49 protein-coding genes (1 of these 49 only partly in view) are annotated in these 49,881 nt (G+C 72.7%); 19 read left to right on the top strand and 30 right to left on the bottom strand.

The genetic code is table 11. The features are described from left to right. Nucleotides 1–90: 90 nt before the first annotated feature. Entirely contained in the window at nucleotides 91–1,122 is a 1,032-nt protein-coding gene (locus ACFVHO_RS28380; RefSeq protein WP_385720439.1) for a YncE family protein, read from the bottom strand. 133 nt (nucleotides 1,123–1,255) lie between these two features. Further along, the gene (locus ACFVHO_RS28375; RefSeq protein ID WP_385720436.1) at nucleotides 1,256–2,305 is read right to left on the bottom strand and encodes an aldo/keto reductase; all 1,050 of its coding nucleotides are present in this window, start codon (nucleotides 2,303–2,305) and stop codon (nucleotides 1,256–1,258) included. A 196-nt stretch (nucleotides 2,306–2,501) separates the two neighbouring features. Here ACFVHO_RS28375 and ACFVHO_RS28370 point away from each other — a divergent pair, with 196 nt between their 5' ends. Beyond that, on the top strand, nucleotides 2,502–3,182 hold the full coding sequence (locus ACFVHO_RS28370; protein WP_385720432.1) for a M15 family metallopeptidase: 681 nt from the start codon (nucleotides 2,502–2,504) through the stop codon (nucleotides 3,180–3,182). A 31-nt stretch (nucleotides 3,183–3,213) separates the two neighbouring features. On the opposite strand, the gene ACFVHO_RS28365 is transcribed toward ACFVHO_RS28370, so the two are convergent. From ACFVHO_RS28365 to ACFVHO_RS28335, 7 genes are all read right to left on the bottom strand, one after another. After that, nucleotides 3,214–4,455 (bottom strand): glycosyltransferase, encoded by a 1,242-nt coding sequence (locus ACFVHO_RS28365; RefSeq protein ID WP_385720429.1) that lies wholly within the window; start codon nucleotides 4,453–4,455, stop codon nucleotides 3,214–3,216. Nucleotides 4,456–4,497: 42 nt separating this feature from the next. Continuing rightward, complete coding sequence (locus ACFVHO_RS28360; protein WP_385720457.1) at nucleotides 4,498–5,856, bottom strand: ATP-binding protein; 1,359 nt, start codon at nucleotides 5,854–5,856, stop codon at nucleotides 4,498–4,500. Next, nucleotides 5,856–6,554, bottom strand: coding sequence for a response regulator transcription factor (locus ACFVHO_RS28355; RefSeq protein ID WP_385720426.1), 699 nt, complete (start codon nucleotides 6,552–6,554; stop codon nucleotides 5,856–5,858). The genes ACFVHO_RS28360 and ACFVHO_RS28355 overlap by 1 nt, the downstream gene beginning before the upstream one ends. Before the next feature lie 46 nt (nucleotides 6,555–6,600). Then, complete coding sequence (locus tag ACFVHO_RS28350) at nucleotides 6,601–8,130, bottom strand: alpha/beta fold hydrolase (RefSeq protein ID WP_385720423.1); 1,530 nt, start codon at nucleotides 8,128–8,130, stop codon at nucleotides 6,601–6,603. Nucleotides 8,131–8,260: 130 nt separating this feature from the next. Further along, complete coding sequence (locus ACFVHO_RS28345; protein WP_385720420.1) at nucleotides 8,261–9,232, bottom strand: immunity 49 family protein; 972 nt, start codon at nucleotides 9,230–9,232, stop codon at nucleotides 8,261–8,263. Between the two features lie 109 nt (nucleotides 9,233–9,341). Then, on the bottom strand, nucleotides 9,342–10,124 hold the full coding sequence (locus tag ACFVHO_RS28340; protein ID WP_385720416.1) for a thioesterase family protein: 783 nt from the start codon (nucleotides 10,122–10,124) through the stop codon (nucleotides 9,342–9,344). 131 nt (nucleotides 10,125–10,255) lie between these two features. Then, nucleotides 10,256–11,494: an MFS transporter gene (locus tag ACFVHO_RS28335; protein WP_385720414.1), complete on the bottom strand. Its 1,239-nt coding sequence runs from the start codon at nucleotides 11,492–11,494 to the stop codon at nucleotides 10,256–10,258. 182 nt (nucleotides 11,495–11,676) lie between these two features. Here ACFVHO_RS28335 and ACFVHO_RS28330 point away from each other — a divergent pair, with 182 nt between their 5' ends. Continuing rightward, nucleotides 11,677–12,666 carry a GlxA family transcriptional regulator gene (locus tag ACFVHO_RS28330; protein ID WP_385720411.1) on the top strand — a complete coding sequence of 330 codons (990 nt, stop codon included), beginning with the start codon at nucleotides 11,677–11,679 and terminating at the stop codon, nucleotides 12,664–12,666. A 103-nt stretch (nucleotides 12,667–12,769) separates the two neighbouring features. Then, the gene (locus tag ACFVHO_RS28325; protein ID WP_385720409.1) at nucleotides 12,770–13,651 is read left to right on the top strand and encodes a barstar family protein; all 882 of its coding nucleotides are present in this window, start codon (nucleotides 12,770–12,772) and stop codon (nucleotides 13,649–13,651) included. Nucleotides 13,652–13,708: 57 nt separating this feature from the next. On the opposite strand, the gene ACFVHO_RS28320 is transcribed toward ACFVHO_RS28325, so the two are convergent. From ACFVHO_RS28320 to ACFVHO_RS28310, 3 genes are all read right to left on the bottom strand, one after another. Further along, nucleotides 13,709–14,443: a hypothetical protein gene (locus tag ACFVHO_RS28320; RefSeq protein ID WP_385720406.1), complete on the bottom strand. Its 735-nt coding sequence runs from the start codon at nucleotides 14,441–14,443 to the stop codon at nucleotides 13,709–13,711. Between the two features lie 189 nt (nucleotides 14,444–14,632). After that, nucleotides 14,633–16,111, bottom strand: coding sequence for a DEAD/DEAH box helicase (locus tag ACFVHO_RS28315; protein ID WP_385720403.1), 1,479 nt, complete (start codon nucleotides 16,109–16,111; stop codon nucleotides 14,633–14,635). 197 nt (nucleotides 16,112–16,308) lie between these two features. Then, the gene (locus tag ACFVHO_RS28310) at nucleotides 16,309–17,532 is read right to left on the bottom strand and encodes an MFS transporter (RefSeq protein WP_385720400.1); all 1,224 of its coding nucleotides are present in this window, start codon (nucleotides 17,530–17,532) and stop codon (nucleotides 16,309–16,311) included. A gap of 100 nt (nucleotides 17,533–17,632) precedes the next feature. Here ACFVHO_RS28310 and ACFVHO_RS28305 point away from each other — a divergent pair, with 100 nt between their 5' ends. Further along, entirely contained in the window at nucleotides 17,633–18,091 is a 459-nt protein-coding gene (locus ACFVHO_RS28305; RefSeq protein WP_385720397.1) for a winged helix-turn-helix transcriptional regulator, read from the top strand. Here ACFVHO_RS28305 and ACFVHO_RS28300 read toward each other — a convergent pair whose 3' ends face one another. Both ACFVHO_RS28300 and ACFVHO_RS28295 read right to left on the bottom strand, forming a co-directional pair. Then, a complete protein-coding gene (locus ACFVHO_RS28300; protein WP_385720394.1) occupies nucleotides 18,092–18,769 on the bottom strand; it encodes a response regulator in 678 nt (225 codons plus the stop codon). After that, nucleotides 18,766–19,950 carry a sensor histidine kinase gene (locus ACFVHO_RS28295; RefSeq protein ID WP_385720391.1) on the bottom strand — a complete coding sequence of 395 codons (1,185 nt, stop codon included), beginning with the start codon at nucleotides 19,948–19,950 and terminating at the stop codon, nucleotides 18,766–18,768. Before ACFVHO_RS28295 ends, ACFVHO_RS28300 begins: the two co-directional genes overlap by 4 nt. A gap of 111 nt (nucleotides 19,951–20,061) precedes the next feature. Between ACFVHO_RS28295 and ACFVHO_RS28290 the strand changes: the two genes are divergently transcribed. From ACFVHO_RS28290 to ACFVHO_RS28280, 3 genes are all read left to right on the top strand, one after another. Next, on the top strand, nucleotides 20,062–21,030 hold the full coding sequence (locus ACFVHO_RS28290) for an ABC transporter ATP-binding protein (RefSeq protein ID WP_385720388.1): 969 nt from the start codon (nucleotides 20,062–20,064) through the stop codon (nucleotides 21,028–21,030). Further along, nucleotides 21,027–22,574, top strand: a complete 1,548-nt coding sequence (locus ACFVHO_RS28285) for an ABC transporter permease subunit (RefSeq protein ID WP_385720385.1) — start codon at nucleotides 21,027–21,029, stop codon at nucleotides 22,572–22,574. The genes ACFVHO_RS28290 and ACFVHO_RS28285 overlap by 4 nt, the downstream gene beginning before the upstream one ends. Nucleotides 22,575–22,654: 80 nt before the next feature. After that, complete coding sequence (locus tag ACFVHO_RS28280; RefSeq protein ID WP_385720382.1) at nucleotides 22,655–23,440, top strand: ABC transporter permease subunit; 786 nt, start codon at nucleotides 22,655–22,657, stop codon at nucleotides 23,438–23,440. Here the strand turns inward: ACFVHO_RS28280 and ACFVHO_RS28275 are convergent. Then, a complete protein-coding gene (locus ACFVHO_RS28275; protein WP_385720379.1) occupies nucleotides 23,421–24,740 on the bottom strand; it encodes a sensor histidine kinase in 1,320 nt (439 codons plus the stop codon). The genes ACFVHO_RS28280 and ACFVHO_RS28275 overlap by 20 nt on opposite strands. A 1-nt stretch (nucleotide 24,741) precedes the next feature. Beyond that, a complete protein-coding gene (locus ACFVHO_RS28270) occupies nucleotides 24,742–25,410 on the bottom strand; it encodes a response regulator transcription factor (RefSeq protein ID WP_385720376.1) in 669 nt (222 codons plus the stop codon). A 158-nt stretch (nucleotides 25,411–25,568) separates the two neighbouring features. Between ACFVHO_RS28270 and ACFVHO_RS28265 the strand changes: the two genes are divergently transcribed. Then, nucleotides 25,569–26,162 (top strand): hypothetical protein, encoded by a 594-nt coding sequence (locus ACFVHO_RS28265; RefSeq protein ID WP_385720373.1) that lies wholly within the window; start codon nucleotides 25,569–25,571, stop codon nucleotides 26,160–26,162. 104 nt (nucleotides 26,163–26,266) lie between these two features. Here the strand turns inward: ACFVHO_RS28265 and ACFVHO_RS28260 are convergent, their stop codons facing one another. From ACFVHO_RS28260 to ACFVHO_RS28250, 3 genes are all read right to left on the bottom strand, one after another. Beyond that, on the bottom strand, nucleotides 26,267–26,671 hold the full coding sequence (locus ACFVHO_RS28260) for a RidA family protein (protein WP_385720370.1): 405 nt from the start codon (nucleotides 26,669–26,671) through the stop codon (nucleotides 26,267–26,269). A gap of 55 nt (nucleotides 26,672–26,726) precedes the next feature. After that, on the bottom strand, nucleotides 26,727–27,920 hold the full coding sequence (locus ACFVHO_RS28255) for a serine hydrolase domain-containing protein (protein ID WP_385720367.1): 1,194 nt from the start codon (nucleotides 27,918–27,920) through the stop codon (nucleotides 26,727–26,729). Between the two features lie 176 nt (nucleotides 27,921–28,096). Next, the gene (locus tag ACFVHO_RS28250; protein WP_385720364.1) at nucleotides 28,097–29,074 is read right to left on the bottom strand and encodes an HD domain-containing protein; all 978 of its coding nucleotides are present in this window, start codon (nucleotides 29,072–29,074) and stop codon (nucleotides 28,097–28,099) included. Between the two features lie 347 nt (nucleotides 29,075–29,421). On the opposite strand from ACFVHO_RS28250, the gene ACFVHO_RS28245 reads away from it, so the two are divergent. Then, nucleotides 29,422–30,576, top strand: a complete 1,155-nt coding sequence (locus ACFVHO_RS28245; RefSeq protein ID WP_385720361.1) for a serine hydrolase domain-containing protein — start codon at nucleotides 29,422–29,424, stop codon at nucleotides 30,574–30,576. A gap of 60 nt (nucleotides 30,577–30,636) precedes the next feature. On the opposite strand, the gene ACFVHO_RS28240 is transcribed toward ACFVHO_RS28245, so the two are convergent. The 3 genes from ACFVHO_RS28240 to ACFVHO_RS28230 form a co-directional block, all read right to left on the bottom strand. Next, on the bottom strand, nucleotides 30,637–31,143 hold the full coding sequence (locus ACFVHO_RS28240) for a carboxymuconolactone decarboxylase family protein (RefSeq protein WP_385720358.1): 507 nt from the start codon (nucleotides 31,141–31,143) through the stop codon (nucleotides 30,637–30,639). Between the two features lie 106 nt (nucleotides 31,144–31,249). Continuing rightward, nucleotides 31,250–31,618, bottom strand: a complete 369-nt coding sequence (locus ACFVHO_RS28235; RefSeq protein WP_385720355.1) for a hypothetical protein — start codon at nucleotides 31,616–31,618, stop codon at nucleotides 31,250–31,252. Between the two features lie 128 nt (nucleotides 31,619–31,746). Beyond that, complete coding sequence (locus ACFVHO_RS28230) at nucleotides 31,747–32,151, bottom strand: HGxxPAAW family protein (protein ID WP_385720352.1); 405 nt, start codon at nucleotides 32,149–32,151, stop codon at nucleotides 31,747–31,749. Between the two features lie 107 nt (nucleotides 32,152–32,258). Between ACFVHO_RS28230 and ACFVHO_RS28225 the strand changes: the two genes are divergently transcribed. Beyond that, complete coding sequence (locus ACFVHO_RS28225; RefSeq protein WP_385720349.1) at nucleotides 32,259–32,762, top strand: MarR family transcriptional regulator; 504 nt, start codon at nucleotides 32,259–32,261, stop codon at nucleotides 32,760–32,762. Between the two features lie 33 nt (nucleotides 32,763–32,795). Here ACFVHO_RS28225 and ACFVHO_RS28220 read toward each other — a convergent pair whose 3' ends face one another. Continuing rightward, nucleotides 32,796–33,536, bottom strand: a complete 741-nt coding sequence (locus ACFVHO_RS28220) for an SDR family oxidoreductase (RefSeq protein ID WP_385720347.1) — start codon at nucleotides 33,534–33,536, stop codon at nucleotides 32,796–32,798. Between the two features lie 136 nt (nucleotides 33,537–33,672). On the opposite strand from ACFVHO_RS28220, the gene ACFVHO_RS28215 reads away from it, so the two are divergent. Then, on the top strand, nucleotides 33,673–34,164 hold the full coding sequence (locus ACFVHO_RS28215; protein WP_385720344.1) for an RrF2 family transcriptional regulator: 492 nt from the start codon (nucleotides 33,673–33,675) through the stop codon (nucleotides 34,162–34,164). Between the two features lie 69 nt (nucleotides 34,165–34,233). On the opposite strand, the gene ACFVHO_RS28210 is transcribed toward ACFVHO_RS28215, so the two are convergent. Further along, on the bottom strand, nucleotides 34,234–35,013 hold the full coding sequence (locus ACFVHO_RS28210; RefSeq protein WP_385720342.1) for a hypothetical protein: 780 nt from the start codon (nucleotides 35,011–35,013) through the stop codon (nucleotides 34,234–34,236). 255 nt (nucleotides 35,014–35,268) lie between these two features. Here ACFVHO_RS28210 and ACFVHO_RS28205 point away from each other — a divergent pair, with 255 nt between their 5' ends. Together ACFVHO_RS28205 and ACFVHO_RS28200 are read left to right on the top strand one after the other, a co-directional pair. After that, on the top strand, nucleotides 35,269–36,069 hold the full coding sequence (locus ACFVHO_RS28205) for an SAM-dependent methyltransferase (RefSeq protein ID WP_385720340.1): 801 nt from the start codon (nucleotides 35,269–35,271) through the stop codon (nucleotides 36,067–36,069). Nucleotides 36,070–36,146: 77 nt separating this feature from the next. Continuing rightward, nucleotides 36,147–36,728, top strand: coding sequence for a snapalysin family zinc-dependent metalloprotease (locus ACFVHO_RS28200; RefSeq protein WP_385720338.1), 582 nt, complete (start codon nucleotides 36,147–36,149; stop codon nucleotides 36,726–36,728). A 108-nt stretch (nucleotides 36,729–36,836) separates the two neighbouring features. Here the strand turns inward: ACFVHO_RS28200 and ACFVHO_RS28195 are convergent, their stop codons facing one another. From ACFVHO_RS28195 to ACFVHO_RS28185, 3 genes are all read right to left on the bottom strand, one after another. After that, complete coding sequence (locus ACFVHO_RS28195) at nucleotides 36,837–38,561, bottom strand: acyl-CoA dehydrogenase family protein (protein WP_385720335.1); 1,725 nt, start codon at nucleotides 38,559–38,561, stop codon at nucleotides 36,837–36,839. 83 nt (nucleotides 38,562–38,644) lie between these two features. Then, nucleotides 38,645–39,202: a PadR family transcriptional regulator gene (locus ACFVHO_RS28190; RefSeq protein ID WP_385720332.1), complete on the bottom strand. Its 558-nt coding sequence runs from the start codon at nucleotides 39,200–39,202 to the stop codon at nucleotides 38,645–38,647. Between the two features lie 96 nt (nucleotides 39,203–39,298). Further along, on the bottom strand, nucleotides 39,299–41,041 hold the full coding sequence (locus ACFVHO_RS28185) for a dihydroxyacetone kinase family protein (protein ID WP_385720329.1): 1,743 nt from the start codon (nucleotides 41,039–41,041) through the stop codon (nucleotides 39,299–39,301). A 249-nt stretch (nucleotides 41,042–41,290) separates the two neighbouring features. Between ACFVHO_RS28185 and ACFVHO_RS28180 the strand changes: the two genes are divergently transcribed. Beyond that, the gene (locus tag ACFVHO_RS28180) at nucleotides 41,291–42,148 is read left to right on the top strand and encodes a helix-turn-helix domain-containing protein (protein ID WP_385720327.1); all 858 of its coding nucleotides are present in this window, start codon (nucleotides 41,291–41,293) and stop codon (nucleotides 42,146–42,148) included. 25 nt (nucleotides 42,149–42,173) lie between these two features. Here ACFVHO_RS28180 and ACFVHO_RS28175 read toward each other — a convergent pair whose 3' ends face one another. The 3 genes from ACFVHO_RS28175 to ACFVHO_RS28165 all read right to left on the bottom strand — a co-directional run bounded on the left by ACFVHO_RS28175 (nucleotide 42,174) and on the right by ACFVHO_RS28165 (nucleotide 45,259). Further along, entirely contained in the window at nucleotides 42,174–43,379 is a 1,206-nt protein-coding gene (locus ACFVHO_RS28175; RefSeq protein ID WP_385720324.1) for a serine hydrolase domain-containing protein, read from the bottom strand. Between the two features lie 92 nt (nucleotides 43,380–43,471). Next, a complete protein-coding gene (locus tag ACFVHO_RS28170) occupies nucleotides 43,472–43,918 on the bottom strand; it encodes a cupin domain-containing protein (protein WP_385720321.1) in 447 nt (148 codons plus the stop codon). 75 nt (nucleotides 43,919–43,993) lie between these two features. After that, nucleotides 43,994–45,259, bottom strand: a complete 1,266-nt coding sequence (locus ACFVHO_RS28165; protein ID WP_385720317.1) for a serine hydrolase domain-containing protein — start codon at nucleotides 45,257–45,259, stop codon at nucleotides 43,994–43,996. Nucleotides 45,260–45,487: 228 nt separating this feature from the next. Between ACFVHO_RS28165 and ACFVHO_RS28160 the strand changes: the two genes are divergently transcribed. From ACFVHO_RS28160 to ACFVHO_RS28140, 5 genes are all read left to right on the top strand, one after another. Beyond that, entirely contained in the window at nucleotides 45,488–46,975 is a 1,488-nt protein-coding gene (locus ACFVHO_RS28160) for a sensor histidine kinase (RefSeq protein WP_385720315.1), read from the top strand. After that, nucleotides 46,975–47,727: a response regulator gene (locus tag ACFVHO_RS28155; protein ID WP_385720312.1), complete on the top strand. Its 753-nt coding sequence runs from the start codon at nucleotides 46,975–46,977 to the stop codon at nucleotides 47,725–47,727. Before ACFVHO_RS28160 ends, ACFVHO_RS28155 begins: the two co-directional genes overlap by 1 nt. A 46-nt stretch (nucleotides 47,728–47,773) precedes the next feature. Beyond that, nucleotides 47,774–48,718, top strand: a complete 945-nt coding sequence (locus ACFVHO_RS28150; protein ID WP_385720309.1) for an NADP-dependent oxidoreductase — start codon at nucleotides 47,774–47,776, stop codon at nucleotides 48,716–48,718. A gap of 269 nt (nucleotides 48,719–48,987) precedes the next feature. Then, a complete protein-coding gene (locus ACFVHO_RS28145) occupies nucleotides 48,988–49,656 on the top strand; it encodes a HEAT repeat domain-containing protein (RefSeq protein WP_385720307.1) in 669 nt (222 codons plus the stop codon). Nucleotides 49,657–49,725: 69 nt separating this feature from the next. Beyond that, nucleotides 49,726–49,881, top strand: partial view of a HEAT repeat domain-containing protein gene (locus ACFVHO_RS28140; RefSeq protein WP_385720304.1) — the beginning only. 849 nt of this gene lie beyond the right edge of the window; the window shows 156 of its 1,005 coding nt (coding positions 1–156); the start codon lies at nucleotides 49,726–49,728; its stop codon lies off the right edge, out of view.

Raw genomic sequence — 49,881 nt, 5'->3', positions numbered from 1 at the left:
CCCTCGTACTGGACGTACTTGGGTGATTCGGGCGTGCGGCGAGAGTGCGTGCCAGGCGTCGCGGGCCCGCGAAGATCCGCCGGACAGGCCCTAGGTCGCGGGCAGCAGCACCGAGGAGTCCGGTTCCAGTTGGGTGGCGAAGCCGCCGACGACGGTGAGCCGGTCCAGGTCGACGACGGCGATGCGGTTGTTGCCCAGCTGGGAGACGTACGCGAGCGGCTTGCCGGGGTGGAACGACACGGCGGCCGGGGTTCCGTCGAGCTGGAGGGAGCGGATCGGGCGCAGGTCGGTGCTGAGGACGGTGAGGGTGTTGGCGGCGATGTCCGTCGCCAACAGTCTTTCGTCGTCGACGGTGTAGACCCGCAGGGGGTCGCCGCCCACCGTGCGGCTGTCGCGCACCTTCATGGTGCGCGCGTCCACCGCGACGATCGATCCGCTCTTGCGCGCGCCGACGAACAGGGTCTTCTCGTCCCGGCTCAGGCAGCTGCTCTCGGGCAGTTGGCCGGGGGTCACCAGGAGCGGCGGGGCCGCGGCGTCGTGGGGGCGTACGAGGCTGACCGTGTGCGACAACAGGCCGGTCACGTAGGCGCGTTCGCCGTCGCGGCTGAGCGAGAAGAGGTGGGTCTTCACGCCGTGCGTGGGCACCGCCCGGGTCGGGGCCGTGTCGGTGGCCGGGGCGTCGAAGCCGAGCAGGACAGCCTTCTCCTCGCTCAGGGCGTACAGCCGGTCGTGGCGGTCGATGCCCATGCCGTGGACGCGGTTGAACGGCCGGGTGTCGATGGTCCGGGCCAGGGTCCGCTCGGCCAGGTCGACCACGAGGACGGCGGCGCCGCCCTCGCCGACGGTGGCGGCCATGCGGACGCCGTAGTGCCCGACGTAGGCGAAGCGTCTGCGGGAGTCGACGACCATCTCATGCGGGTAGCCGGGCAGTGGGACGCTCCGCAGGCGCCGCCCCGACGCCACGTCGTAGAAGCTCACCGCGTGGCTGCTCTTCTCCACGACCACCAGGACGTCGGCGTCCCGCGCCCGCGAGGCGCTCGCGGCGGGCGCGGCGGACGCGGCCAGTCCGCTCGCCAACGTCCCGGCCCCCGCGGCCTTGATCACCGTACGACGCGTCACCACGGTCCTCACCCCGATCACTCGACCTGTTCTGTCAGCCTGCTCTCTCGGGCTGCTCTCTCAACCTGTTCCCTCGGCCTGATCCTTCGCCCCGAACCCCGACGTGGTCCGGCACCCTCAGTACCCGTCGGCACCCCTAGGCCGCGGCCCTGTCCCCGGCCGCCCGCCGCCGCAGCGAAGGCGTGGTGAGCGACGGGAGTGTCCACGCGCCGTCCGGAGGATAGATGTCGGTTCCGGGCGGCACGATCGCGTCGATCCGGTCGAGGGCGGCGTCGTCCAGGGCCACGGATGCGCCCTTGAGCGTGCCGCGCAGGTGCTCCATCGTGCGCGGGCCGATGATCACCGACGTGACGGCGGGATGCGCGAGCGGGAAGGCGATCGCCAACTCCGGCAGGGTGCAGCCCACTGCGTCGGCCACCGCCACGAGCTGCTCGACGGCGTCCAGCTTCGCGGCGGTGCGCGGCGCCGTGGGGTCGAAGCGGTCGGGGTTCAGGGTGGGGCGTCCGCTGCTCAGGTCGAGCGCCTGCCCCTTGCGGTAGCGGCCGGTCAGGAAGCCCGAGGCCAGCGGGCTCCAGGTCAGCACCCCCATGCCGAGGCGGCGCGCCACCGGCAGGACCTGCTTCTCGATCCCCCGGGCGAGGAGCGAGTAGGGCGGCTGCTCGGTGCGGAACCGCTGGAGCCCGCGGCGGTCGGCGATGTGGTACGCCTCGACGATGTCGTCCGCGGGGAACGTCGAGCAGCCGAACGCCCTGATCTTGCCCTGGCGCACCAGGTCGGTGAGGACGGAGAGCGTCTCCTCGATGTCGGTCGTGTGGTCCGGACGGTGCACCTGGTACAGGTCGATCCAGTCCGTGCCGAGGCGCCGCAGGCTGTTCTCCACCTCGCGGACGATCCAACGCCGGGAGTTGCCGCCCTGGTTGGGCCCCTCCCCCATCGGGAAGTGGACCTTCGTCGCGAGGACCACGTCGTCCCGGCGGCCCTTGAGCGCCTTGCCGACGATCGTCTCCGACTCCCCGGCCGAGTACATGTCGGCGGTGTCGACGAAGTTGATGCCCTCGTCCAGCGCGGCGTGGATGATCCGGGCGCAGTCGTCGTGGTCGGTGTTGCCGACGGACCCGAACATCATCGTGCCGAGGCAGTAGGGGCTGACCTGGATCCCGGTACCGCCCAGAACGCGGTGGCGCATGCGACTCTCCTTGGCCGTCGTCCGCTCGGCCCGCGTGGCCCTGTCGGCCCTCGTGGTCCCAGTGGTCCTCGTGAGTGCCGTGACTCTACGAGGTGGAGTGCGCTCCAGGGCAAGTGCCCGCTTGCGTGGGTGACGGTACGTCAGAGAGCCGGGGCCGCCGTCCCCGGGTGCCCGCACGGCAGGAGATGATCTCGCCATGAGCGAGATCATCCTGATGTCCGACCCGAAGGTCACCTCGACCCCCGTGCAGGAATGCGGTGAGCCGCTGGTGGACGTGCGGGGCCAGGCCGCCCTGCTGGTCGACGACCGCCTCAAGGACCCGGAGAACGCCTTCGCGTACCTCCGCGAGGGCGTCGTCGACCGGCTTCTCGAGGCCCAGACGCTGCTGCCCGACGGGCTGCGGCTGATGTTCGTCGAGGGCTACCGCCCGCTGTCGTTGCAACGTTCGTACTTCGAGGAGTACGCCGACGAGCTGCGGGCGCTCCACCCGGAGTGGCCGGACGAGCGGATCCACGCGGCGGCGAGCCGCTACGTCTCCCCGCCCACCATCGCGCCGCACAGCGCGGGCGCCGCCGTGGACCTGACGCTGGCCGACGCCGACGGGCGCGAACGGGACCTGGGCACCCCGATGAACGCCTCCCCGGAGGAGAGCGCGGGCGCCTGCTACACGGAGGCCGACAACATCAGCGCCGAGGCCCGCGAGAACCGCAGGATCCTCGGCACCGCGCTGACCGCCGCGGGCCTGGTGAACTACCCCACCGAGTGGTGGCACTGGTCGCTCGGCGACCGCTACTGGGCCCTGGCCACGGGCGCCGAGCACGCCTACTACGGGCCGCGGGACCTGTCCGGTGCCGCGGGGTCGCCGGAGCAGAGGTAGCCGCGAGCCCGGTGAGCGGACAGCCCCGGCGCTAGGCGAGCCGGTCGAGCGCCGCGAGGACCTGCCGACTGCCGTCCTCCCGCGCGAGGGCGGCGGCGAGGTCACGCGCACGGGCCCGCAGGCCCGAGTCGTGCACGGCGGCCGTGATCGCGTCGGCGAGGCGCCGCACCGTCAGGCGCCGGTAGCTCAGCGGGCGGGGCGCCACGCCCAGGGTGTGCAGGCGGGCGGCCCAGAAGTGCTGGTCGAGCTGCACCGGGACGGGGACGGCCGGTGTCCCGGCGCGCAGTCCCGCCGCCGTCGTGCCCGCGCCCGCGTGGTGGATCACGGCGGCGGTCCGGGGGAACAGCCAGGCGTGCGGGACGTCCTGCACGGTGATCAGGTCGTCGCTCTCGGCGTGCAGACCGCTCCACCCGGCCTGGATGATCCCGCGTACCTTCGCGCGGCGCATGGCCTCGGCGAGCAGGGTGCTCAGCCGCTCGGCGTCGGCGGTGACGAAGCTGCCGAAGCCCGCGAAGACCGGTGGCGGGCCCGCGTCGAGGAAGTCCGCGAGGCGGGCCTCGGGCCGCCAGTCGGTCGGGGTGTGCGGCCACCAGTAGCCGCACACCTCGTGGCCCGCGGGCCAGTCCGCCGGGCGGGGCACGACCGTCGGGCTGAAGCCGTGCAGGACCGTGCGCCCGCGAGGCAGGCCCAGCGGACCGCCGAACCTCCGGCGCGGCAGCCCGAGTTCGCGGCGCAGCGCGCCGACGGCGGGGGCGAACATCCGGTCCGTACCGGCCCACAGGGCGCGGGCGGCCAGACGGTTGCCATGGGATCCGAACGAGCGGGCGCCGGTGATCATCGGCGGGAAGGCACCGGTGGGCTCGATCGGCTGGAGGTACGCCCCGATGCTCGGCAGCCGCAGCGCCTCGCCGAGCGCCGCGCACATGGGGTCGGTGACGGTGGAGCTGAGGACGACGTCCGCGCCCTCTCGTACGGCGTCCGCGACGCCGACCGTCAGCCGGGGCATGAACGCCCGCGCCATCCGCATGATGCGTGCCATCTCCGCGGGCGGGCTGGCCGCCCTGGCCAGGCCCTGGCCACCTTGGGAGGCCAGTTCCTGCCGGGGGTCGACGGGCAGGGCCCTGAAGCCGAGCGCGTGGTCCTTCACCGCCTGCTCGAAGCGCTCATGCGTGGCGAGGACGGCCTCGTGGCCCGCGGCGCGCAGCGACACGCCGAGGCCGATGAACGGGGCGACATCGCCCCAGCTCCCTGCTGTCACGATCAGTACGCGCACGACGGCAGGATGTCAGAGACACCCGGCCCCGGTCAGGGTGCCTCACCCGGGTGTCCGTGAGGCGTCCTCTCCCCCGGCTCCCAGGGGCAGCCGCGAGCCGCTCTCCGGAGGCAGCCGGAAGCCGACCTCCGCCCCGCCTCCCGCCGCTTCGGTGGCGAAGACGGTTCCGTTCTCCGCCTCGACGAGATCGTGGACGATCGCCAGACCGAGCCCGGATCCGGGCGTGGCCTGGGTGCCGGGCCCCCGGTGGAAGCGGTCGAAGACGGCCTGTCGCTCGTCGGGCGGGATGCCGGGGCCCTGGTCGCGCACGGACAGCCGGCAGCCGTCGACGTGGAGGGTGATGGGGGTGTGCGGAGGGCTGAACTTGACGGCGTTGTTCAGGAGGTTGTCGACGCAGCGCTGGAGGGCGCGGGTGCGGGCGCGCACCGGGGTGGGCCGGGTGGTCGTGACGGTGATGGTGCGTCCGGTGCGCCGGCTGTGGCGGCGCGCGCTGTCCTCGGCGAGGGTGGGCAGGTCGACGCTCGTGGGCTCGTCCTCGGTGTAGCGGTCGGTGGCCAGTTCGACGAGTTCACGGACGAGGTCGTCGAGGGCGACCGCCTCGGTGACCAGGGTCGCGAGGATCTTCTCCTCGTCCTCGGGGTCGAGTCGGCCCCGGGCCCGTTGCAGGAGTTCGGCGCTGCCCCGCACCGAGGTGAGGGGCGTGCGCAGTTCGTGGCTGGCGTTGTGGACCAGCTCCTGCTGCTGGGCACGGGAACGGCGCAGCGCGCTCAGCATGGTGTCGAAGCTGGTGGTGAGCTGGCCGATCTCGTCCTTGCCTGCCGGGGGCAGCGGCGTGGAGAGGTCCTGGGTGCCGGTGATGCGCCGGGTCGCATGGACCAGTCGGCGCACCGGGCGCAGGATCCGGCCGACGGCGAGCCAGCCGAGCAGGGCCGAGAGGCCGGTGGCCGCTGCCGTGGTCCAGGAGATGCGCCACATGAAGTCGCGTTCGAGGCGTACGGCGTCGCGGTAGCTCTGGCCGACCATGACCGCGCCGCCGTCGGGCAGGGGCCGGGTGAGGATCCCGTACTCGGTGCCGGAGACCATCACGTCCTGACGGCTCGTGCCCTTGCCCGTGCGGGCCACGCGGCGGTCCGCGGCCGAGACGGGCAGCGCCGTCCGCCCCGGTGCCAACGGCCGCACGGCGCCCTTCGGGGACAGGACCTGCTCGATCATGTCGGCCCGTGTCGGCGGGGTGCGGTCGGCGGTGAGCAGGGTGACGACCGTGTCGGTGCGGTCTTCCAGGCCGCGTTCGAGTTCGTCGCCGACGACGTCGCTCACGTTGCGGAAGGAGGCGAAGGCGGTGACGGCGATGGCGAGGGCGGCGGCCGCGACGACCAGCACGGTGATCTTGGTGCGCAGCATCACGCGGGCCTGATGGTGTAACCGACGTTGCGCACGGTGTGGATCAGGCGCTGGCCGCCGCCCTGTTCGGTCTTGCGGCGCAGGTAGCCGATGTACACGTCGAGGGAGCGGGAGGAGGCGTCGAGGTCGTAGCCCCAGATGCGCTCGTAGATCTGGGTGCGGGTGAGAACGGCTCCCTGGTGTCGAAGGAGCAGTTCCAGTACGTCGAACTCGGTCTTGGTGAGGTCCAGCGACAGCGGTCCGCGCTCGGCGCGGCGGGCGGTGGGGTCGAGGGTGAGGTCGGCGACCCGCAGGAGCCCGGCGTCGGCGGGCGGGTCGGTGCGGCGCAGCAAGGCGCGTATGCGGGCGAGGAGTTCCTCGGTGGCGAAGGGCTTGGCCAGGTAGTCGTCGGCCCCGGCGTCCAGGCCCGCGACGCGGTCGCCGATCTGGTGGCGGGCGGTGAGCACGAGGACGGGCAGGCGCTCGCCGCGCCTGCGGAGCATCCGGCACAGTTCCAGGCCGTCCAGGCCCGGCATGACCACGTCCACCATCGCGAGGTCGGGACGCCGCTCCTCCAGCACGCTCAGGGCGCCGAACCCGTCGGCGGCCACGAGGACGTGGTAGCCCTCGAATCGGAGCAGTTGCTCCAGGGTGCTGCGCACCCCCGGGTCGTCCTCGACGACCAGCACGGTGCGGTGGGACTCGACAGCGTTCGTCATGGGGACATCTTCGCTGGTGGTGGACGTGGTCACGGCGGTGGCCCCGTCAGCGGCGCACGGGGGCGACGGCGATCGGCGGGAGGCTCTTCAGGCAGGAGGTGTCGCCGGGGGTGCCGGTCCGGATGAAGCGGCCGGTGACTCCTGTGACGCAGCCGCTCTGTTCGAGGTCGGGCACGTGCCCCACGTTGCGGACCGAGTGGAACTCGCTGTTCGTGAACTGCCGCGCGGCGGCCCGGCCGTTCGCGTCGGGGGTGTTGGCGTCGAGGTCGCCGGAGATCACCAGGACCGGCACGTCGGGCATCTCGGGCTGCGTGGGCTGCGGGCTCGCGGTGTTCTTCCGGGGCCAGCCGATGCACACGTCACCGCCGTCCGTCGGGCCCTCGGTGAACCCCTTGGCGCTGAACGCCCCGTACTCGCCGGGCTCGGTGGCCGCGAGCGCCGCGCGGTACTGGCGCCACCGCTCGGTCCGCGACGCCCGCGTGGACCACGCCTTGCGGTAGTCGTTGCAGACCACCGCCACGTACGGCGCCTGGTCCTCCTTGCCGACCGACGACGCCTGCTCCTTGATCAGGCGCCGCAGTGGCGCGGGGTCGTCGTGGACGAAGCGGTCCAGGGCGTGCGGCACGCTGCCGAGCAGCGACGGCTCGCCCGGTACCGCGCCCGCTCCGCTGCTGGCGGCCTCGAAGAGCAGATTGGCGAGTTGGCCCTCGGTGAAGCGCAGGTGGCGCTTGGCTCCGGCCGCCTTGAACGGTACGTCCATGGGCCGTTCCCGCAGCCGCGCCGCCGTGGTGCGCAGGTCCCGTACGGCCTTCCTGCCGTCGCAGGCCACCGGCACGGAGCGGTCGCAGATCCGTCGCAGGGCCAGCGACACGGCCCCCGCGCTGGGGCGGACGAGCGGGTCGAACCCGAGGGGGTAGGCCCCCGACAGCACGATGGACCGCACGCGCTCGGGGTGCCGGCTCGCGTACACCGGCATCAGATAGGTGCCGTAGGACAGCCCGTACAGCGTGAGCTTCTTCGCGCCGAGCCGTGCCCGGATCGCGTCGATGTCGTCGGCGGTGGCAGCCGTCGTGTAACCCGCGGCCTTGGGGCCGAGGTTGCGGGCGCAGCGGGTGACGGCGTCGCGCTGCTGCTGTCGCGAGCCGTAGCGGTACTCGACGTCGGTCACCCCGCACGGGATCCGCTCGGATCTGCCGGTGCCGCGCGGGTCGACGAGCAGGACGTCGTGGTCCTTGAGGACGGCGTTGAGGCCCGTCGCGAATTCGGGGGCCCGGTCGACGGCGACCTCGCCGGGTCCGCCCGGGTTCACGGCCACGGTCCCCTTGGCGGCGCCGGGACCCCGGTGCCGTACGACGGCGTAGCTCACGTCGACCGTGCCGAGCTTCGGCTTCCCGGCCACGAGGGGGCGGGTGATCTGCCCGCAGTCCACCCGGTGGTCGTCCACGGTGGGGCACCACGTGGGACCGCTGCCCCGCTCGGTCGTCGGCGTGGCCACCGCCGCGGGTGTCGCCGTGGCGAGCACCGCCATCATGCTCACAGCCAGCACCGTCCGCCGCACCGCGTTCTGGTAGGTCATCGTTGCTCCTCTCCTGTGGGCACCAATGTGGCCGGGCCACTTCAGAGGGACGGCAAAGCAATGACAAGAACAGGTAAGAACGCGCGGGTGGTACGAGCACGTGGGGCATCCGGCCACGCGCCCGCAGGGATTACTTCGCGGCCCACTTCCCGAGGTTGTTCGTAGCGGTGTCCGCCGCCTGCCGCAGGGCCTCCGGGGAACCCACGAGCTCGCCCGGCAGGTATCCGGACCGCACGCGCGGCTCCCACCCGTGTGCCTGGACCGCGAGGGCGGCCAGCGCCAGGGGGCCGAGGGGCAGCAGGGTCCTGGGGGCGGGGTCGGCGCCGACGCTCTCCCGGTGCTCGTCGAGCCGGGCCACCAGGGCCTCTTCGAAGGCGTCCCGGTCGTCGGCGAGAAGGACGCGCAGGAGTCGGTGGTCCGGTGCGAGCGGCCCGGCTCCATCCAACTGCCGGGCGGCCTCGGCGCGCTCGTCGGCGTCCGGCTTGCACAGCGGCACCGTGGGCCAGTCGCGCGGGAGGTGTCCCTGCGACCGGGTCAGATAGCCGCACAGCGCGCCCATCGCGGCGAGGTCCGCGGGATCCGACCTCGAAGGCAGCGTCGAGTACGGCACCCCGTCACGGATCGCGGGCGCGTAGTCGTTCCTCAACAGCAGCCCGATCACCCGCTGCCAGTCCCACACGAGGCCGCTGACCACGCACACGGCGAAGGTGTCGAGCCACGTCCGGGCCGAGGGGGCCTGCCCGGTCCCGCTGCCGTACGCGACGACGTCGTCGAACCCGATGTCGTCGCTGCTGAGTTCCTCGCCGATGAGCGGAAGAACGACCTCCTGGTCACCGCCGGGGAAGCAGCCGACGCTCAACTCCCCCAGGAAACACTCGGCGGCGGTCCGCAGCGCCGTACGCGCGGTCTCGTCGAGCGCGCCGCCCGCCACGGTGCGGGCCGCGACGTGATCGAGGAGTTCTTCCCCCGTCTCGCGCATCTTCCTGGGCGCCGGATCGTCGTACCGCATCCAGCGCCACCGCTCCCGGGTGCGCCCGGTGATGTCGTCGAGAGCCCGGGAGAGATGCGCCTCCCCGACCTCGTGGCATGTCACGTCCCGCACGGCTTCCGTCCTCTCCCATGATCTTCAGCTCGGACGCGGCACGCTACCAGCGGGCTCTGACATCGCCCTCGGTCCGCCGACGGGGACCGGTCCCCGCTCCTGAACAGCCCTACAGGGGGCGGACGGTGAGCATCTGCTGTGCGGTGCCGACCGGTCCGTCGAGGTCGTGCAGGACGGTGCTGGTGATGCCCTGCCCGGTGGGGCCGAAGGTGACGGTGGTGTCGAGGCCGGTCCAGCGGCCCTCGGGGCGGCGGTGGAGGTGGACGGTGAGGTCGACGTTGGGGTACATCCAGGCGGTGGGCGGCTGGCGTACGGCGATGCCGTTGGCGGTGTCGACGAGCGCGAGGTAGGACGCGAGCGGGCTGATGGTCTGTCCGGCGACGAGGTCGAGGTCGGTGGAGATCCAGGCGGTGGTGCGTCCCGGCTGCGGGGGCGCCAGGGGGCGGACGTCCACCGAGGCGATGTATCCGCCGGGCCACACGGAGCCCATCTCCCAGGGCGTGAGTGCGTCGGGAAGGGTGAGCCGGCCGGTGGCGCCGCCCTCGACGGCGGTGGTGTCGGTGGGGGCGAGCAGCCAGGCCCGGGCCCGGACCACGGGGCGGTCGCCGATGAGCACGACGGCCTCGACGAGTTCGATGGTGCGGCCGGGCCGGAGGGTCTCGACGCGGATCTCGCACTCGTCGAGGGCGAGGCGTCCGAGGATGTCGAAGCTGATCCGGGACAGCAGGAGTCCGTTGTCCGGACGGTCGGCCAGGTGGCGGTCGATGGCGTGGACGATGAGGCCGCCGAGCGGGCTGAAGTGCTGTTCGTCCCTGTGCCAGGCGCCACCGGCGTGGGCGGTGGGCTTGTAGCGGTGCGTGTCGACGGGCTCGTAGTAGCTGCCGGTGTTCAACGGTGCTGACCTCTCGGCTGTGCGGATCGGGGGCAGAAGCGTGCAGGGTACAAAAGAGTGCCAGGGCGTGGGTGCCGAGCGGTGCGCGGGCCCGTGTTGGACGAAGAACACGCTGGTCGGGGCGAGGGAGGTCAGCGCGTTCCGGCATCTTCGGGCGCGGGGGCGGCGCGGCTCAGGGTGCGGATCGCCGGGATCGCGAACAGGGCCGCGCAGCCCGCCAGGCAGGCCCCCGCCGACACCAGCAGCAGCCGCCCCGGGGAGGCCAGCGCGGTGGCCGGGCCCGCGACGATCTGGCCGAGCGAGATCCCGGACACCGATCCGGCCAGCTCATAGGCGGAAACCCGGTTGAGCACGGCCTGCGGGGTGTGGGTCTGCACGCTGGTCGCCCACATCACCGACCAGAACGCCAGGGCGCCGCCGCCGAGGACGTGCCCCGTCAGGAGCACCGGCAGGTCGGCGCTCAGCGCCACGCACAGCGGCAGCACGGTGTACAGCGCCATGGCCGCCGCCCCGGCGGCGAGCGGCCGGGCCGGGCGCAGCCGCAGGGCGAGGAGGCCGCCGAGGACCGTGCCGGCGCCGAGGAAGGAGATCGCAAGGCCGTAGGCGTCGGGGCCGAGCCGGGCGCCGACCAGGGCCGAACTCAGCGGTACCAGCGGGCCGAAGACAAGGACGCCGTAGACCATCCAGATCAGGATCACCGCCCACATCCAGGTGCGGGCGCGGAACTCCTGCCAGCCCTGACGCAGGTCGCGCCGGAGTGAACTGCTCGCGCGCGCGCCGGAGTCGGCGTCGGCCGGGGTACCCGCGTGCGCCGCAGCCGGGGCGAGCCGGATCAGCCCCAGGCACAAGGCGCTGATCAGGAAGGTCCCCGCGTCGATGGCGTACACGGTCCCGGCGCTGGTCAGCGTGATCAGGAGCCCCGCCAGGGCCGGGCCGACCAGATGCGCGAGCGCGTCGGCCACCTTGAGCGTGGCGTTGGCCCGCTGCGGTTCGCGGGCGACCAGCGGGACCATCCCGTTCACACCCGGCAGGAACATCGCCACGGCCGCACCCGCCACCGCCGCCATGGACACGAGCAGCCAGAACGGCGGCGCGCCGGCGAAGAACGCGGCGGCAAGCACTCCCTGCGTGAGCACCCGGACGACGTCCGCGCCGACCATCATCCGGCGCGCCCCGAACCGGTCGGCGAACACCCCGCCGAACAGGACCAGGCAGACGAACGTCCCGGTCCAGACGCCGAGGACGAGGCCCACCCCGGAGATCCCGTACAGCGGGCCGACCGCGAGCGCGGCGGCCACCGGCATCATCGCGTCGCCGAGCAGTGAGACCGCGCGGGCGGTGAAGTAGAGGGTGAAGCGCCGGTTCCACAACGGGGGTTGCTCGGCGCGGCCGGTCGGAGTCCGCTGCTGGATCCGTGTCTGGTTCCGTGTCTGGTTCCGCGCTTGATCTCGCGTCTGATTTCTCGTCTGTCTGCTGGTCACAGGTGAGATGCTGGACTGGACCAATCATCCGCCCCAGTGTCCTGACTGACACGATGGGGTACTTTCGCGCCATGACGCCCCGCCCGCTGCCGAAGTCCCCGGAGCCGCACCGGGTCGTGGCCCTGCTCCAGCCCCCGCAGTCGACCTTCACGCTGGCTTGCGCGACCGAGGTGTTCGGCGACCACGGCCCGGCGGTCCCCGCCCGCTACGCGTTCGAGGTCTGCACCGAGCACCCCGGACCGGTGCGCACCCAGGCCGGGTACGACCTGCTGGTCACGGCGGGCCTGGACGCGTTGGAGCGCGCGGACACCGTGCTGGTCCCCGGCTGGCAGCGACCGGCCGACGCCGAGGTGCCGTCGGCGGTGCTCACGGCGATCGGCCGGGCGCACCGACGCGGCGCACGGATCGTCGGCATCTGCTCGGGCGCCTTCGTACTCGCCGCAGCCGGACTGCTCGACGGCCGGCGGGCCGCCACCCACTGGGCCAGGGCGGCCGAGCTGGCCGCCCGGTTCCCGCGCGTCCAGGTCGATCCCGCGGTGCTGTACGTGGACCACGGCGACGTCGCCACCAGTGCGGGATCGGCGGCCGGGGTGGACCTCTGCCTGCATCTGGTGAGCGCCGACCAGGGCTCCGCGTACGCGATGCGGGTCGCCCGGCAGATGGTGATGCCGCCGCACCGCGAGGGCTGCCAGCTGCAGTACGCCGAACTGCCCACCTCCGGGCCGGTCGCCGACTCGCTGGCGCCGCTCCTCGAGTGGCTGGCCGGGCGCCTCGACCAGCCGGTCAGCGTCGCCGACATGGCGGTCCGCTCGCAGGTCTCGACCCGCACGCTGACCCGGCGCTTCACCGAGCAGTTGGGCATCAGCCCAGGACGCTGGCTGCTCGACCGGCGGATCGCCGCCACCCGGGCGCTCCTGGAGGAGACCGACCTGCCCGTGGAGACCATCGCGCACCGGGTCGGCCTCTCCTCGGCCGTCAATCTGCGCCGCCGCTTCCACGAGGCGCTGCGCACCACACCCGCGGCCTACCGGCGCGCCTTCCGGGCGGACAAGGCCGGGTGAGCCAGGTAGGCCGGTTTGACCGGCTCTCGGCGGGCGCGGTCCGGATCAAAGGCGCGCCCCGCCCGGCGTCCTGCGCGAAGATCCGCATCCGTAGGCTGGCCCCATGCCGACCGAACACAGCCCCGCGAACGCCCTCAGCGACATGCGGGGCTGCTCCGACGTGTACGACGTCCTGGAGCAGATCCGCCTGCGGCCGGGCATGTGGCTCCCGGGCGGCTCGCTCAAGGACCTGGAGTCCCTCCTCGTCGGCTACCGCGTGGCACTCGCCGTGCACGCCCAGAGCGAGCCCTTCGCCTTCTGGCCCGAGGAGGACTTCACCCACTGGCTCCACCGGCACTACGCCACGACCAGCTCCCTCACCTGGGCCGCGGAGATCGAACGCCGCACACCGGCCGACTCGACACCGGTCGAGGAGTTCTTCCGGCTCCTGGACGCCTTCAAGGACGACCCGGCGCGGAAGCCCACAGCGGACGACATCAGGGCCCTGCGCCCCGACATCCCGTACATGAGCGGCACGTTCGTGACCCTCTTCTGGCGCCGCCGACTCCTCGACCAGGCCGTCCAGCGGCTCGAGGACCACGGCTTCCGCGTCGTCCACATCGCGGCGGGCGGCTGGGCGACCGCCAAGGACATGCACCAAGGCCTGGCCGCGGCCCTGCGGTTCCCCGCCCACTACGGCCACAACCTGTCCGCTCTCAACGACTGCCTCGGCGACATGGCCTCCTCCGGCCCCGACGACGACTCCCCCAAGGCCGCCGGACTCGTCCTCGCCTTCACCGGCTACGACCGCTTCGCCGCCGCGTGCCCCGAGGACGCCCACGGCGTCCTCGACATCATCGCCGGCCAGGCCCGCCACGCGGCGGTGGGGCGGCGCCGCTTCTTCGCCCTGGTCCACAGCGACGACCCCGACATCCGGTTCGAGCCGGTCGGGGCCGTGCCCGTCCTGTGGAACGGCGACGAGTGGCTCGACTCCCACCGCCGTTGAAGGGCCGACTCCTCCCCGACGAGCCGGACGAACCCCCCAGTTGTCCAGTTCAGTTGTCTAGTTGTCCCGAAGCCTGACCATCGCGCGCCCCGACTCCGGGTCGCGCTCGAGCAGTACGTACCGGCTGAGGATGGCCAGGGCGACGATGCAGCCGCTCATCTCCAGCCCCTCCTCGACGAGCGTTCCCAGCATGAGGACGGTGCTGTGGCCGTTCTCCAGCGCCCAGCCGTTGAACGCCTCCGTCACCAGCGCCCCGCCCAAGTACACCCCCAGTGCGGCAAGAAGGCCGTTGCGCAGGTCCCGTGGGAGCTTTCGTGCCCACAGCACGGCGATCACGGTGCCCGTCACCGCGAGCAGCGCGCCGGGCAGCACCCAGGCGTGTGTGGGCAGCGATCCCCCGGCCCACTCCTTCCACGACTTGCCGACCTCGCCGAGGCGTTCGTGCAGCGAGACCGACTCGTCGATGCTCAGCAGCGCGGTCGCGGCGGCCAGGCCCAGCCAGGACAGCCGCCCGGGACGTGTGTCGCGCCCGCTGAGCAGCGCGGCGATCACTGCCACGCCCGCCACGGCCAACAGCAGCGTGCTGTTCCACCATGTGGCCAGATTCGCCTCGACGTCGACGTTCACCAACTTACGGATCGTCGGTATGGAGTCGTACCGGTTGTAGGCGCGCGTGCCCAGATCGGTGACGAGTAAGGCCGCGGTGGCGCCCGCGGCGAACCACAGGACGCGGCGGGCCGGGGGTCTCGCGCCCTTGTCCGCAAGTTGGTCAGGAATTTGAAGATCGGTCATGTGTACGGAGGCTAGCCGCTTGATCAGCGGACGAAGCGGCCGGGGCGCCCCGCATGATGCCCTTTCAGACAGACCGGATGCGACGGCGTGTACGCGGTGAACTCGCCCCGGGGGCAGGGCCGATGCGGCGAACGGGGCCGGGGCCCCCGAGACCCCGGGCACCCGAGACCGCAGACTTGCCGGGGGGGATCAGCCGCCGCGGCGCACCCGGGCCGCCTTGCGGGCCTCGGCGAGCTTGCGGGCCTCACCGGACTTCCCGGACTTGCGGCCGCCCTTGCCGCCGGTGCCGCTGCCGCCGGTGCCGCGCGAGGCGTCCTTGCTGGTGCCGAGGCCGCGGAAGGGGAGGTTGGTGTTCTTGGGCCGGGAGGCGGCGGGCGCGCCGTCGAGCGGGGTGCCGGAGGGGGCCTTGGCGCCGGTGATCCGGCTCAGTTCGGCCTCGCCCGAGCGGACCTTGGTGGTCTTCGCCTCGATGCCCGCCTCGGCCATCAGCTTGCTCATCTCGCGGCGCTGGCCCGACAGGACCAGCGTGACGACGCTGCCGCGCTCACCGGCCCGGGCGGTGCGGCCCGCGCGGTGCACATAGTCCTTGGGATCGGTCGGCGGGTCGACGTTGACCACGAGGTCGAGGTCGTCGACGTGCAGTCCGCGGGCCGCGACGTTGGTCGCCACGAGGACGGTGATCTGGCCATTCTTGAACTGTGCGAGGGTCCGGGTGCGCTGCGGCTGGGACTTGCCGCTGTGCAGGGCCGCCGCGTGCACGCCGCTGGCCCGCAGGTGCCGGGTGAGCTGGTCGACGCCGTGCTTGGTGTCGAGGAACAGCAGGACGCGGCCGTCGCGGGCGGCGATCTCCGTGGTGACGGCGTACCGGTCGGGGCCGTGCACGACCAGCACGTGGTGGTCCATCGTCGTGACCGCGCCCGCGGCCGGGTCGACCGAGTGGACGGTGGGGTCGTGCAGGTAGCTGCGGACCAGGTGGTCGACGTCGCGGTCCAGCGTGGCCGAGAACAGCATGCGCTGGCCGTCGGGGTGCACCTGGTCGAGCGCCTCGGTGACCTGCGGCAGGAAGCCCATGTCGCACATCTGGTCGGCCTCGTCGAGAACGGTGATCCGCACGCGGCCCAGGCGGCAGGCCTTGCGCTCGATGAGGTCGTGCAGGCGGCCGGGGGTGGCGACGACGACCTCGGCTCCCTCGCGCAGCGCGGCCGCCTGGCGGCCGATCGACATGCCGCCGACGACCGTGGCCATCCGCAGCCGCAGCGCCTCCGCGTACGGCGTGAGCGCCTCGGTGACCTGCTGGGCCAGCTCCCGCGTCGGCACCAGGACCAGGGCGAGCGGCTGCTTCGCGTCCGCGCGCCGCCCGGCCGTCCGTACGAGAAGGGGCAGGCCGAACGCGAGCGTCTTGCCCGACCCCGTGCGCCCCCGCCCCAGGACGTCGCGGCCCGCGAGGGCGTTGGGCAGCGTCGCCGCCTGGATGGGGAAGGGCTCGGTCACGCCGAGCCTGCCGAGCGTGCGCAGCACCTCGCCGGGCAGGTCCAGGTCGGCGAAGGAGGTCACCGGGGGTGCGGCGGGGGTGGCGGCCTCCGGCCCGGCGGGCGCGCTGTGCGGGGCCTCGGGGCGGTCCTGGTGGTCAGCGCGGTTCGAGTCGTCGGCGCGGTCCGGGTGGTTCATGACGAGCCTTCCGTATGAGGGGCGTACCGAGGAAGGCCCGGCAGGAATCAGGAACGAGGAGTGAGCAGCCACGAGCAGGGCCGACGGCCCGGCCTGCGGAAGTCGCCAGCTTCACCACCGTTCAAACGGTTGAGGATAACACAAAGTGACTGGTCAGCCCGTCGCTGTGGCCCTGCTCCCCGGCCGGAGGCGGCCGTTCAGCGCCTCGTGCCGTGTCGAGTCACCGCCCACAGGCCGAGGGCCGTCGCACTGATCGCGGCACCCAGGACGCAGACCGCTCCCCACCCGGCGGCCGCGTAGACCGCGGTCGAGGCGAGTGCTCCCGTCGCGCTGCCGATGGAGTAGAAGACCATGTAGCCGCCGATGAGTCGGCCTCCGGCGTCGGGGCGCAGGCCGTAGATCAAGCTCTGGTTGGTGACGTGGACGGCCTGGACGGCGAGGTCGAGGAGGATCGCGCCGACGGCCAGGGCCCACAGGGACTGGCGGGTGAAGGCCAGGGGGAGCCAGGAGGCGACGAGGAGGGCAAGCGCCGTGCCGGTGGTGCGCTGGGCGAAGCCTCGGTCGTGCAGGCGCCCGGCGGGGGCGGCGGCGAGGGCGCCCGCCGCGCCGACGAGGCCGAAGGCCCCGATCGCGGTGTGCGTCAGCGACTGGGGAGGCTCGCTCAACGGCAGGGCGACGCAGCTCCACAGCGTGCTGAACGCGGCGAAGACGAGGAGGGCGAGCAGGGCGCGGTCGCGGAACACGCGTTCCCGGGTGAACAGGGTGACCGTCGAGGCGAGCAGCTGGCCGTAGTTGAGCGCGGGGCGGGGCGTGGTCCGGCGCGGGAGTTCGCGGTGGAGGGCCAGGGTGAGGGCGAGGGTGAGCGCCGCCGACGCGAGGTAGACGGTGCGCCAGCTCGCGAGGTCGGCCAGGAGCCCGGAGGCCGTGCGGGCGAGCAGGATGCCGATGACCACGCCGCTGGTCACCAGGCCGACGACGCGCCCGCGTTGGTCCGGTCCGGCGAGGGACGCGGCGAAGACCACCAGGGACTGGGTCACGACCGCGAGGAAGCCCATCAGGGTCATGCCGATCAGCAGGACCGACGCCGTTCCCGAGAGGCCGACAGCGGTCAGCGCCAGGGCCAGCAGGACGAGTTGGACGGTGATGAGGCGCTTCCTGTCGATCAGATCGCCCAGCGGCACGATGAGGAACAGTCCCAGGCCGTAGCCGATCTGCGTCAGGGTGACGATCGCCCCGACAGCGCCCTCGCTGATCCCGAAGTCCTGGCTCAGCGTGGCCAGGAGCGGTTGGGCGAAGTAGACGTTGGCGACCGCCACCGCCCCGGCGAGGGCGAAGAGCAGTGTGGTGCGGCGGGAGAGCGCGGGGGCGGGCGCCTGCCCGGCCGCCTCGGCGACCCGGGTCGTTTCGTCGCAGGAGGTCACGGGATACCTTTCCGATCAGCGGTTGCATGTTGCTACCAGATGGGAAACGTAGCCCCGACTGGTAGCATGTTGCAACCATCAACGTCGGACGGAGGCTCCCGTGGTCAGACGGACCCGCTTGGACGAGAGCGATTGCCCGGTCGCCCGGTCGGTCGACGCGATCGGCGACTGGTGGTCACTGCTGATCGTGCGGGACGCGTTCGACGGCAGTCGGCGCTTCGGGGAGTTCCAGCGCAGCCTGGGCGTGGCGAAGAACATCCTGTCGACCCGCCTGCGCAGCCTCGTCGCCGGGGGCATCCTCGACGTCGTACCGGCATCGGACGGCAGCGCCTACCACGAGTACGTCCTCACGCCCAAGGGCCAGGACCTCTTCCCCGTCATCGTGGCGCTGCGACAGTGGGGCGAGAGCCACTTCTTCGAATCCGGCGAACCGCACTCGGAGTTGGTGGACCTCCGCAACGGCCGCCCGCTCCGCGCCCTGGAGGCCCGTTCCGCCGACGGGCGCCTCCTCAGCCCTGAGGACACCGTGGTGAAGAAGGTCGACAGGGCCACGCCTTGATCAAGCCCGCGGCACCACGAGGCCCGACTCATAGGCGGCGACCACCGCCTGCGTCCGGTCGCGCAGTCCGAGCTTGCCGAGGACCCGGCTCACGTGGGTCTTCACGGTCTCCTCGCCGACGTGCAGCCGGGCGGCGATCTCCGGATTCGAGAGGCCTTCGGCGATCAGCCTCAGGACCTGGGCCTCGCGCGGGGTCAGCTCGCCGAGCCGGGCCGTCCGGCGGGCGGACGGGGTCGGCCGCTGGCGGGCGAACTCCGCGATCAGACGGCGGGTCACGGTGGGCGCGAGCAACGCCTCGCCGCTCGCGACCACCCGCACCGCGTCGAAGAGGCGCTCCGCCGTGACGTCCTTGAGGAGGAAGCCACCGGCACCGGCGCCGAGCGCGTCGTAGACGTGCTCGTCCAGGTCGAACGTGGTGAGGATCAGGACCCGCGTGGCGGTGTCCGCGGCGAGTCTCGCGGTCGCCTCGATCCCGTCCATCACCGGCATCCGTACGTCCATGAGGACGAGGTCCGGTTCGAGGTCCCGGCACAGCCGCACCGCCCGCGCGCCGTCCTCGGCTGTTCCCACGACGGTGAAGTCGTCCTGGGTGGCGAGGAGTTCGGCGTAGCCGACGCGGATCACCTCGTGGTCGTCGGCGACGACTATGCGGATGGGGGCGGGCTGCGGCGTGCTCATGGTCGCTGCTCCTGGGCCGATGCGGTGGGAGGCGGGGACGGCAGCAGGGCCTCGACGAGGAAGCCGCCGTCGCGGGCCGGACCGGTGCGCAGGGTGCCGCCGACCGTGGTGGCCCGCTCCCGCATCCCGAGCAGGCCGTGGCTGCCGTCCTGCGTCGGTCCTGGCGGGGACGGCCCGTTGTCGCGCACGCGGACCCGCAGATCGGCTTCGGAGTAGCGGAGTTCCACGTCGACGGCCGCCCCTGGGGCATGTCTGCGTACGTTGCTGAGCGCTTCCTGGACGATGCGGTAGGCGGTGAGTTCCACCCCTGGGTCGAGGGCGCGGACCGGGCCCCTGACGATGAGCCGGGCGCCCGCGCCGGTGGTGTCGCGGGCCGTGTCGACGAGTTCGTTGAGCTCGGCGAGTCCCGGCTGGGGGCGTCGCCCGGGTTCGTCGGCGGCGTCCTCGCGCAGCACCCCGAGCAGCCGCCGCATCTCGGTGAGCGCGGTCCGCGCGGTGTCGCCGATGGCCAGGAACCGCTTGGCGCCGTCGGGTGGCAGCCCTTCGGTGGCCAGGCGGGCGGTCTCCGCCTGGACCGCGATCATCGAGATGTGATGCGCTACCACGTCGTGCAACTCCCTGGCGATGCGGGCCCGTTCACCGCGCGCCGCGTTCTCCAGGAGGGTGTCGGCGATGGCCCGCTCGGTGGATCTGTGGGCGAGTGCCGCGTCCTGGGCTCGCCGGGCGAGGCCCGCTCCGGCGGCCGACCCGGCCACCGCGGCCACGAGGACGGTGCCCAGCCGGGTGGCGACCGTCGCGTCGGAGGGGGCCGCCACCGCGTACGCCACGAAAGGGAGCGGCAGAAGCGCGGCGGGGGCGCGAGGGCCTCGGCGGGCCAGGACGTACAGGCACAGGGCGAGCGAGACGAGGCCCCCGGCGGTGAGGACGTGGAAGGGCGCGAGGGACAGCGCGCTCGCGGTCGTGACCGTGACCGCCACGGCCAGGGGGTAGCCGCGCAGCACAGCGACCGGTGCCGTGGCGCCCACGGCGAGGAGCAGTGCCGTCGGCAGGTTCGCCGAGGACGGCTGGCGTACGGCGACCTGGCTCGCAGCGGCGAACGCGAGCAGGGTGGCAAGAGCCACCGGGCCCTCCGGGAGCCGCAGGAAGGTCCGCACCCGCGCCGCGGCGGTCTTCGTTCTCACGGCAGCCATTGTTGCTGGCGGGATCGCGATGCGGGTCCCTCGCGCGAGGGACAGGAACATCGCTCCGTTCCGGGACGCCTCGGGGCTCGCGGCTGCCTAGCCTCCCTGAGTATGGAAAGCACGGAGAACACGACGGCTCCCGGACCGGCCGCGGCCATCGAAGTCCGGGGCCTGCGCAAGCGGTTCGGGTCGGTCACCGCGGTCGACGGTCTGAGCTTCAGGGTGGCGCACGGCCAAGTCACCGGCTTCGTCGGTCCCAACGGAGCCGGGAAGTCCACGACCATGCGGGCCCTGCTGGGCCTCGACACCCCCGACGAGGGCACCGCGCTGATCGACGGCAAGCCCTACCACGCCCTGCCCAGGCCCCTGACCCGCGTCGGCGCGCTGCTCGACGCGGGCGCCGTGCACCCGAGCCGACGCGGCCGTGACCATCTGCTGTGGCTCGCGCACTCGCACCGGATACCGGCCGGGCGCGTGGACGAGGTCCTGGAGCAGGTCGGGCTGGCCTCCGCGGGCAGGCGTCGCGCGGGGGGCTACTCGCTCGGGATGCGTCAACGCCTGGGGATCGCGGGCGCGTTGCTCGGCGATCCGCCCGTGCTGCTCTTCGACGAACCCGTCAACGGCCTCGACCCGGAGGGCATCCGCTGGATCCGCGGCCTGCTGAGGTCCCTGGCCGCCGAAGGGCGTGCCGTGCTCGTGTCCAGCCATCTCATGAGCGAGCTGGAGGACAGCGCCGACCATCTGGTGGTGATCGGGCGCGGCCGGGTCCTCGCGGACACGAGCGTCAGGGAACTGCTCGCGGCCGCCTCCGCGGACCGGGTGGCGCTGCGCACGGGTGCCAGGGAGCGGGCCATGACCGTGCTGGCCGCAGCGGGTGCCACGGTGGCCGCCAACGGCCGGGAGTCCCTCACCGTCGCCGGACTGGACGCGGAGCGGGTCGTCCAGCTCCTCACCGCGGCCGCCGTGCCCTTCTCCGAGGTCGCGGCGCACCGGGCCACGCTCGAGGAGGCCTACATGGAACTCACCGCTGACGCCGTGGAGTTCGCGTCCGCACCCGTCGACGAGGAGGGGGCACGATGAGCACGCGGGCACCGGCCCCGGCGCCGTCGAGCGCTCCCTACCGCTCCAGCGTCGGGCCCGCCGCCCGAGACGGATTCCCCCAGCTGCTGCGTGCCGAGTGGACCAAGTTCCGTACCGTCCGCCGCTGGTGGCTGACCCTGCTCGCGGCCGTCGTGGTCACCGTTCTCATCTCCCTCTTCTCCGCGTCGAGTTCCACCTTCGCCACCGGGCACGCCGGACCGGGAAGCCCACCGCCTCCCGCCACGGACGCGTCGGGCCTGGTCGTGCGTGACGCCTTCCACTTCGTGCACCGGGACATGGCGGGCGACGGCGAGATCACCGTCCGGGTCTCCGGACTCACCGGGCAGCGGCCCCGGCAGGCCCCCGAGTGGGCCAAGGCCGGGATCATCCTCAAGGAGTCGACCGACGCGGGTGCGCCCTACGCGGCCCTGATGATGACCGCGGAGCACGGGGTCCGGCTGCAGAGCGCCTTCACCGAGGACACCAAGGGCAGCGGGACCCCGGCGAGCGAGGCGCGTTGGCTGCGTCTGGTCCGGTCCGGCGCCACGGTCACCGGCTACGAGTCGGCCGACGGCAGGCGGTGGCACCAGGTCGGCGAGGTGCGCCTCGACAAGCCGCCCCGGACCGTGCGGGCCGGGATGTTCGTGGCCTCGCCCTCCCTCCGTGACATCCAGCGGAGCTTCGGCGGCGCCTCGGCCGGGGACCGGCCCACGCGGTCCACGGCGACCTTCGACCACGTGCGGCTCCACGATTCCCGTGCCGCTTCCGGATCTTGGCGGAGCGAGGACGTGGGTGAGAGCCCGGCGGCGAAGGGCACGTCGGCCCGTGACGGCGCCACGTTCACCGTCACCGGCTCGGGGGACATCGCACCGGGGGCGCAGGAGATGGATCTGGTCGCCGCCGGGCTCAGCGGCACCCAGTTGGGCCTCATCCTGGTCGCGGCGCTCGCGATCCTTTTCATCACCGCCGAGTACCGGCGCGGAATGATCCGCACCACTCTTGCCGCGAGCCCGCGGCGGCCCCACGTCCTCGCCGCCAAGGCCCTGGTCATCGGCGCCGTGGTCTTCGTCGCCGGACTGGTCGCCTCGGCCGTGTCGTTCGTGTTCAGCCAGCGGATGCTGCGCGACAACGGCCATCGGCGCCCTCACTTCCCCGAGTGGGCGCTCAGCGACGGTCCCGCCCTGCGGGCCGTCGTCGGATCCGCGGCGCTGCTCGCCCTGATCGCGGTCCTCGCGCTCGGCCTCGGCGCGCTCCTGCGCCACACCGCCGCGGCGATCAGCGCGGTCGTGGTGCTCTTCGCCCTCCCGCTGATCCTGGTCAACGGGCTGCCGCTCGGGCTGTCCCGGTGGCTCCAGGAGGCCACACCGCTGGCGGGCTTCGCCATCCAGCAGACGACCCCGCGGTACGACCAGGTGACCACGGTCTGCTCCCCCAGCGACGGCTGCTACCCGCAGGGCCCCTGGACGGGCCTCCTCACCCTCTTCCTGTACGCCGTCGCCGTACTCGCCGTCGCGATGTGGCGCCTGCGGAGGCGAGACGCGTGAGGGCGAGGACCGCGGCGGCCGGGCAGGATCGGCCCGCCGCCGACGGGGGACGCGTCGGCCGCGGACAGCGTACGGATTCCATGACCTCCGCGATCCACACCGAATGGACCAAACTCCGCACCCTGCCCAGCACTTGGTGGCTCCTGGTCGGCGTCGTCGTCCTCACCCTCGCGGCGAGCGCCGCCACCACGGCCGGGCTCGCCGCCGACGGCTGCGCCGCCGAGGTCTGCCACGAGGACCTCGTCAGGCAGAGCCTCACCGGTGTGTGGCTCGGCCAGGCGGCCGTGGTGGTGCTCGGCGCGCTGACCATCAGCGCCGAGTACGGCACCGGCACCATCCGCGCCTCCCTCACGGCACTCCCCGCCCGGCTGCGCCTGCTCACCGCCAAGGCCGTCGTGGTGAGCGGCCTCGCCCTGTGCTCCGGCAGCCTGGCGGTGCTCGGCGCCCTCGGCGCGGGCCGCCTGCTGCTCCCCGACGGCGGCTTCACCGAGGCCCTCGGCTACCCGCCGATCGGCCTCACCGACGGCCCGACCCTGCGCGCCGCCGCCGGAAGCGTCCTCTACTTCGCCCTGGTCGCGCTGCTCGCCCTCGGGGCGGCCGCGGCCCTCCGGGACACCGCCGCCGCGGTCACCACCGTCCTCGGACTCCTCTACGCCTTCCCGCTGCTGGTCGGCATGGTCCACAACGACACGTGGCACGAGCGCCTGGAGCGGCTGTCCCCGGCGTCGGCGGGCCTGGCCGTCCAGGCCACCGAGGGCCTCGACCAGTTGCCCATCGGCCCCTGGCAGGGCCTTGCCGTCCTGGCCGGGTACGCGGCGGGCGGGATGGTTCTCGGCGGGGTGCTGCTCAAGGCGAGGGATGTGTGAGGGCCGCGCCGTCGGGCGGTTCCCACGGCGGCTGTGCGACACGATCGGCCACGGCACCGGTCTCCGCGCCCTCCGACAGGGGCAGCAGCACGTGCAGTCGCGCTCCCGTGTCGCTCGCGATGATCCGCAGGGTCCCGTCGTGCGCCTGGGCGATGTCGCGCGCGATGGGCAGGCCCAGGCCCGAGCCGCCGGTGTCGCGGGTGCGGGCGTGGTCGAGGCGGGTGAAGCGGTCGAAGACGGTGGTGTGGTGCCGGGGCGGGATGCCGGGGCCGTCGTCGACGACGTCCAGGGCCGCTTGCCCGCCTTGGGGGGTGAGGGTGACGTCGACCGCGGTGGTGGCGTGGCGGACGGCGTTGTCGACGAGGTTGGCGACCAGGCGGCGCAGGCGGTCGGGGGAACCGTCGACGATGAGGTCGGGGGTCAGGTCGAGACGTACCCGGACGTGCGGGCGGGGGCGCACGCGGGTGGCTTCCTCCGCGACGAGCTGGGCGAGGTCGACGATCGAGGTGCGCTGCGGTTCGCGGGCGTCGAGGCGGGCCAGCAGGAGGAGGTCGGCGGTGAGGGACTGGAGGCGTTCGACGTCGTCCAGGGCGTCGGCGGCGAGCTGCTCGTCCTGGGGCGCGGCCAGTTCGAGCCGGGTGCGCAACACGGCCATGGGGCTGCGCAGTTCGTGCGCGGCGTCGGCCACGAACTGCCGGTGTGCGTCGACGGCACCCCACAGCCGGTCCAGGGTCGCGTTGACGGTGCGGGCCAGTGCCGCGATCTCGTCCCGGGTGCCCGGTTGCGGGACGCGTTCGTGCAGGTCGTGTGCCGTGATGTCGGCGAGCTTCGCCCTGATCGCGGAGACCGGGCGCAGCACCCGGCCGACGGAGAGCCAGGTGAAAAGGGCCACGAGCGCGAGCAGCGCGGGAACGCCGGGCAGCAGCACCTGCTTCAGGGTGGTCATCGCCGCGCGGGCGGGGGCCGTGGAAGCCGTCCCGGTCACCGTCAGGGGTCCGTCGCTGGTTTCGATCACCTCGCGGACCGTGATCTTTCCCTCCCGTATGTTCACCACGCCCGGGTCCTTGTCGCCGGAGCCGTGCGACGACGGCTCTTCCCAGGATCTGGCAGCCTCCTTCAGTCCGGGACCCGGCGGCGACGACAGGGAGCCGACCTTCGCCTTCGCGTCCTGCGCCGCCGCCTGCCGGGTGGACGCGTTCAGGCTGGAGTCGAGCGCGAGGAACAGCGCGAACGAGGCCAGGCACAGGGCCACTGCCACCGCGACCGTGGCCGTGAGTGTCGTCCGCAGACGTACGCCCATGTCAGGCCTCCAGCCGGTATCCGACACCGCGCACGGTGCGCAGCGTGGTCCTGCCGAACGGCTTGTCGATCTTGCGGCGCAGTGCGCTGATGTAGACCTCGACGACATTCGAGTCGCCGTCATAGGCGAAGTCCCAGGCCTGGGCCAGCAGTTCGGACTTGGGGACCACTTCGCCGGTGCGCCGGGCCAGGCAGTGCAGGATCGCGAACTCCTTGGGGGTGAGGGCGATCCGTACGTCCCCGCGGGCGCACGTCAGCCGTGCCGGGTCGACGCTGAGGTCCCCCACCTTCAGGACGGTGGGCCGCTGCCGGACGGCGCGGCGGGTCAGGGCGCGGAGCCGGGCGAGCAGCACGACGAAGGAGAAGGGTTTGGTCAGGTAGTCGTCGGCGCCGGTGTCCAGGGCCTCCGCCTCGTCGTACTCCCCGTCCTTCGACGTGAGCATCAGGATCGGGGTCCAACTGCCGCTCTCCCGCAGCTCCTTGCAGACCGCGTAGCCGCTCAGCGAGGGCAGCATCACATCAAGGACGATCACGTCGTAGGGCTGCTCGGTCGCCAGCCACAGGCCGTCGCGGCCGTCATGGGCGAGGTCGACGGCGAACCCCTCCTTGGCCAGGCCGCCCTTGAGCAGCTCCGCCAGCTGGACTTCGTCCTCCACCACGAGTATGCGCACCCCCACAGGATGCCGTCGGCACATGAGACCAACCTGAAGATCACTTACGGCTTCTTCAGGTTGGTCTCATGTGCGCCGGGCGAGTCTGTGCGCCGTCCGATCGACCAACCACCGGCAGCCCGTCCATGGAGCCGCCGGTCCACGGAAGGAATCCGACCGTGCGCAAGCACCGCATCCTGGCGGCCACCGTCCTCACGGCGGGCCTCGGCCTGTCCGGAGTGGCCACCGCGTCGGCGAGCGGCACCGCCGACTCGCCGTCCGGGCAAGCGACTTCGGCCGCGAGCCGGAGTCACGGCGCGCCCGTTCACTGCATGACGACCGGCAGCCCGGCGAAGGGCGGGCCGTCGAAGACGTCCGTCAGGGTCGTCGACGGCAAGTTCCACGCCGGGGACCCGACCGCGCAGGGCATGTGGGACGCGCGGGAGAAGTCGCGCACCAAGTGCGGCAAGCTGCTCCCGCTGCCCGGTCACGGCGGCGGAAAGGGCAAGGTGATCACCTGCGTGATCCTCGACGGCAAGGCCGTCGCCAAGCCGGGTGGCAAGCCGGGCAAGTCCACGGTCAGGGTCGAGAAGGGGAAGGTGTACGTCAACGGCAAGCTCGCCCCGAAGGGCAAGCTGAAGGGCGTCTGCCCCGCCGAGCCGCCCGTCCTGGGCAAGGCCGGCAAGCCCGCCAAGGGTGTGACGGCGGGCAGCGCCGCCGCTCTCGCCGATGCCGAGCGGGGTCTCGCGACGGGCACGACGCGCGGCGAGTAACACCTGAGGGTCCACCCGCGTTTCCGACGTGGACCCGCACCTGGGGCATCCCCCTGTCCTGACCGCCGCCGGGGGGGCGGTCAGGACAGGCCCGCCACCGGCACTCAGCCCGCCTCTCGGCCGAGTACCGCGTCGATCTCCACCTCCACGAGCCAAGCGGGGTCGATGAAGCGTGAGACCTCCACGACCGTGCAGGCCGGGCGCACGGCGGCGAACCGCTCGCCGTGCGCGCGAGCGGCGTCCTCCCACTGCGTCACGTCCGTCAGCAGGAGGCGCGTGCGCACCACGTCGTCGAGCGACGCCCCCGCCTCCCGCAGCGCCCGCTCGGCGATGTCCAGGCAACGCACCGTCTGGGCGTAGACGTCGCCGGGTCCGACGGTGGAGCCGTCGTCCCCGATCGGGGCCGTTCCCGCGACGACGACGTACGGTCCCGAGCGCACCGCGCGCGAGAAACCGATCCGGGGCTCCAGCGGGGACCCTGAGCTGACGACCTTGCGTACGTGTTCCATCGCGTCATCGTGCCAGGCCCCGGACGGGCGGAGGCGGGCGCGGTGCGTCCGGCGGTCACCGGGCGAGTGTGGCGGGAGGGGTCGTTCCGCAGAATTCCGCGAGGAGTACGTAGGCGGCCGCGTCGGTGTCGCCCGCCCAGTCGGTGTTGAAGTTGACCACGAGGCGGTGGCGGCCGTCGCGGGTGGTGTACGCCATGGACTGCGAGCCGGGCATGAAGCCGGTGTGACCCCAGACCACCTTGCCGCAGGGCAGCTTGGCGCGGAAGATGCCCAGGCCGTCGTCCTGGCCGTCGCCGAAGTCGGGTGAGGGGACGGTGGTCGTCATCTCCCGCATCTGGGCTTCGGGGAGCAGCTTTCCGCGCATCAGGGCGGTGAGGAAGCGGTCGAGGTCGCCGGTGCTGGAGATGATCTCGCCGGCCGACCAGCCCCAGGAGGGGTTGAACTCGGTGATGTCGTGGACGGTGTGCTGCGGGTCGTCGGGGAACTTCGTGTACATCCGCCCGCTCGGCGCGGGAATCCTGACGCCGGTGCCCGGCAGGCTGGTGGCGTGCAGTCCGAGCGGTTTGAAGATCCGCCGCTCGGCCTCGGCGGCGTAGCTGCGGCCCGTGGCCCGTTCGACGACCATCGCGGCGAGGACGTACTCGGTGGTGGTGTAGTTCCAGCCGGCGCCGGGGGCGAACTTCGGCTTGTGGCGCATGGCGAGTGCCACGAGCTGTTCGGGCTGCCAGGTGTCGTAGCGGTGGGAGAGGAAGATCTTGCCCTGCAGGTGCAGGCCGGGGTCCTCGGTGTAGTCGTAGATGCCGCTGGTGTGGTTGAGGAGTTGGCGGAGGCTGACCTTGCGGCCGTCGTGGCCGTTGCCGCGGACCAGGCCCGGCAGCCAGTCCTCCACGGTGTCCGACATGCTCAGCCTGCCCTCGGCCTCCAGTTGGAGGAGGACCGTGGCGATGAACACCTTGGAGATGCTGCCCACCCGGAACCGGTCGACCGCCAGCGGCGGACGTCCCGTGCCGAGGTCGGCGACCCCCGCGGCGCCGCGCCAGGTACCGCGCGCGTCGTGCGCCCGCACCAGGACGCCGGGGACTCCTGCCTTCACCGCGGCGTCCATGGCGGCCCGGGTCGCCTCATGTCCCCGGGCCGGTGCGGCGGGGGCCTCGGCCGCCGTCGACGGGGCGCTCAGCCCGGCTGCGGCGACGAACGCGGCCGCCGCGACCAGGGTGGTCAGTGTGGTCCGTACCGTACGCAACGTCATGCGAACCTCCCTCTCACCGGAAGGGACCCATGCTGCCGGGGCAACGGTTGGCTCCGGGGCACGGCGCGAGGGAGGCAACCCGTTCGGATCAGGGGCCGCCCGCTGCCTCTCCGCGCGCCCGCGCGCCCCCTGCACCCGTGGCCCTGTCCCGGCCCGCTCCCGCTTGGCCGAGGCCTTCAGCCCCAGCTGACACGGAAGTCGAGAGGCAGTTCGCGCAGTGCGCTCAGCTCGGCCGCAAGGCCGGGCGCCGACCGTTCGAGCGGTTCGCCGTCCACCAGGGGGGCCGAGCTGTAGATCTTGCGCAGGGAGAACCTCCAACCGGAGTGATCGCCGTGCCCGTTCTCGACCTCGACCCGCAGCCGGTGCGGCTCGTACTGGACCCGTGCGCTCTCCGCTCGCGTGACCGGGCAGGCGTCGAGCGCGGACCAGAGCTGGGCATCGGTCATGCGGGCAAGGGAGTCGGAGGTGAGGGGCGTGTGGTCGAGGAGTCGGCCGACGAGGCGCCGGACCACCGAGGCGGGGCCGACGTTGTCCCACGAGGTGTGCAGGCGCGCTTCCGCGCGGACGAGGGCGACCAGTGCCGCGGCCGTCCCGGCGTCCGCCGACACCGTGTGGTCGCGGATGCCGAGGCGGCCGAGCAGCACCGCCGGGTCGGTGTCGAGGCGGCCCGCGGAGCGCCCACTGCGTACGTAGGAGTCGAGGTGATCGAGGTTCAGGAGACCGGCGCGGCCGGTCAGGGGTGACGGCGGTCGGCCGCGGAGCCGCTCGACGATCTCCTCGGCGTCGATGCCGTGGTCGCGCAGCACCGACCGGATCGGGTCGGAGCGCACCAGCCGCAGCCCGATCGCATGGTGGTCGAGACCCGCGAGGCCCTCGAAGGTGTGGCTGAGGGGCAGATGGCCGATGTCGTGCAGCAGCGCCGCGACGCGCAGGCATGCGTCGTCGGGGGCGAAGTGCGCGACCAACGTGAGCACGCCGAGGCTGTGTTCGAGCCTGGAGTACGACTGCAGGGTGGTGAGCGTCGAGGACCCGCCGTGCGCGACGAAGTGCAGGCGCCGGACCGGTTCCGTGCGCAGCAGGTCGGCTTCCACGGGGTTCAGGCGGACGGGTGCCCGCCACAGGGGGTCGGTGAACTCCCTGGTCAGGCCTGTCACATTGGTCGGGACGGGTGGTGCGGCCGCGTCCTGAGAACCGTTTAGCGAGGTCTGTTCCCTCCGACTGTCCATCAGGGAACCCTAGGGGCGCGTTCCGGGGACGGGACAGGTTCTTGATCCACCTCGGTCGCTGCCGGTCGCTCTTCGCCGCGCGCCTACGGGGGTTGTCCCCCGCGCCGCCCTGAGGACAGCGCATCGACGCGTCAGGGGGAAAGCCGGATGGGCCGATCCCCCACCCGGTTGGTGGGATGGTCGCCGACCCCACCGGCTCGGGGCCGCATCAGCGGCGGGGCACGGCCTGAGCGGTCCCTGAGGACACACGCAACCTGAACAGAGAGGGCACCACCATGCACGCGTTACGAAGGCGTCGGCGCGGCCTGCTCGTCCTGACCGGCTCGATCGCGGTCCTCGTCGCCGCGTCGAGCGGGCCGTCGGCGGCGGCGAAGCCGCAGCGGGCCGATCCGCTCCAGGAACGGGTGAACGCGATCCGTGACAGCGGGGCCGTCGGCGTGTTCGCCGAGACGGCGGCACCGGGGACACGGGAGAGGGCGCGCGCCGGGACCGCCGAGAGGGGCACCACGAAGCCGATGCCGCGGCACGGCAGGTTCCGGATCGGCAGCGCCTCCAAGTCCTTCACCGCCACGGTCGTGCTGCAACTCGTCGGCGAGGGGCACCTGTCCCTGGACGACAGCGTCGAGAAGTGGCTGCCGGGACTGGTCCAGGGCAACGGCTACGACGGTGGCGGCATCACCGTGCGGCACTTGTTGCAGCACACCAGCGGCATCCGGGACACCCTGCCCTGGATTCCCGCGCTGAACAGCGCGAAGGGCTATCGGGCCGAGCGGTTCCGCACGTACACCCCCGAGGAGTTGGTGGGGCTCGCGATGCGGAAGTCGCCCGCGTTCCAGCCGGGCGAGGGCTGGTCGTACTCCAACACCAACTACGTGCTCGCCTCGATGATCATTCGCAAGGTGACAGGCCGGAGTTGGGCACGGGAGGTGCACGCCCGGATCATCCGCCCGCTGGACCTGAAGGACACCAGTACGCCCGGCGCCCTCCCGTTCGTCCCGGGCCCGCACGCCCGGTCCTACGCCTCCTTCGGCACCGGCACCGGCACCGGCGTCGACGCCACGACGCTCAATCCGAGCATGGCCGTCGGCTCCGGCTCGATCATCAGCTCCACGCGCGACCTGACGCGGTTCTACAGCGCCCTGCTCCGCGGCCGTCTCCTGGATCCGGCGCAACTGGACCAGATGACGGCCACCGTGCCCGCGCCCGAGCTCGGCGTGAAGTACGGACTCGGTCTGGGCGAGCTCCCGTTGCCCTGCGGTGGCAGCTACTTCGGCCACCCGGGCGAGCTGCTCGGCTATCACACCTGGAGCGGCGTCACCCGGGACGGCTCCCGGACCGCCGTGGTGTACGTCAACAGTGACGGCGGCAAGGGCACCCAGGAGGCCATGCGCACACTCGTGGGCGAGGAGCTGTGCCGGACGCGCTCCTGAACTCCCGGCAGCAGCTCCTCGTCCCGGCCGCGGCGCTCCCGGGCGCCGGCGGGCTGCTTCCTACTTCCAGGGGCCGGTGAACGCCCGGCCCGGCACCGGCTTGGCGATGAGGGCCACGGCCGTGAAGAAGTTGACCTGGCCGATCGCGAGCATCAAGGTGGCGAGCGCCTTGGGTTCGTAGTGCTCGGCGACCTCGGCGTACAGCGCGTCGGAGACCCGCTCGCCCTCCGTGGACGGCCGCAGGACGGCCTCCACGAGGGCCAGCGCGGCCCGCTCGGCACCGGTGAAGTACGGCGAGTCCTGCCAGGACGCCACCGAGGTGATCCGCTCCTCCGACTCCCCTGCCGTGCGCAGGAATCCCGTGTGCAGCACCGTCAGATAGGTGCTGCCCGCGATCTGCCCGGCCCGCAGGTGGACCAGGCTGATCGTGGAGCGGGGCACCGAACCGTTGCCCACGACCTTGAACAGGGCCGCCGACACCTCCGCCACCTCCGGGACCAGCTCCGTGGGGTCCTCCTGCATGCGCGGAGCCAGCGGGATCTCCGTGGTGATCGAACGCGTTCCCATGGTCTTCTCCTCCAGTGATCGGTCAGCGGTCGTGCGTTGTTCTCACTCAGCTGACGGATCGCGGCGGGGAAGTGTGACCGGTCGCGGCAGAAGGATCGGGGAGGGCTCAGAGGCTCGCCGAATGGATCTCGACGGCTTCCGGGATGACGGCGACGACGTGTTCCTGCCAGCAGTCCGTCTTCCGGGTGGCGACTTCGGCCCCGCAGCCGGCGCACACGAGGTTGGGGCCGTCGAGGCCGTCGGGTTCGCAGCAGCCGTTCTGTCGCCCCGGCCCGCGGTGCTGGCGGGTACCCGGGGCGCCGTCGGGGTGCAGGGTGATCGCCCCTGTCTCGGGGTCGATCGCGTACGTCCCCTCCTGCAACAGGGGCAGGCCCAGGCGCTCCCCCGTGAACTTTTCCGGGGTGGGCGGGAAGGAGACTTGGCGGAGTTCGTCGGTCAGAAGCTCGCCGCAGTTCACGCAGGTGATGATGTACACCGGAGAATTTTCTCGTGGTCGGGCCGCGCCCGCCCAGGCTCTGGCGGCTACGGCTCAGTGCTCGTTGCCACAAGTGGGTCGCGGCGGCAACAACTGCGTCTCAGTGGTCTCCGTCTTCGCTCTCGCGGTTACGAGCGCTGCGGCGCCGGTGCGCGTTCGGCGGCCGCGGCGGGTACGGCGGTGGGGCCGACAGCGGGTACGGAGGCAAGGACGACGACCGGCGCCGCAGCTCCCTTCCGTCCCGCCAGACGGCAGCCGAGGCAGCCGGGGTGGCCGCCGCGCGCCGCCGTGTCGCGGACCCGCCAGGGCTGCTGCGCCACCGGCCGCGGCCCCGTGGGCTTGCCCCATCCGGCGAGATGGAGGACCCACGTGAGGAGTGCGGCGAGGACGACGACGGCGCCGCCCGCGACCAGTCCCCCGGTCGAGTCGGCGGCGAGCCCCACTCCCATCACCGCGCTGCCGAGGACGGCCGTGCAGGTACCCGTCCAGCCCGCCACCGTGTGACCCATGTCGTGGTCTCCGTGCATGCTCATGGCCGTCTCCTCGGGAAATGGGATGCTGGGACGGGTGATCGGGACTCACCCGCGCGACAATGTCTTATCTCGCGAGATAATTTACTTAGATGCTAAGGGGATCTGTGGTGCAGGGCAAGACGCGCCCGGCGGCGACGGCCGACCAGGCGCTGTACGCGATGGACCGGATGATCGCGACGGCCCAGTTCGGGCAGCAGGACATCGCCCGGCGCATGGGCCTCAACGTCACGGACCTCACCTGTCTCGGCTTCCTCATCGAGGCGGCCAACGCCGGTGAGTCCCTGGTGGCGGGCGACCTCGCCGAGCGGGCCCGGCTGACCACGGGAGCGGTGACCGGCGTCCTCAACCGCCTGGAGAAGGCCGGTTACGTACGGCGCCAGGCCGACCCGAAGGACCGCCGACGCATCCACGTGACCATGGAGGAGTCCGCGCAGAGCCGCATCCTGAAGGTGTACGGCCCCTTCTACGAGCGCCTGGGCCTGCTGTTCGCCGACTACGGCCCGGACGAGATCGCCGTACTGACGGACTGGTTCACCCGCGCCAAGGTGCTCCTCCAGGACTCGCTGGACGAGATCCGCCAGGATGACGCCGGACCAGACAGCCGTCGATGACCCGCCTCGGGCGCGACGGCGCGCAGGCGCCGGCTACCGGGAAGCGCCGAGCCAGTCCTCGTAGCGCGTGGCCGCGAGGCGCGCGCCCGGGCGCGGGACCAGGACGTCGCCCTCGACGGCGGCGAACATGCCCGCCTTGTCGTCGGTGACGACGGTCCGCGGGTCCTTCCGGTGCTCCAGCGTGAGGCGGCCGAGGTCGTCCAGGGAGAAGGCGTCGGGGCCCGCGACGTCGAGGATGCCGTTGCGGGGCGGGGCGGTGGCGACGTCGGCGAGCGCGGCGACCACGTCGGCCGCGGCGATGGGCTGGACGGGAGTGGCGGGCAGCCGGACGGTCTCCTCGTCGGAGGTCCAGGACATGACCGCGTCCATGAACTCGAAGAACTGGGTGGCGCGCACGATCGAGTACGGCGCGGGCCCGCCGCGCAGCAGTTCTTCCTGGAGCGCCTTCGCGCGGTAGTAGTCCAGCTGCGGCACCTGGTCGACGCCGACGATGGAGAGGATGACCTGATGGGTCACGCCCGCGCGCTCCCCCGCGGCCAGCAGGTTCTCCATGGTGGTGCGGAAGAACGCCGGGGACGCCTCGTCGAACGTGGGTGAGTTCGACACGTTCACGACCGTGTCCGCGCCGTCGAGCGCCTCGTCGAGCCCCGCGCCGGTGAGCAGGTCGAGCCCGGTCGACAGGGACGAGGCGACCACCTCGTGCCCGGCGTCGCGGAGCCTGGAGACCAGCTGGGAACCGATGAGGCCGGTGCCGCCGATGACGGTGATCTTCATGATCCTGACCTTTCGTGAACCGAGTGCCGCGGTGGTGTCACACGACGTAACTAACTCGGATATTCGATGTCCGAGATAATACTCGGATATTCTGTGTCCGAGTCAAGCGGGCGAGCGTGTCACACGGGGAGAGCACATGAAGATGTCCGGCGGCGTGGAGTGGGCGGTGCACTGCTGCGTGGTGCTGACCGCGGCGAGCGAGCCGGTGCCGGCCGCCCGTCTGGCGCAGTTGCACGACGTCTCCCCCAGCTACCTGGCCAAGCAGATGCAGGCCCTGTCCCGCGCGGGCCTCGTCAAGTCCGTCCAGGGCAAGACCGGTGGATACGTACTGACCAGGCCCGCCGCCGAGATCACGGTCCTGGACGTGGTCCAGGCGGTCGACGGGGCGGGCCCGGCGTTCGTGTGCACCGAGATCCGTCAGCGGGGCCCGTTCGGGACCCCGCCGGAGGACTGCACGAAGGCGTGCCCCGTCGCGCGCACGATGGCCGCCGCCGAAGCGGCCTGGCAGGCGTCCCTGCGCGGCGTCTCCATCGCCGACCTCGTCGGCACCGTGGAGCAGGACAGCGGACCCGAGGCCCTGCCCACGATCGGCGCGTGGCTCAACACGGCTAACAGCTCAGGGGGTTGAGCGGCACCGGCGCGGTCCCGGCCACAGGCACGGGCACGGTCGCAGTGTCTGTCGCGCGTCACGCCTGCTTCAGGTCTGCGGCGCGTCCGGTGGCTGGTCCTCGTCGGTGGCGGGTGCGGCACGGTCGTCGATGACGATGTGGACCGGTTCGGCGCCAGGGTGCGGTGAAGTGGTCAGGGAGCGCACGGTGTTGGCGACGCGCTCATACAGGTGACGGGCGATGGCCGCGGTGCCGGGGTCGACGCCTGGGGCGCGCTCGACGGCGCGCAGGCTCGTGAGGGTGGCGACCAGGCTGAGCCCGGAGACGTCGACATCGACAGTGCCGTGGTCCTCCACGACGGCGCCGGGGATGTGGAAGTGCCGGTCCTGCCCTGCGTGTTCGACGAGAAAGGCCCAGGTGTCACGGTGCACCGTGAGCCGCGCGGCGGAGATGCCCGCCGCCTTGCGGAGCAGGTCGACGTGGTCGCTGTCGGCTTCGTCCTGACGCACGCTCTCCCCCTGCTCCCGTCCGGGCTCGTCGGCCCCGGAAGGCGGTCCCTCGTGGGCGGGCGGTGACCCCTCGGCCCCCGACCGACCTCGGCTGATGTCGTTGAGTGCGGCGCGGATGGCGACCAGTTCCGTGCCGAGGGCCGCGAGCGGGTCGTGGAGGGCGTCGTGGCCGCGGTTGAGGCCCTCGCGGACCACGGCCCGGATCTCGGCGAGGCCGGTGGTGATGGCGGCGTTGGCGTCCTGGCGGGCCTGGTCGACGGCGTGCCGCTGGTCGTTGACCTGCTGGCGCAGTTCGGCGAGGTCGACGCGGATCCGGTTGAGGTGCTCGGTGGTGTCGGGCTGCTTGTTGAAGATCGTCATGTGCCCCCCTGCCTGGCGGAAGCGGCCAGCGTCGCGAGCGGGCGACTTGTCGACAAGCGCGCGAATCGGACACGCGGGGACGCCGACTCCAGAGGTGACTCAAGGCCTCCAGCGGCACCCGAAGGCGTCATCCGTCCCACTTCCGTACAACTGTCGTGCGCCACCCCGTTGTTGGCCGTGGGGCCGCTGTTCGCGCAGAGGTTCAGCGCTGTACCGTCTGGCACGACCCACCACAGCGAGGAACGGAGCCCACGCATGGCCAGCCCCCTGGATCGAGTCGACACCTCAACAGCGCACTCCGCTCGGGTGTACGACTACATCCTCGGCGGCAAGGACCACTACCTCGTGGACATCGAGGCGGGCGACGCCATGTGCCGGCACTGGCCGTCGCTGCCGGTGCACATGCGGGAGAACCGGCGGTTCATGCACCGCGCCGGGCACTTCCTGGCGCGGGAGAAGGGCATCCGGCAGTTCCTGGACATCGGGACCGGGCTGCCCACCGCCCCCAACCTGCACGAGGTGGTGCAGGAGGTGGCCCCGGAGTCGCACGTGGTCTACGTGGACAACGACCCCATCGTCCTCACCCACGCCCGCGCCCTGCTGCAGAGCTCCCCCGAGGGCGCGACCGCCTACGTCGACGCCGACATGCACGACCCCGACGCCATCCTCGACAGCCCGGAGATGCGCGCGCTCATCGACCTGGACCAGCCGGTCGGCCTGATGGTGATCGGCATGCTGCACTTCATCCTGCCGCCCGACGACGGCCAGTTGGTGCGGCGCCTCCTCGACCCGCTCCCCTCCGGCAGCTACCTGGCCATGACCATCGGCACCGCCGACTTCGCACCCGAGGAGGTCGGGCGGGTCGCCGAGGAGTACGCCCGGCAGAACATGCCCATGGTGCTCCGCGACCTGCCGACCACCACATCGTTCTTCGCCGGGCTCGACCTCGTCGAGCCGGGCGTGACCCAGGTCCACAAGTGGCGGCCGGACAGCGGGCAGCGGGACGTCCGCGACCGTGACATCGCCATGTACGGGGCGGTGGCGCACAAGCCCTGAGACACCGCCGCCGCACCCTCTCCCCACACTCTCGGCCCCACACGGAGCCGAGGCCCCCCACAAGTGAAGGGACAGCAATGGTGCACTACATACGGCTAGGAATAGCCGGCACCGCCGCAGCGGTCGCCCTGACCCTGGCGCCCGCCGCGAACGCCCTGTCCGCGCCCGAACAGGACGCGGCGAAGAAGGCGTCGGCCGTCGTGACGCTCCGCTATGACGACAGCCGCGCCGCGGGCTGGGAGGCGGCCATCGCGGCCGGAGTCGCCTCGTGGAACTCCAACGTCGACAACGTCAAGCTCGTCGAGGCCGCGCCCGGCACCCGGGCCGAGATCCAGATCGTGGCCACCAGCGGCTGGCCGCAGGCCACCCTCGGCCCGGTCCGCCCCGGCGGCAGGGCCCAGGTCCAACTCGGGCAGCAGGCGGTCACGGACGGGCATGACAAAACCCGTATCGCCGCCCACGAGCTCGGCCACAACCTGGGCCTGCCGGACACCAAGCCCGGCCCGTGCTCCCAGCTGATGTCGGGCTCCAGCGCCGGTACCAGCTGCAAGAACGCGGTCCCCGACGCGGCCGAACAGGCCCGCGTCGAGGCGGCCTACCGCAACGGCGCCGCGGCACGCTTCCCGACCGACGGCCGCATGCTGGTCGACGCGCGCTAGTCGACTCCCGCACGAGCGAAGAGCCGTAGTACCCGGCACGGCCACAGCGCCACGGTGCCTGACCGCGAGCACACGCGGTCAGGCACCTCGCCGTCGGCCGAAGAACCGCTACGGCGCCATCTCGTACGCCCCGGCCAGCGCCTCCACGCGCTCCCAGACCCGCGCCGAGCGGGCCTCGTCGACGACCGGGCGGCGGACCGCGCCGAGGGCCCAGCCCTGCTGCGCCTCGGTGGCGGAGTCCTTGCCGTGCAGCTCGACGGCGTACGCGGAGAAGTCCCGTACGAGCACGGCGAACAGCTCGTCGAGGACGTCCTGCTCCAGGCCGGTCAGGCGGGCCTGCTCCAGGATCAGCTGGCCGTGCACGACGAGCGCGAACAGCTGGCCGACGGCGAGCAGCAGGTCGAGGTCACGGCTCTGCTTCTCGTCGGGGGCCGCGGTGGTGACGAACTCGCAGAGCGCGTCGGCCTGTTCGCGGAAGCGGGCGACGTTCGGCACCTCGGCGTACGCGTCGTAGGCGGCGCGCCAGTCGTGGAAGCGGATGGCGCCGAGGCCGCGGGCGGGACCTTGCCGGAAGAGGAAGTCGTCGTCGGTCGCGTCCAGGCGGGTGGGCACGGGCGCGTACTCGGCCGGGCTGAGCAGGTGGTTGCCCATGAACTTCAGAATCAGGGCGAGGTTGACGTGGACCGTGCCCTCCAGCTTCGGCAGGCCCCGGATCTCGGTGGCTGCCTGGGCGAAGTAGGTGTCCTTCTCGAAGCCCTTGGCCGCGATGACGTCCCACATCAGGTCGATGACCTTCTCGCCCTCCGTGGTCACCTTCATCTTCGTCATGGGGTTGAAGAGGAGGTAGCGCCGGTCGTCGGGGCCCGCGGAGCGGAAGTAGTCCACGGCGCGGTCGCTGAACAGCTTCATGCCGACGAGCCGGACGTAGGCGTCGGTCAACTCCCGGCGCACGTGCGGGAAGGCGGTGACGGGGCGGCCGTAGAGGATGCGGCCCGTGGCGTGGGTGACGGCCTCGTACATCGCGTGCTCGCAGATGCCGATGGAGGCGGTGCACAGGTTGAACTTGCCGACGTTGACGGTGTTGAGGGCGGCGTCGAAGGCGGCGCGGCCCGTGTGCAGGACGTCGGCGGCGGCCACCGGATAGTCGTCGAGGCGGAACTCGCTGACGTACTTGGAGGAGTCCACGACGTTCTTGACCAGGTGGTACGCCTCGTGGCGGCTGTCGGCGGCGAAGAAGACGTAGCCGTCGGGGCCCTCGACGTCGGTGCGGCGGCCGAAGACGGAGACGAGCCCGGCGGCGTTGCCGTTGCCGATGTAGTACTTGGAGCCGCTGGCCCGGAACCCGCCCTGGCCGTCGGGCTCCAGGAGCATGTCGGTGGAGTAGATGTCGGCGCCGTGGGTCTTCTCGGACAGGCCGAAGGCGAACACCTCGCCCTGGGTGAGGAGTTCGGCGGCGCGGGCGCGGGCGGCGACGTTGTCGCTCTGCCAGACCGGGCCGAGGCCGAGGATGGTGACCTGCCAGGCGTACCAGTAGTCGAGGCCGTAGAAGCCGAAGATCTCGTTGAGGGCGGCGATCCGGGCGGTGTCCCAGCGCTTGTCGCCGTGGTCCTCCCGGGCGTCCGCCGCCGGGGTGAGGAAGGTCGCGAAGAGAGCCTCCTTCGCGGAGAACGCGAGGAAGTCCGCCAGCCAGGCGCGGGAGCGGTAGTCCTCGATCAGCTTGCGCTTGCCGCGCTCCTCGAACCAGTCGACGGTCGCGCGAAGGAGCCTGCGCGTCTCGGGGTCGAAGTGGGTCGGGTCGTACGTGCGCGGGTTGAACAGCAGCTGGTCGGCCATGGCCATTCGCCTTTCCGGCTCGGGAGTTGGGGGGGGAGGACTTCGGGAAGAGAAGGGAGGGCAGGGAGGGCTCGGGGCCCGGTTCAGCGCTCGGGGCCGAGTCGTCGGAGGGTCGTGATCACGTCGTCGAGCCAGGCGAGCGTCATGCGTTCGTACGCGATGCCGCCGCGCAGCACGACGTGCTGGAGCTCCTGACCGGCGTCGGGCGACTCGGGGGCCTCGGGTCCGGTGAAGTCGCGCCGCTCCCCCGCGAGATAGTGCGCGAGGCGGTCGGCGTGCGCCTGGCGGTGGCGCTCCACCTCGTCGATCAGGGCGACCGGGTCGTCGAAGGCGGCACCGCGGATCTTGACGGCCAGCTCGTGCCGGACGCTCTCCGGTTCGATCGGCTCGTGCAGCCACTGGGAGAGCGCCATCCGGCCTGCCGCGGCGACGGAGTACTCCTTCTTGTCCGGCCGGTCCGGTTGCGCCACCTCGCGGGCGTCGATCCAGCCGTCGCTCTCCATGCGCTTCAGGACGCGGTAGATCTGCTGGTGGGTCGCGGCCCAGAAGTAGCCGATGGACCGGTCGAAGCGCCGGGCCAACTCATAGCCGGAGCCGGGCTTCTCAAGGAGGGAGACGAGAATCGCGTGCTCGAGCGCCATGCCCGAATCCTTCTATGCAACTCGTTGCATAGACAAGTGGCACTGCCCAGGTGAGACGCGGCTCACCTGGGCAGTGCGGTATCCGGCCGTGCCGGGTCAGAGCACGGTCACGTACCCGGGGGCCGGGAGGCGGGTCGCCATCGTGGGCTCGTGGATGTCGGCGAGGGCCACGAAGAGCAGGGCGACAGCGAGCGCGCCCGGGTCCGGTACGCCGAGCGCGTGATCGCCGACGTAGCTCGCGCGGCCGCGCCGGGGGCGCAGGGACGCGGTGGACAGGGCGCCCCGGATCGCGGCCTGCGCGGCGGTGGTGAGCGGGGCCTCCGCGCCCTCGGAGCCGTCGGTGGGCCCGGCCTCGGCCGCGGCGGCCAGCGACTCGGCGGCGGGCGCCAGCGCGTCGACGATGGTGCAGTCGCCCACCCGTGCCCCGCCCACGCGGTGGATCGCGGCCTGCGCGCCCGCCGTGGCCTCGGCGAGGGCCGCGACGGACGGCGCCTGCTCCGCGCCGGATCCGGCGGCCGCCAGGTGCTGGAAGAGCAGGCCGAACAGCGGGCCGCTGGTGCCGCCGACGTCGTTGAGGAACGCCTCGGCGAGCGCGGCCACGCCGTCGGCTCCGGTCTCGTCGGCGAGCTTCACCGCGCGGCGGACGCCGCCGGAGAGGTTGTCGCCGAAGTCGCCGTCGCCGACGAGCTGGTCGAGCTTGGTGAGGTTGTCGCGGACCTGGGCCACGATGTCCGCGTAGCGGTCGAGCACGACACGGCTGCCGGTGGCGAGGGCGGGCGCGGGCGCGGTGGCCGGGGTGGGGGTCGCGGGGCGCTCCGGTGCCGTCGCGGCGCTGTCGGCGCTCATGGGCCGGGGCAGCACGAGCGGCGTCTCGGCGGGCGCCGTCCACAGGTCCGCCCAGCCCTCGTCGAGGCGGGTCAGGGTGAGCGAGAACCCGGACATGTCCAGGGCGGAGGTGTACGTTCCGGCGACGGTGAGGACGGGGCGGAGGCCGCGCTCGGCGAGCCGCTCGGTCAGCAGGACGCTCACGGCGTGCAGTTCGAGGTCGGTGGTGGCGCCGAGGCCGTTGACGAGGACGAGGACCTCGTCGGGGCCGGGCGGCAGCGCGTCGAGCAGGTCGTCGGTCATGCGCCGGACGAGGTCGTCGACCGGGGGCCTGGTGATGGTGCGGGTGCCGCGCTCGCCGTGGATGCCGACGCCGTAGTCGAGGACTCCGGCGTCCAGGGTGAAGGCGGGGGCCGACGTCGTGGGCGAGGTCTGGGCCCGGGCCGCCACGGCGATGCTGCGGGACTGTGCCACGACACGGGTGCCGAGCTCCTGGAGTTCCGCCAGGGAGGCGCCCCGGTCGGCGGCGGCGCCGAGCAGCTTCTCCACGACCACCGTCGCGGCGGTGCCCCGGCGGCCCGTGGCACTGTCGGCGGCGTCCGTGGCCAGGTCGTCGTCGACCAGGACGGTCGCGACCGGGATGCCGTCGTGCCGCAGGCGCTCGGCCGCGATCTGGAAGTTGATCACGTCGCCCGTGTAGTTCTTGACGACCAGGAGCACGCCCTCGCTCTTGGCGGCGGCGACGCCGGCCTCGTAGATCTGCCGGTTGTGCGGGGAGGCGAACACCTCTCCGGGACACACCGCGTCCAGGCCGCCGCGTCCGAGCAGGCCGGTGTGCAGCGGCTCGTGCCCCGAGCCGCCGCCGGACACCAGCGCGACCCGCCGATCGGGGTGCGGGGCCCGTGCCCGCAGGAACAGCGGCGCGGCGTTGACCTCGACCTTGTCGGGGTGGACGAGGGCGAGACCGCGCGCGGCGGTCAGTACGGGGTCGGTTTCCGGCAGGAAGTAGGTCATCGGTCGTTTCTCCGTAGGTCAGGGCGCGGGGCCGGTGGCGGACGTCGACGGCGCCGCCGACCGTGCCGACCGGGCCCACCCTGGACGCCGTACCGCGCCCAAGATCGGAACCGTGGCGTTCCGGAACCCGGAGGTTCCGGTGAGGGAGTCCGGCATGCGATCCTGCCACCTGCGCCGAAAGGCCGCGAATCCGCCATCCATCCCGGAAAACCCCTGATCAGCCCAGTCATCTTTGCGAGGTCTTTACCCGTGACGAACGCGCGACGCGAGGACCTCGGCCGCATGCTCCGCACCTGGCGCATGGCCCGCGACCCCGCGCAGGTGCCCGGCATCGCCCCCACGCGCGGCCATCGCAGCTACCTCACGCAGCTCGACGTCGCGCTGCTGCTCGGCGTCTCCGAGCGCTGGTACCGGGCCCTGGAGAAGGGCGAGGACCGCCGGTACGGCCGCGAGATGATCGCCGGGATCGCCCGGATCCTGGATCTGTCCCCGCGCCAGTCGGCCGCACTGCACCGGGGCACCGGCCACGAGCCCCCGGCGCGCCGCCCCGACACGGTGCTCGCGGGACCGGCCGCGGGACCGGAGACGGAGCCGGGGCCCGCCGCGCGCGGTGCCCTCGACCCCGCGCTCGTCCAGCTCGTGCGCGAGCAGCGCCACGTCAGCTTCCTCTGCGACCAGGCCTGGGACGTGGTCGACGCCAACACCGTCGCCGCCCGCCACTGCCCCTGGCTGGTGCGCCCCGGTGCGAACGTCATGACCTGGGCGTTCTCGCACGAGGCCCGCTATCAGCTGCGGGACTGGGAGAGCCGCTGGGCCGTGCCCCTGCTCACCCGGCTGCGCCTGGCCTGGCAGCGCTGGCCGGACAACGCCCGCCTCGACGAGGTCGTCCGGACGGTGCGCGGCAAGCCGGGTGTCGCGGCGTTCTGGGACGCCCCGGCGCCCGCCCCGCCGGAGCCGGACGCCTCCGACGACGTCCGCCCGATGTACTTCCCGCTGCTCGCGCCGGACCCCGTGGACGTCCGGGTGCTCGCCTGCGGCCCGTACGACGACACGTCGCTGCGCTGGTACCTGGTGATCCCGGTGGACGGGTCGCTCACGTTCCCGTGAGGTGCCGGTGGCGCCGTCGGGCCCGTCACCCGGCGCTGCGGCACAGGGCGTGGTCGACCAGCTCGCGCATGACGTCCTCCTGGCGGGCCGCGGCCTCCGGATCCGCGGGGCGGCTGTGCGCGGAGACGGTGACGGTGCGCCTGCCGTCGGTGGTGGTGGCGGTCCGCATGACGTAGCCGAAGCCGCTGCCGCCGTGCCCGAGGTAGCTCCCGCCGCAGGACAGCGGGGTGGAGAAGAGGCCGAGGCCGTCCTCGGTCCCCGCCGGGTGGCCGCTCCCCGGCGGGACCGGGACGGTGGTCCGCATGGCGGCCAGCTCGGCCGGCTTGAGGAGCCGGCCGCCGGCGAGGGCGGCGAAGAAGCGGTTGGCCTCGTGTGCCGTGCCGGTCATCGAGCCGTCGGCACCGCTGTCGAAGGGGCGGTAGGGGATCGTGGTGTCGACCCTCGGGCCGCCCTGGGCGAACTGCTGGTAGTTCACCGTGTGCGGAGACGGCAGGAACGGCGAGGTGCCGGTGTCCGTCCGCCGCAGCCCGAGGGGGCGCAGAACGCGGTCCTCGACCTGCCGTTGCCAGGTCCGGCCGGTGAGCTTCTCGATGATCATTCCGGCGAGTACGTAGTTGGTGTTGGAGTACGCCCAGCCCTTGCCCGCGGCGAAGTCCGGCTCGTGGCGCATGGCCAGGGCCACCAACTGCTCGGGGCGGTAGGACTGCCAGCGCTTGGTGAAGTACGTGCGGGCGCTGGGGTCGGGGAAGACGTCGCGCGTGTAGTCGTACAGGCCGCTGGTGTGCCGCAGCAGATCGCGGACGGTGATGGTCCGCCCGTCGTTCCCGGAGCCGGAGACGACACCGGGGAGGAGTTCCTCCACGGACCGGTCGAGGGAAAGGCGCCGTTCGCCCACGAGTTGCATCACGACGGTGGCGACGTACGTCTTCGTGATGCTGCCGAGCCGCAGATGGCCGTCCCGCGGGACCGGTCGGCCGGTCTTCAGATCGCGCACTCCGGAGCGGGCCCTGACGGTCCCGTGCGGGGTTTCGAGGCGGACGGCCACGCCCGTGACCCCGGCGTCGCGCAGGGCGTCGGCGTCCCGTTGCAGCACCTCGTGCGGCCCGGTGTCGCGCTGGGCGGACCGGTCGTCGGCGGCGGGGCGGGGCAGCGCCGAGGCCGCGGCGGACGGCAGCGCCGAGACGGCCAGCGTCAACGCGCCGACGGACAACCACAAACGACGAAGGATCATGCCCTGAGGCTAGGAACGGCGCAGGCCACGGCCCATCCGGCCGACCCCCTGACGGAACGGGGGCCAGCCGGATGGACACCGTGGCGTGAGCCTTACGACTGCGCTTCCGCGCCGGTGAATTGGTAGAGCTCGGGCACCGAGACCTTGATCGGCTCCTGTGTGGTGCGCGCGATCACGACGACCACGGGCTCGACCGGGTCGGGGTTCTCCTCCCGGTGCGGCACGAACGGCGGCACGAGCACGAAGTCACCGGGATCGGCGGTGATCCGCACCTCCCGCGTGCCGTCGTGGAAGACGAACACGGGGTGGCCGCTGACCACGTAGATCCCCGCCTCCGACGCGCCGTGGTGGTGATTGTCCGTCGAGCTCAGCGGCGGGTTCTCCACCCGCCCCATCCAGAGTTTCCTGGAGCCGACCGTGCCGCCGCTGATGGCGGCGTAGCCGTCCAGCTCGTCGGAGCGGACGTGGCGGACGCGGTTGTTGAGCGGCGCGTCGCCGCCCGTGCCCCGTGCGGATCCGATGTCTTCGCGGGTGGTCATCGCCTGTCCTCCTGATGGTGTACGAGGGCCCGTTGGCCGGACACCAGGTTGCGACGACCACGGCAAGAACGACAACTAATGTTGCCGCAATGGCAAGTTGCGCTCGGTGCAGAGCGCCCGGGTGACCATGCCGGTCGCCGCCCGGTGCTGGGGCAGCGTGTCCGCGGCGGACGTGCTCCACTCGGTGGACATCGACGCGGTGACGGCGACCCGCCCGTCGTCGCTGACGGCGTTGCGGGTCATGTAGCCGATCTCGTCCCCGCCGTGGCTCCAGTACCAGCCCCCGCACGGCAGCTTGCTCTTCATCAGGCCGAGGCCGTAGCGCGCCCCGGGGTAGGGCACTTGGAACTCCTTGTTCAGCGGGACGGTGCGCTTCATCTCCTTGAGCTGCGCGGGCTTCAGGACCTTGCCGCCGAGCAGGGCGCGGAAGAAGCGGTTGAGGTCGGCGGTGGTGCCGATGAGGCCGCCCGAGGCGTTGGCGTCCTTCAGGAGGGTGACGTCCACCAGCTTGGGCGCGGTCGCGAAGCGCTGGTAGCCGCGGGCGTGCGGCGTCCTGATCGCGGGTGAGTCGTCCGGGTGGTACGTGTGCCGCAGGCCGAGCGGCTCCAGGAGCCGCTCGCGCACCTCGGTGTGCCAAGTGCGGCCGGTCGCCTTCTCGATGACCATGCCGAGCAGCATGTAGCCGACGTTGGAGTACGCCCAGCCCCTGCCCGGCCGGAAGTCGGGGCGGTGCCGCATGGCCCGCTCGACGAGCTGGCGCGGGGTGTAGGGGTCGAAGCGCTTCTCGTAGTAGGCCGCCGCGCTGTCGAAGCCGGGGTAGTCGTCGTGGATGCCGCTGGTGTGCTGGAGCAGTTGGCGCAGGGTGATGCGTCGGCCGTCGTTGCCGTTGCCGCGCACCAGGCCGGGCAGCCAGCGCTCCACGGTGTCGTCCAGGGAGAGCTTGCGCTCGGCGGACAGTTGCAGCACGACGGTCGCCACGAAGGTCTTGGTGTTGCTGGCGATGCGGAAGTAGCCGTCGGCAGGCACCGATCGGCCGGTACGGATGTCGGCGGTGCCGCTGGTGACGGTGCGGGGGCCGGACGTGGGGGTGGTGCGTCCCCCGCTGATCCGGGCCTGGACGCCGATCGCTCCGGTGGCGCGCACGGCGTCGGCGTCGCGCTGGAAGTCCGAGTGCGCGGCCCGCGCGGAGCCTTGGGAGCCAGGGTGTCCCGTCTCGCCGGGGTTCGCCGAGGCGAAGGCGGGCGGGAGCGCGACGGCGGCCGCGGCGAGGGTGGCCGTGACGGCTAGGGCGGCTCGGGGGCATCGGGTCGCCCTCCGGTTTCGGGGCGGGTGTGCGGGCATGCGGAATCCTCCGGGGTTGTCGTGGGGGGCCGTCGACCGCTGCCGGTCGTCTCGTCGGCTGGCGCTGACGCTACGGACGGGGGCCGTGGTGGGACGTCCTGCGTGAGGAGGGGACGGCCGGGCAACTTTGGTTGGCCTCGCGTGCCGGGCGGAGTGGCCGGTCGTACGCTGACGCGAGGTTCTGGACGCGCTCTTCCGGACGCGCGGGGCGGAGAACGGGGGCTGCTCGTGACGGGGACAGGAACGGCGCCGGTACGGAAGGGGCCCGCTCCCCCGCGCGGCGCGGACTCGCCCGTGCCGTCGGTCCGCGAGGGTCGGCAGGCCCGGGAAAGCGGTGCGTGGGCTCAGGCTTCGACACAGGAATGGACACGAGCATGGGCGTGGTGCGCGCCGCTGCGGCGCAGGCTCTCCGGGCGCCCCGGCGACGCGCTGCTCGCGGCCGGGCTGACCGTCCTCGCGGTGCTGCTGCGCCTCGAGCACCCGCTGCCGCACGGCGTCGCGGCGTCGACGCTCGCCGTGGGACTGCTGGTCGGCGCGTCCGTGCCGCTGGCGTGGGCGCGTACACGGCCGGGGCTGGTCCTCGCCGTGAGCGTGGGCTGCTATCTGCTCGGCGAACTGCTCGACCCCGCGGGTGACAACGCCCAGTCCGCGCTCCTCGCCTGCTACGTGATGGCGCGCCGCGCACCCGTGCCGCACAGCCTCCTCGCCCCCGTCGCCATGACCGTGGCCTTCCTCGCCCCCGAACGGATCGGCGACCGCTTCCACCTGCCGCCGTCGCCGCCCCCCGAAGTGCCGCTGGCCTTCGCCGACATGGTGGTGGCCGCGGGGATCTCGACGGCCGTCTGGCTGCTCGGCTCGTCCCGGCGGCGGCTGTACGCGGACGCGGAGCGGCTGCGTGACCTGGCGGCGCGCCTCCGCGCCGAGCAGCAGCTCAACGCCCGCCGGGCGGTGACGGCGGAGCGCACCCGTATCGCCCGTGAACTGCACGACCTGGTGGCCCACCACATCAGCGCGATCGCCCTCCAGGCCCGCGCCGCGGGCGTCGTCCTGCCCGACGACCCGCACGCCGCCGGCCAGGGCGTGACGGCCATCGGCGAGGCCGCGGACGTCGCGCTCGAGGAGATGCGCGGCCTGGTGTGCCTGCTCGCGGACCCGCCGCCCGGCGCCGGGGAGACGGGCCCCGGCGCGGAGGCGGCGCTCGGCGCGGAAGCCGACCCGGGCGCGGGGCCGTCGCCACGACACCACGCGGATCCGTCACCGGAGGCCAGCGGGGGTCCGCTGCCGGAACCGTCCCTGCGCCACGTCGACCGGCTGGCGGCCGAATCCACGGCGGTCGGCTGCCCCGTCGCGCTCACGGTGACCGGACCGGTCGCGAGCCTGGCGCCCGCCGTGCAGGTCTCCGCGTACCGAGTGGTCCAAGAAGCCCTCTCCAACGTCCGCAAGCACGCCGGTGCGGTGCGCGTACGCGTCGACATCACCTGGCAGGACGGCCTGTTGACCGTCACCGTGGTCAACTCGGCGCCGACGGCGGCGGATCCACCGCCCTCGATGCCCGGCTCCGGGCTCGGCCTGATCGGGATGCGGGAACGCGCCGCGCTGTTCAAGGGCACGCTGCGGGCGGGGCCCGACGAGAGCGGCGGCTGGTGCGTCGAGGCGACGTTCCGCGCCGCGGCGCCGGACGCGGCACGGCGACGTACCGGAACGGGGTCGCACTGATGGCGGCGGTCCGCGTCCTCACGGTGGACGATCAGGAGCTGGTCAGGACCGCGCTGCGGGCGATGCTCCGGCGCACCGCCGTGGAGGTGGTGGGCGAGGCGGCGGACGGCGAGCGGGCCGTCGAGGCGGCGTTCGCGCTGCGTCCGGACGTGGTCCTCATGGACGTGCGGATGCCGGGCATGACCGGGGTGGAGGCCACCCGGCGGATCCTCGACGGCTGGCCGCACCCGGGCCCCCGGCCACGCGTGCTGATGCTGACCACCTTCGACCTGGACGAATACGTGCACGCCGCGCTGCGCGCGGGGGCGAGCGGGTTCCTCCTGAAGAACACGACGCCGCAGGCGCTGGTCGAGGCGATCGGCGTGGTGGCGGCGGGCGAGGCGATGCTGGCGCCCACGGTGACCCGGCGCCTCATTCGCGCCTTCTCCGACCTGCCGCCCCCGCTGCTGCCCCGCGCCCCCTCCCCCGCCCCGGGGACCGGGACGGGAGCGGACGGCCCCCTCGATGCCCTCACCGCCCGGGAGCGGGAGGTCGCCCGGCTCGTCGCCCAGGGCTTGTCGAACGCGCGGATCGCGGCCGTCCTGGGCCTGACGCAGACCGGCGTCAAGAGCACGGTCAACCGGATCCTCACCCGCCTCGGCCTGGAGAACCGCGTACAGATCGCCGTGCTGGTCCTCACCACCGAACCACCGGAGGACGCGACGGAGACCACCGGCACCACCGACTCGCTTCACGGGGAGGGGAGTTCGTAGTCGACCCGTGCGGAATACCGCCCGGACACCCGAAGTTGCAGGCGACATGAGAGCCATAGGTGTCCATGAGTTCGGCGGCCCGGAAGCACTGCGGGTCCTGGACCTGCCCGAACCGCAGGCGGGCCCCGGTGAGGTCCGCATCCGCGTGCACGCGGCCGCCGTCAACCCCACCGACGTGATGCTGCGCACCGGCGGCCACGCCGTCCGCATGACCGACCGGCGGCCCCCGTTCGTGCCCGGCATGGACGCCGCCGGAGTGATCGACCAGCTCGGGCCCGGAGCCGACGACCGGCTCGCCGTGGGCCAACGAGTCGTCGCCATGGTCCTCTTCACCAGCCCGCACGGCGGGGCCTACGCCGATCAGGTCGTGGTGCCCGCCGCTTCGGTGGTACCGGCGCCCGAAGGCGCGGACTTCCCCGCCGCGTCCACCCTCCTCATGAACGCCATGACGGCACGCCTCGCCCTGGACGCCCTGGCCGTGCCGCAGGGCGGGACCGTCGCCGTGACCGGTGCCGCGGGTGCCGTCGGCGGGTACGCGGTCGAGCTGGCCAAGGCCGACGGGCTCACCGTGATCGCGGACGCCGCCCGGCCGGACGTCGAGCTGGTGCGCGGATTCGGCGCCGACCACGTCGTGGAGCGCGGCGCCGAGTTCGCCGCCCATGTGCGCGCTCTGGCCCCCGACGGTGTCCCCGGCCTCGTGGACGGTTCGATGCAGACCACCGAGGCGGTGCCCGCGATCGCCGACGGCGGGGCCCTCGCCGAGCTGCGGGGCTGGTCCGGACCGGCCGAGCGCGGCATCCGGGTGCATCCGGTGATGGTGTCGGACGGCATCACCGACACCGCGAGCCTCGACGCGCTGCGCCGCCGGGCCGAGGACGGCACCCTCACGCTGCGCGTGGCCGAGGTGCTGCCCGCCGAGGAGGCGGCCAAGGCCCACCGGCTGCTGGAGTCGGGCGGCCTGCGGGGCCGACTGGTCCTGGACTTCTCCTGAGGGCGGCGGCAGCCGGACGCGCCGGTCCGTCCGGGCCCTGGCTGCCGCCATAAGGTGAATCCCGCGCCTGACGGACAAGAGGCCGAGATGGCCCGGACGACACCGCCCGAGACGGGGGTCGCCGGGGCGTTGGCCGAGCAGATCAGGGAACCGGTGCGTCGGCAGCACGGCAGGGCGGGGGCCTGATGGCCGGGGCGCGCTTGACCTTGACACGGTGACAAGGTCTTCACTGCGGTCAAGGTCATCACCGTGTCAAGGAGGTGGTCCCGATGACCCTGCCACTACAGGACACGGATGCGCTGCGCGCGCTCCAGGGGCTGGAGGACGGCAACTCGTCCGTGCGGCTGCGGGCGGCGCTGGCGGTCGGCACGAACCCCGACCCGCGTTTCCTCGACAAGCTCGTCGAACGATGCGCGATCGAGCCCGAGTTCTCCGTACGCGAGATGCTGACGTGGGCCCTCACCCGGCACGCGGCGTCGGCGACGGTCCCGGCGCTGCTCGTCGAACTCCGCTCGGAACGCGCACAGGCACGGAGCCAGGCGCTGCACACGCTGTCCAAGATCGGCGATCGGCGGGCGTGGCCCGCGATCACGCGGGCGCTGCTGTCCGACGCCGCCGACGAAGTGGCGCGGAGCGCCTGGCGGGCGGCGGTCGTGCTCGTACCCGAAGGCGCGGCACCCGAGCTGGCCGCGGAGCTGTCGACGCAGCTCGGGCGTGGCGGGCACGAGACGCAGCTGAGTCTCAGCCGGGCGCTGATCGCGCTGGGTGAGGCGGCTTCGTCGGCTCTGCGTGCCGCGATGACGGATCATGACCCGCGCGTGCGCGAGCACGCCATCGCCACGGAGCGGCTGTCGCGCGACCCGGACGCCGGATTCGCGTTCGCGGTCGAGGAGGCCAAGCGCGTCATGGTGCTGGGCACGACCGGCCAGGAGGAGTGAGGAGTGACGCGTGAGGGTTAGGGAGTGAGAAGTGACGAGTGAGGGTTGGGGAGTGGGGAGTGACGCGCCGTGCTGATCGGTGAGGTGGCCCGGCGGTCCGGGGTCAGTGCCCGCATGCTCAGGCACTACGAGTCCCTTGGCCTGCTGCGGCCGACGGGGCGTACGGGCGGCGGCTATCGGGAGTACGCGGCCGAGGACATCCGGCGCATCTTCCACATCGAGAGC

Origin of the sequence: Streptomyces sp. NPDC127108, from assembly GCF_042677545.1 — a bacterium.
Taxonomy (GTDB): Bacteria; Actinomycetota; Actinomycetes; order Streptomycetales; family Streptomycetaceae; genus Streptomyces.
The sequence above is the reverse complement of the archived record's forward strand: the minus strand, read 5'-3'. Positions and strand labels throughout refer to the sequence as shown.

Coding starts and splice junctions, on each gene's coding strand:
- ACFVHO_RS28375 (WP_385720436.1), bottom strand. CDS start 2,305: ATGCGCCACCGCGTTCTGGGCGGTACCGGGATCCAGGTCAGCCCCTAC.
- ACFVHO_RS28370 (WP_385720432.1), top strand. CDS start 2,502: ATGAGCGAGATCATCCTGATGTCCGACCCGAAGGTCACCTCGACCCCC.
- ACFVHO_RS28360 (WP_385720457.1), bottom strand. CDS start 5,856: ATGCTGCGCACCAAGATCACCGTGCTGGTCGTCGCGGCCGCCGCCCTC.
- ACFVHO_RS28355 (WP_385720426.1), bottom strand. CDS start 6,554: ATGACGAACGCTGTCGAGTCCCACCGCACCGTGCTGGTCGTCGAGGAC.
- ACFVHO_RS28350 (WP_385720423.1), bottom strand. CDS start 8,130: ATGACCTACCAGAACGCGGTGCGGCGGACGGTGCTGGCTGTGAGCATG.
- ACFVHO_RS28330 (WP_385720411.1), top strand. CDS start 11,677: ATGACGCCCCGCCCGCTGCCGAAGTCCCCGGAGCCGCACCGGGTCGTG.
- ACFVHO_RS28325 (WP_385720409.1), top strand. CDS start 12,770: ATGCCGACCGAACACAGCCCCGCGAACGCCCTCAGCGACATGCGGGGC.
- ACFVHO_RS28320 (WP_385720406.1), bottom strand. CDS start 14,443: ATGACCGATCTTCAAATTCCTGACCAACTTGCGGACAAGGGCGCGAGA.
- ACFVHO_RS28315 (WP_385720403.1), bottom strand. CDS start 16,111: ATGAACCACCCGGACCGCGCCGACGACTCGAACCGCGCTGACCACCAG.
- ACFVHO_RS28300 (WP_385720394.1), bottom strand. CDS start 18,769: ATGAGCACGCCGCAGCCCGCCCCCATCCGCATAGTCGTCGCCGACGAC.
- ACFVHO_RS28290 (WP_385720388.1), top strand. CDS start 20,062: ATGGAAAGCACGGAGAACACGACGGCTCCCGGACCGGCCGCGGCCATC.
- ACFVHO_RS28285 (WP_385720385.1), top strand. CDS start 21,027: ATGAGCACGCGGGCACCGGCCCCGGCGCCGTCGAGCGCTCCCTACCGC.
- ACFVHO_RS28280 (WP_385720382.1), top strand. CDS start 22,655: ATGACCTCCGCGATCCACACCGAATGGACCAAACTCCGCACCCTGCCC.
- ACFVHO_RS28275 (WP_385720379.1), bottom strand. CDS start 24,740: ATGGGCGTACGTCTGCGGACGACACTCACGGCCACGGTCGCGGTGGCA.
- ACFVHO_RS28260 (WP_385720370.1), bottom strand. CDS start 26,671: ATGGAACACGTACGCAAGGTCGTCAGCTCAGGGTCCCCGCTGGAGCCC.
- ACFVHO_RS28255 (WP_385720367.1), bottom strand. CDS start 27,920: ATGACGTTGCGTACGGTACGGACCACACTGACCACCCTGGTCGCGGCG.
- ACFVHO_RS28245 (WP_385720361.1), top strand. CDS start 29,422: ATGCACGCGTTACGAAGGCGTCGGCGCGGCCTGCTCGTCCTGACCGGC.
- ACFVHO_RS28240 (WP_385720358.1), bottom strand. CDS start 31,143: ATGGGAACGCGTTCGATCACCACGGAGATCCCGCTGGCTCCGCGCATG.
- ACFVHO_RS28230 (WP_385720352.1), bottom strand. CDS start 32,151: ATGAGCATGCACGGAGACCACGACATGGGTCACACGGTGGCGGGCTGG.
- ACFVHO_RS28220 (WP_385720347.1), bottom strand. CDS start 33,536: ATGAAGATCACCGTCATCGGCGGCACCGGCCTCATCGGTTCCCAGCTG.
- ACFVHO_RS28215 (WP_385720344.1), top strand. CDS start 33,673: ATGAAGATGTCCGGCGGCGTGGAGTGGGCGGTGCACTGCTGCGTGGTG.
- ACFVHO_RS28210 (WP_385720342.1), bottom strand. CDS start 35,013: ATGACGATCTTCAACAAGCAGCCCGACACCACCGAGCACCTCAACCGG.
- ACFVHO_RS28205 (WP_385720340.1), top strand. CDS start 35,269: ATGGCCAGCCCCCTGGATCGAGTCGACACCTCAACAGCGCACTCCGCT.
- ACFVHO_RS28200 (WP_385720338.1), top strand. CDS start 36,147: ATGGTGCACTACATACGGCTAGGAATAGCCGGCACCGCCGCAGCGGTC.
- ACFVHO_RS28195 (WP_385720335.1), bottom strand. CDS start 38,561: ATGGCCGACCAGCTGCTGTTCAACCCGCGCACGTACGACCCGACCCAC.
- ACFVHO_RS28190 (WP_385720332.1), bottom strand. CDS start 39,202: ATGGCGCTCGAGCACGCGATTCTCGTCTCCCTCCTTGAGAAGCCCGGC.
- ACFVHO_RS28185 (WP_385720329.1), bottom strand. CDS start 41,041: ATGACCTACTTCCTGCCGGAAACCGACCCCGTACTGACCGCCGCGCGC.
- ACFVHO_RS28175 (WP_385720324.1), bottom strand. CDS start 43,379: ATGATCCTTCGTCGTTTGTGGTTGTCCGTCGGCGCGTTGACGCTGGCC.
- ACFVHO_RS28170 (WP_385720321.1), bottom strand. CDS start 43,918: ATGACCACCCGCGAAGACATCGGATCCGCACGGGGCACGGGCGGCGAC.
- ACFVHO_RS28165 (WP_385720317.1), bottom strand. CDS start 45,259: ATGCCCGCACACCCGCCCCGAAACCGGAGGGCGACCCGATGCCCCCGA.
- ACFVHO_RS28155 (WP_385720312.1), top strand. CDS start 46,975: ATGGCGGCGGTCCGCGTCCTCACGGTGGACGATCAGGAGCTGGTCAGG.
- ACFVHO_RS28150 (WP_385720309.1), top strand. CDS start 47,774: ATGAGAGCCATAGGTGTCCATGAGTTCGGCGGCCCGGAAGCACTGCGG.
- ACFVHO_RS28145 (WP_385720307.1), top strand. CDS start 48,988: ATGACCCTGCCACTACAGGACACGGATGCGCTGCGCGCGCTCCAGGGG.